A 57,671-nucleotide genomic window follows, 5' to 3' on the forward strand; every position below is an offset into this window, starting at 1 on the left:
TACTGGGTATAGTCGTTCCGTCTGAAGTAGTTCTACGAGAGATGGGGCTACCGACCACTGATATGGTGAGGGTACAGTTTCTTTACATCTATATAGGATAAGGAGGTGAGCGAGGCAAAAATGAAACATCTGCGTGCAAGCTCCGTTCGCTCGTCAGCCATCGGGGTAGAGAGCATCTTGATGAAGTCTGCCTTGCTGATATGGGTCATCTTCGGGGCTGCCTTCCTCTCATACCCTATCTTGGCTATGGGATTGAAGCGGATAATGCTCCTGTCCACTGCCTTGTACATCAACATGTTCAGCCAGAGAAGGCAATGGTTCACGTAGCTGTCGATACGTCCCTGGTCTCGTTTCAGGAATAGCTTGTATTCCTCCCCGAAATTCTCGTCTATGTCCTCAAAGGCGATGTCGTCCTTCTCCAACGAATGGACAAAGGCTCTCAGGTTCTTCTGCCATGTCCGCTTGTGCAGAAAGGTTTGTCTGGCTTTTGAGGTTCGATACCATTCCACGATGGTATCACCAAAGTTCAGCAAGAACCTTCCTGTCGTGTCCTTGTCCTTCAACACAGCCTTCAGCATTTCCACGGTGATGATGCCGTTGGTGGTAAGAAGTGAGTTGTATTTATCCTTGACCTCAGCAAGGAAACTTGCCAATCGTCCGCTGTCCCTTGCGTTCCGTACCTCTCCCTTCTTGGCGTTCCACTCCTGTGGGGTACAGGATATGCCTGTGGAAATGGCTGCACTTTTGCCGTCAACGGTGATGCGGCAAAGTATGTTGGCTGTTCCGTCTGCCTTCACCTTCTGTCTGTTGATGTAAGGCAAAATTGAAAATGTACTTCTGCTCATAGTTGTTGTCCTTATAATATAATAATGTAGTTGAAACTGTAAAAAGAAAAGTTGAAAGCCTTGGTCATAATGCGAGAACGAAGTCCTTCTCGGTTGCAGCGATGAACTTGTCCATGTCCTCAAACAGCTTCTTTTGGGTTACTCTCGCATACCGCTGCGTCATCTTCACATCCTTGTGACCGAGCATCCTGCAGATGGTCTCCATCGGCACACCAGCCTCCAGCGTAATGAGGCTGGCGAACGAGTGTCGTCCCGAATGGTAGGAATAGGTCTTGCTCGTTTCCGCCAACTTGCAGATGGTGATGAGATCGATACGAACACGATTCGTGCTCAGCAATGGGAAAAGGGTATCTCTTGCCCCGTCCTCGTATTTCGCCATCAGCTCCAACGCCTCGGGCAGGAGTTTCACCCTGGCAAGTGTTCCGGTCTTCTTGCGGTTATAGATGAGCCATTTGTCGCCATCCTCCAACACCTTGACATTGGCTTTCGTGATGGAAACGGTGTCTATGAAGGCTGTTCCTGCATAGCAGGCGAAAAGAAACAGGTCACGGCTAACGGATAGTCTCGGCTTGTCTTCGGGCAGTTCCGCATCACGGATTTTTATGAAATCAGACATGCTGAGAGCCTTGGGTGTCGTAACCTTTGGAGTGCCAACCCGATAATGGGCGAACAGCAGGTTCTTGCACAAGCCTCGCTCAAAGGCGATGCGGCACATCTTCTTGAAGAGCGACACATAGATGGTGATGGTTCCTGATGAAAAGCCTTTCTCGTCAAGCAGGTAATGGTGAAAGTCACTGATGAAAGGCTCGGTCAGCTGTCCGAAAGCCAAATCAGTCAACCTATACTTCTCCCCGATGAACTCAGCGAGATTCTTGCGAATCTTTCTGTAAGTCCAGACACTGCTCTTCGACATATCGATGCCCTCATGGGTGCTGAGTTCACTGATATGCTCGTCCACGAAGGAGAGAAGGGTGGTCTGTGTCTTGACGCTGCCCTGCAAAGCCTCCTTGACATCCTTAGCCTCGAAGTCCGTTCTCTTTTCCACAAGCACATCGAAAGCCTTTTGGATGGAAAGCAACAACTGCTCGATGTCCTTGTTGGTTTCCACGGCTTCCTTGCTCTTGCCCTCCAATCGGCTGGCACGAGGATTCCAAAGCGATGGAGTGCAAGACAACTTGCAGGAGAACTGCGCCATAGTCCTGTTCACCGTGATGCGTCCCATGATGGGAGCTTTTCCATTCTTGTCCATTCCGCTCTTTTTTAGGTAGAGCAACACCTTGAATTTTTCGATTTTCATAACGCTTACATTTTGAGTGTGCAAATATAATCATTTTGTAAGCGTTCATTGATACGCAAAACATTGAGAATCAGAGCAATGAAATCCGTTGATGCACAAAGTTGCCTTTCCGCATTGTTACCTGCTTTGCATAGGTAACTGTGGCTCACGATTTAGTAACTGAACTACTTCAATATTCCTCACTCGCTTGCTTTATGCCGATTTGGCAACTTTGTGCAAATCTGCTCATTCCCAACTGTTTACGTTCCAACCTCTCTTATTCTCCTTTGGCTGCTTTAGAGCTTTATGTTAAAAAGATTAAAAGATGGCGTTTTCTTTGTTTTTAACTTATATATTTTTGATACCTTTGCGTCTCTATTGGTGAAAGGGTGCCCTAAAGTTTTGGGAAAGTCCTATTGTAACCTAAATAACTGAAGAATGGAAGATCTGGAACGAGAAATGTTACTGATTGCTCAAGGAAATGAGCTCGCCTTTAACAGTTTTATGAACAGATATATGGATGGGCTTTATTACCATTCATACGGAATCCTATATAATAAAGAGATGGCAGAGGAAATAGTCAGTGATGTTTTCTTGGAGGTTTGGAAAAACAGAAAAAAAATAATGGAAGTTGAGAACATGAAGGCATGGCTCAACACCCTAATTTATCGTAAATCTATTTCTTGTCTCAGGAAAGAAAAGAAGAGACATCTGGATGTTTCTATGGACGAAATGACCCAGTTTTGTTTCCCTGTGACAGAAACTCCTGCTGATCATATGATTTCGGTCGAAGAGATGAGGTCTCTTCAGTTGGCCATAGAGGCATTGCCGCCGAAATGTAAACACGTTTTCTTCTTGGCAAAGATAGAGAGAGTGCCATATCAGCAAATAGCAGAAATGTTGGATATTTCTCTTGCAACGGTCAATTATCATATCGGTTTTGCAATGACCACTTTGAAAAAGAAGTTGAAACATGGCTGATTTTTGCTAAAAGTAGGAAAAATAATGAGAGATGCACCTATAGATATAAATAAGGAAAGCGTCTTCTTATAAAAGAACAATAGAAAATGGAAGATAATATTAATAATTATAAATATGACGACTCTGTGGAGGACCTTAAATTGAGGTCTTTCGTGGAGCAGTCTTTTCCTAAAAAAATGGATTCAAACTCGATTAAGCAGAAGACATTCATGAAGATTCATGACGAACAGCGTCGATCGCATCGTCGCCAGTGGGCTCGTGTGTCAGTTGCAGCTTGTATCTTGTTGACGTTTGTTTGCCTGGGTCTTTGGAAGATTTTAGATACTCGCCGTGTTGAGACATTAACTGCTTGTACTAAAAAAATGGAGATGCAACATATTATTGTGCCTGTGGGAGAGAAAATGACCATCATGCTTTCTGATGGCACCAAACTTGTGGCTAACTCTCGTACAACACTAAGTTATCCTAAAACTTTCCAGGGCGCAGAACGACGCGAGGTTTCGATAAAGGGAGAAGCTTATTTGGAGGTGGCTCATGATGCTGAGCATCCTTTTGTTGTGAATAGTGGAAAATTTAAAGTCAAGGTGTTGGGTACGCGTTTTAATATATCCAATTATGATGACAGTAAGTCAAGTGTGGTATTGGCACAAGGCTCTGTAGAGATTACTACAGATAACAAAGACCTGGTGCGTATGAAGCCATCAGAAAAGGTTGTTGTCGAGAATGGGTCTTTTGTGGAAAAGACGCAGGTAGATGCACAGGATTATACTTCGTGGATGGATGGCGTGTTGACGTTGCAAGGCGAAAGTGTGAATGATATAGCAGAGATGCTTAGCCAGTATTATGGCGTGAAAATAGTTTGTAATCATGTTAATTCTACGCCTTTATATGGAAAACTTGTGTTGCAGGATTCGGTTATGGATGTCCTGAAAACTATCAAGGGAATGGTAAAGATTAAGACCATACGGAAAAATGGTGAAATCTATATAGTAACCAATTAATCAAACATTAATATTTTTTAGCAAAGAAAGTGCCCTCCTATGGGTAAGGGGACTTTGTATCACAAAAACCTAAATAGCGTATGAAATTTAAGTATATTTTGCAAATCTTTGTGCTTTTTGCAATGCTTTGTGGAGCATATCGTATGGAGGCAAAAGTGAGAGTGTACAGCTTTGAACCTGATACAGTGCATGTGTTGAAAAATCCGCTTACGGGGTGGGTTATGTATTTAGGAAGAACCTGGGATGAAAATTTCTGGGCAAAGGAAGGGTATGATGCCATGCCTGTGGGAGAAGGTAAGACAGTCAAGGTGTCTGACTACGCGAGCACATGCTACTTGCGTACGAGTTGGAGTTCTTTGGAACCTGAAGAAGGAAAATATCAATGGCTGGATAAAGATTCCCGCATTAGCAAACTTTTTCAAAGCGTAAGGAAAAGAAAACTCCGCTTGGCTTTCCGCATCGTTGTGGATAGCAGAGACCAAGGGCAGAATACTCCTATTTATGTAAAAGAGGAAGGAGCAAAAGGCTTCCAAGACCCCAACAATCCAAAAATTTGGTCGCCATATCCTGACGATCCTGTGTTTCAGGAAAAATACGGGAAGTTTATTCAGGCTTTTGCCGATTACTTTGATAATCCAGATGTGGTAGATTTTATAGATGCCTATGGATTGGGAAAATGGGGAGAGTCGCATGCGGTAAGGTATCAAGATTATAATAATAAACAACAAGTTTTCAACTGGATAACCGACTTGTATAGTCGCACTTTTAAGAAAGTCCCAATTTTGATTAACTATCATCGACTTGTAGGTGATACGCTGAGTTGGGCTGCTCCAAATCTTCATAGCAAGCAAATGCTGGAGGAAGCGATAGCCAAAGGATATAGCCTCCGCCATGATGCATTTGGAATGACAGGGTATTATAAAGATTGGGAAAAGAATTTTGCAAAGAAGTGGTTCTTCCAGCGTCCCATCATCTTTGAGGGAGGATGGATTACCAAGGCTCATCATCGCTATTGGATAGACCCATGTGGCAAGTATCGAGAAGGACATTCTGAGGACGTACGAAAGGGGGAGTATGAAATTGGCGAGGAGACACATGTCAACATGATGGATTTGCGTATCAATGATGAGACCCGTTCCTGGTTTGGCAAATGTTTTGACCTGATAAAAAGATTCACACAAGAAGGTGGATATCGTCTTTATCCTGTGAAAATAGTCCTTCCAGATAAGGCTGATAAGAATGGAATGGTTAGCATACGGCATCAATGGAGAAATCTGGGATGGGGCTATTGTCCTACCAATATACCACAATGGAACCAAAAGTACAAAGTTTGCTTCTCCTTGAGTGATCAGGCAGGAAACAGGGTGAAGAATTTTGTGGTGACAGACTCTGACCTCTCGCAGTGGATAAAGGGAAAAGACGGAGAATATATCACATCTGTCAGCTTACTGGGCATTCCTAAGGGAACCTATACCTGGCAAGTTGCATTGGTAGATACTACTCAACGGAATGAGCCTGGAATAATCATGGCGGTCGACCAGAACTGCCAAAGGAATGGATGGCTCAGATTAGGAACAATAAAAATTAATTAATCATCATAATAACTAAAAAGAATAAGCTTATGAACCTAACTACTATTGTTGGAAAAACGAGCACTGGCATGAGAATGCTATGTTTGGCAGGGTTACTGTCATTCCCAGTTGTTTCGTTACAAGCTTCAAACATTTCGTTAACCGAATTGGGGGAAACTATGCTTTTAAAGGCAGACGATTCTACGGTGAAGCAGGTCTTTGATTACATTGAGCGCCATAGCAAGTATGTATTTGTGTATGACCAGCATGTAAAGAACTTATTGACAAAGAAAGTCTATGTTGCAACAAAAGGCAAATCTGTAGAAGACATCTTGGCTGCTGTTTGTTCGCAGACAGGACTTAAGTATCACATCAATGACCGCCAAGTTACCATCTCCTTAGGCGAGAAAGTTAACAAGCAAACGTTCCAGAGAGAAAGTAAGAGAACTGCAGGCAGAAAAATTAAGGGTGTGGTTGGCGATGGCAACAATGAACCATTGATAGGTGCCACAGTGAAAGTAAAAGGTACCAACATCGTCACCGTTACCGATATGGATGGTAATTTCGAGTTGGAAGTTCCTTCTGGAGCAGAATTGGTGGTGAGCTATATTGGCTTTAATGACCAAACGGTCAAGATTAGTGGCTCTAAGAGTAAGTACGATGTTGAGTTGCAGGAGAATACCAACAGCTTGGACGAGCTTGTGGTGATTGGCTATGGTACAGTGAAGAAGAAGGATTTGACAGGTGCTGTTGCTGCTGTCAAGGGTGACGAATTGGTCAACAAACGTACGACAATGCTCTCAAACGCATTGCAAGGTTCTCTTTCTGGTGTGACGGTATCTCGTAATTCATCTGCGCCAGGTTCTGGTGCGAGCAGCATCCGTGTGCGTGGTATCACAACCATTGGTGAATCAAGTCCTTTGGTTATTGTGGATGGCGTAGAAAGCACATTGGACTATGTGAATGCCAATGATGTGGAGAGCATTTCTGTGTTGAAGGATGCCGCCGCAGCAAGTATCTATGGATCAAAGGCCGCCGCAGGAGTTATTCTTGTGACTACAAAGCGTGGCAATGATACGGGTAAGATAGACTTGAAGTATAATGCTGAGTTTGGATGGGAAATCCGTACCAGGCAGCCCAGCATGGTTGGTGTGACCCGTTATTTGGAAATGAACAACGAGTTACAGTATAACGACAATCCTTCAGGTGGATTCTTCCAAGTATATACTGCAGACCAGACCAAGAATTGGGTGAAATACAATCAGACGGATCCCAATAATTATCCTATAACCGATTGGCAAGGTTTGATATTGAACAGCAGTGCACCTCGTATGACTCACTCTTTAACAGTGTCTGGTGGAAACAAGGCGGTGAAATCTGTTGCAACCTTGACTTATGATGAGGTGGATGGTCTTTACGATGGTCGTGGTTTCCAACGTTATATGTTCCGTGCTAACAACGATTTTAATATCAATAAGAAATTGAGTGCATCCTTGGATGTGAGCATTCGTCATGCCAAGAGCCGTAATCAGATTTATGATCCATTCAGCACAATGCGTCTGATGCCAGCTATTTATCCAGCAATGTGGAGTGATGGTCGTATCGCCTCTGGAAAAAGTGGTTCCAATCCCTATGGACTGTTGAAGAATGGTGGTAGTACGGTATCTCATAGTACACAGTTGTCTGGTAAAGGTTCTTTGACCTATAAACCATTGACAGGTCTGAGTCTTTCGGCTATAATTTCTCCTTTCATCAATTATCAAAAGAGCAAGCAGTTTAAATTGGCATGTTGGTACACATTGCCTGACGACCCAGATGTCATCGGAGGCTATCTGGATGCAGGTTCTCTTTATGCCACCAACAAACTTACTGAAGGACGTAACGACAATTGGCATGTCACAAGCCAGTTGCTGGCCAACTATATGCGTACTTTTGGAAAGCATGACATCACGGTAATGGCTGGTTTTGAGAACTATTATATGAAAAGCGAGAATTTGTCTGCTGCACGCGATCAGTATGAACTGACAAATTATCCTTTTTTGAACATCGGTTCCGAAGATTTTCAGACTAATAGTGGTACAGGAGCAGAATATACTTCCAACTCTTTCTTTGGACGTTTGCTCTATTCTTATGCCAACCGTTATTTGTTTCAAGCCAATGTGCGTCGTGATGGAAGTTCACGTTTTGCAAAGAATTATCGTTGGGGAACATTTCCTTCTTTCTCAGCCGGTTGGGTAATGTCAGAGGAGCCTTTTATGCAAAAGGCAAACTTGCCTTGGTTGTCTTATCTGAAATTGCGCGCTTCATGGGGTAAGTTGGGTAATGAACGTATTGGAAGCAACTATTTTCCATACATAGCCTTGATGAATTTTGGCAGTACCTTATTCTATATGGCCGATGGAAGTGTTGTTTCTGGATCGACAGCCCGCCCTGCAGTATTGGCAGTGGAAGACATCACCTGGGAAACTACTACCAGTACGGACTTAGGCTTTGATGCTAATTTCTTGAACAATCGTCTGCATATCAATTTTGATTATTATTGGAAAAAGACAACAGATATGTTGCTTGCCATTCAGATTCCTTACACGATGGGTTACAACAGTCCTAATACCAATGCGGGCAAGATGTCAACACATGGTTATGACATTGATGTAAGTTGGCAAGATCATATTGGTGATTTCAAGTACAGTGTTGGTCTTAACTTCTCTGACTATTTGTCTAAGATAGATTATTTGAACAACTCTGACATTATTTCTGGTGGAAAAGTTAAAAGAGCTGGGGTCTTGTTTAATGAGTTCTATGGCTATGTTTGTGATGGTATCTATCAGACACAAGATGAGGTGCAAAACTCTGCAAGAACGAGTAGCTCTGTAACTGTAGGTGACTTGAAATACCGCGATATCAGTGGTCCTGATGGCGTGCCAGATGGTAAGATCTCTCCAGAGTACGACAGAGTGCCTTTAGGCAACTCTCTTCCTCGTTATCAGTATGGTGGCAACTTGAGTGCTTCATGGAAGGGCATCGATTTGAACATTGCTTTCCAGGGCATAGGCAAGCAGAATGCTTATCTTGACCAGGCGATGGTGCAGCCATTCAGAAACAATTTTGGCAATGTGCCGGCAATCATTGAAGGCAAGTACTGGAGTCCTTTCAACACTGATGCAGAGAATGCGAGTGCCAAGTATCCACGTCTGTCCAATGTGAGCAAAGATAACAACTATGCCACTTCCAGCTACTGGATGTTTAATGGTTCCTATTTCCGTCTTAAGAATGTAACCTTGGGTTATACACTTCCTAAAAACTGGACAAAGTATGTGGGAATAGACCGTACTCGTCTCTATATCAGTGGATCTGATTTGTTCTGTATCAGCAATTATCCTAAGGGCTGGGATCCTGAAATGGGTACAAGTGCTTATCCTATCACTACATCTTTGGTTGTTGGTGTTCAAGTTAATTTTTAAATGAAAAGTATATGAAAGTTAAGATATTTTTAGCTGGTTTGAGCTTGGCATTGGTCTCTTGTGAAAGTATGGATTTGGTTCCAAAGTCTCAAGGTAATACAGCTTCTTGGTATACAAATGAAACAGAGTTGGCTTTGGCGGCTAATGAGTTTTACATATTGGGTTATTGGCAGGAGCCATTAAATTCTTCAGAACAATGGTGTGACAATACAACCTATCGTTTGCAGAACCGCAACCCAGGTAGCAAGGGTACCATTCTTGATGGAACCATGAATGGTCAGCAATATGAGGTTTACGCCTTGTGGGAGCAGAGCTATAAGCTGATAGCTCGTGCCAACACGATGTTGGAAAATATACATAAAGCAGAGGGAAACGTGGCTCAGTCGGTGATAGACCGTTATACGGGTGAGGCTTGTTTTGCCCGTGCTTGCAAATATGCCGATTTGATCTTCTTCTATGGTGATGTTCCTTATTTGGAGAGGACAGAAACGATTACAGAGGCAGAACAGAAGGGGCGTCGTCCAAAAGAGGAGTTGATCCCTCTTGTGTATGCGGATTTTGATAAGGCAATCGAAGGTCTTCCTGTATCATATGGTCAAAGTGCTCCCGTTCATTTTACCAAAGGTGCAGCGATGGCTATGAAAGCTCGTTTTGCACTTTACATGGGTGACTATGAAATGGCGGAAAAATCCGCAAAGGCCTGTATGGACTTAGGTGTTTATTCTTTGGAACCCGATTATGCCAAACTGTTTAAGCAAAGTACCAAAGTAAACCCAGAAAAGGTCTTCGTCTTACCTCGCTCTATAGAAAATGATGTTGTTTTAGATTCTTGGATTGTGAAGAATGGTCTTCCACGTAATGCTGGCGGGTATGGTTCATACAATCCATCCTGGGATCTGCTGGCATCTTATCTCTGTACCGATGGTTTGCCCATTGACGAGTCTCCTTTGTTTGACCCTCGTAATCCTTTTAAGAATCGTGACCCTCGTTGCAGCATGACTATTGTGGCTTTCAATACAGAACATTGCGGTTTTGAGTATGACCCAAGTCCTGCAGCAACTACCATTATGAACTATACCACGGGCAAAACTCAGTCAAATCAAGATACTCGTAAGGTTAATCAATATGCTTCCTATACGGGCTTGCTATGGAAAAAGGGTATTGATGCCTCCTGGATGGAAAATGGTTTGAAGGTAGAACAAGACTATATCATCATGCGTTATGCCGACGTACTCTTGATGTATGCGGAGGCTATGATTGAGCAAAATAAGATAGATGATTCCGTACTCAAGGCTATCAATATGGTTCGTGCCCGTGCTTACGGAGTGGATGTTTCGGAGACTTCTGCATATCCTGCAGTAAAAATGGGTTCGCAGGAGGAATTGAGAAAGGCTGTTCGTATAGAGCGTCGTATGGAGTTTGCAATGGAAAACTCTCGTTTGCAGGATTTGATGAGATGGAAGTTGGCATCAAAGGCTCTCAATGGTTATAATTATATCATGCTTCAGCCGGATGATTTGTTGAAGAACGTTGTAGAGAAGGGACTTTGGTTCTGGGGAATGACACCGCAGATAGACGAAGATGGCTTGGCAGATTTTTCTGCCCTCTTCAATGCCGGTTATTGTACAACTGGTGCCAAGCGTTCTTTCCCAGATAGAGAATACCTCTGGCCAATTCCTACACATGATATGGAATTGTGCCCTAATCTAACAAATAATCCTGGTTATTAAGCCGGGATTATTCCCTCCCTTCAAATCGTTCATTGTGTAATAGATTTTATAAAGAGATTTACAGATGAAAACAAAAAATATAAATCAAGTAATAGTATGGCTGCTGGTATCTTCTATGAGTATGTTCACGGTGTCTTGTAATGAAGATATAGACAACTCTTATTCAAGAAATCAGTCGGTTATAGAACTTCAGCCATCGGGTGAATTTGTCAAATTGGATGAGAATAATCCTGATGCTACCGCATTGACATTAGACTGGACAACAGCTCACAATTATGGTGATGATTATATAACCACCTATAAGTATGAAATGCGTGTATCTGGAAGTACTGCTGATGAGATAGTGGAATATGAGGATGATGGCCATTTCTCACGTATTTATACTAACAAGCAATTGCAGGAACTTTTGGTCTATCATTTTGGTCAACTTACCAGTACCATTCGTGAGGTGCAGTTTACTGTCACCGCTTCTTTTGAGGGTCCTCGTTTGGTGATACCTGATATAGCTACGGCAAAAGTGAACGTAAAGACTTATGGACCTAAACAGTTTAGTGCAGACGAATTGTTTATGGGTGGTACTGCTGTCGGTGACGAGGACGTACGGCTCGAGGCAAACAATGATGGTACTATCTACTCCTTTACAGGTAAGTTGAATGCCGGTAAGATTAATTTCCCTGTTCATTTCGGAGATGAGGAGAATGCTATTGGGCCAGAAACAGTTGATGCAACTCCCACTTTGGGAGAGATGCCTGCTGTAATCAGTGACCGTTCTGATGCAAATTATTGGATCATTCCTGAAGCTGATACTTATCGCATCACAATCAACATGAATAATCAAACAGTGAAGATTGTTGCAGCTGGTGCAGTTGTTGAGGCTGATCAGGTGTTCTTGGCAGGTTCGGCTGTTGGTGAGCAAGTTGAAATGACCCAGACCTTGGAGAATGAAAACTTGTATGCTTGGCGTGGAGAACTGTCTTCTGGTAGTCTTTATATTCCGTTTACTTTTGAAGGAGAACAGAAAATGTCTGCAGTTCCTATGCAGGATGGTAACCATGATATCAATGATGGTCAGTCTTCGTCGTTCACTCAGGTGACGACAAATACGGCAGCAACATCGCGTCATTGGACTATTCCAAGTGCAGGTGTATATCGTATCGTTCTGAATAAAGAAGAAAAAACGGTAACCATCTATTCCGACAAGACTGATTTACAGCCAAAAACGGTTAGCTGGAATAATACCACGCTGGGTATCAACCCTTATAAGACAACTATAGAAAAGTTGTATATGTATGGTACGTTCAATGCTTTTGATCATGATCCTGGTGCCTTCACTGGTTATCAAGATAAGTTCAATCTGTACCCAAGCTTAGCAGATCCTTGTGTGTTTGTATATAAAGGTGATGCGCTCCCTCGTAGCTCACAAAAGGATGAACGAGGAAATGTCGTACAGGCTTCGGTGAAGTTTGCCGTTGATAACCATAATAATAATGTGTATGCTTTTGGTTCTACAGCCGATGCTAAGCGTAATGACCACAATGGTTACATCACAGCCAAGTTGGGCGTTGAAGAGAAAACGGTAGAAGGTCAGAGCCATAACCGCTATGCTTACTTTATTATTCCTGAGGGCTGCAACTTTGTTGTGGTGAATGTGAGAAACAACACAGTTTTATTTGATAAGAAATAATCAATAATATTAGATAATTATGCAAATGGAAAAATATATGTCAGGAGCCAAAACGACGATTATGTCATTGGCACTCATCGTTTCATCTCTCGTTGTCGGAACTTCATGTTCCGACAGCGATGATCTGGGAACGACTGATTATAGTTGGAATATTTCTGGTAACAAGGTTGTGAATATCAAGCCAGAGCGTTATAAGTTCCTCCGTAACCCATTACAGGGTTGGAATATCTATACGGGTATTGGCAGTGGAATGATGGATAATTTCTGGGATATCTATGATAATTTTGAGTCTTCTGTAGGTCCTGTGAAAGTGTCGGATTATGGTACAACCTGTTATATCCGTGGTGCATGGAGTGACTTCAATCCAGAAGAGGGTGTTTATATTTGGCAAGATGGTGTAGATACTGAACCCGCCAGAAGATTCCGTATGTTAGTAAATGGCGCCAAGGAGCGAAACTTGAAACTGGCTTTTACTTTTGTGGTTGATAGCCGTGACAAGCATTATAATTTTACTCCAAACTATGTGAAAGAAGCAGGTTGCAAGGGATATGTGACTACTACAGGTAGTGTGAAGGTTTGGTCGCCATATCCTGACGATCCTATATTCCAGGAGAAATATGCCAAATTCTTGAAAGATTTTGCAGCTAAGTACAATGATCCAGACGTGACCAATTATGTGAGCGGATTTGGTTTGGGCAAATGGGGTGAAACACATTCCCTGAAATATTGGGCAGTTGACACTCCCAACGAGTCAGAGAAGCGAACAGAGAAGGAGGTAAAATACGATGTGTTTGAGTGGATCACCGACTTGATGTCGCAAACTTTCACAAAGGTTCCTGTCTTCATCAACTATCACCGTTGTCTATTGAGCAGCAAGGAGTTTGATGGAGCACCTGTTGATGATTCTGCCGAGTTGATAGAAAGAGCTGTCAAGAAAGGTTTTGGACTTCGTCATGATGCATTTGGTATGAAACAATATTACAAGGATTGGGAGCGCGGCATCGCAACTACTTATCGCTATCAATGTCCATTTATTATGGAAGGCGGTTGGGTAGAGTCATCTCATGGTGGTTCTATCAAGGGTGATGGTTATGCCAATTATAAAGAGGTGAGAAAAGGTGAGTTTGATGAGGCTAAGGGTGCTAATGTGAATATGATGGATTTCCGATTCAACAACAATCCACAGGCAGGTGAAACCCATTCTTGGTTTAATGCAGCATACAATTTGGTAGAAGAATTCATTGCAGAAGGTGGTTATCGTCTTTATCCAGATAAATTATCTGTTCCCGAGAATGCTTCTGCTGGTGCAAAGGTTACCTTAACACACCGTTGGTCTAACTTGGGCTGGGGATATTGTCCTACTAATCTACCTCAATGGAATCAGAAGTATAAGGTGGCATTTGCCTTGTTGGACAAGAATACAGAGAAACCTGTCAAAGTCTATGTAGATGCTTTGCCAAAAGTTTCTGATTGGGTGAAGGGTAAGCCTCATACTTACAGTACAGAGATTACATTGGAAGGTGTAACTTCTGGTCAATATACTTGGGCTGTTGGTATCGTAGATACAGCAAAGGACAACAATATAGGCATTTATATTTCTGCACGAGATGAATATCAGACAGCAGATGGATGGGTAAAACTTTCAGATGTAATTATTAAATAATGAAAAAGTATATATGTGCAAGAAATTCCTCATAACGATAATTGCGTTCCTGAGTTCCCTTATGGTGGAGGCTTCTGAAATTCTGGTGGAAGCAGAGAGCTTCCACCAGAAGGGAGGTTGGGTTGTTGATCAGCAATTTATGGACCAAATGGGCTCTTCTTATTTGATGGCACATGGAATGGGTAAACCTGTGGATGATGCTACGACTACTATCCACGTGAAAGAAGGTGGCCTCTACTATATATATGTAAGGACATACAATTGGACTGCTCCTTGGAGCAAAAAGTCTGGGCCAGGTCGCTTTTCTTTGTCTGTTAATGGAAAAATCATTTCTAAGGTATTGGGCGCTGAAGGAAAGGACTGGCAATGGCAAAAAGTTGGTAAAATGAGGCTCAAGACAGGTACAAACAGTTTGGCTTTGCATGACTTGACAGGTTTTGAGGGCCGTTGTGATGCTGTCTATATGACAACCGATGAAGTTCAGTCTCCTGTAGGACTTGATACAAAAGCAACTGATCTACTTCGCAAACGTCTTCATCCACAGGTCATTTTAAAGCAGAAGAACTACGATTTTATCGTGATAGGTGGTGGTATCGCAGGTATGTGCGCTGCCGCTTCTGCCGCCCGATTGGGGTGTAAAGTGGCTTTAGTCAATGACCGTCCTGTTTTAGGAGGTAATAATTCTTCAGAGGTACGCGTACATTTAGGAGGAACAATAGAGATGATGCCCAATCAGGGATTGGGAAGGATGATTCGTGAGTTTGGACATACTAAAGGTGGTAATGCTCAGCCCGGCAACTTCTATGAAGATACCAAGAAAGATTCCTTTATTCTTGCCGAGAAAAATATAACACTTTATCCTTGTTACCGTGCAGTAAAGGTCAAGACGATAGGGAACCTTATTCAGTCTGTAGTGATTCGTCAGATTTCTACTGGTGAGGAACTCTGTCTTTCTGCTCCCATTTTTAGCGATTGTACAGGAGATGGTACGATTGGTTATATGGCTGGAGCTGATTGGAGAATGGGGCGTGAGGCACAAGGCGAATATCATGAGTCTTTGGCACCTGTTAAAGCTGATTCCGTCGTTATGGGTACTTCTATTCAGTGGTATTCAGAGTTGAAGGATAATAAGGTTTCGTTTCCAGAGTTTTGTTATGGTGTAAACTTCAATGAAACTAATAAGGAAACTGTAACTAAAGGAGAGTGGACCTGGGAAACAGGTATGAATAAAAACCAGATAACAGAAGCTGAAAGAATCAGAGACTATGGACTTTTGGTTATTTACTCTAACTGGAGTTTTTTGAAGAATCATTCTGTAGACAAGAAAAAATTCAACAATCGTTCCTTGGCGTGGGTGGGTTATATCGCGGGCAAGCGAGAGTCACGCCGTCTTTTAGGAGATTACGTTTTGTCTGAGGAAGATATCAATAAAAATGTATTGCACGAAGATGCGTCTTTTACAACAAGTTGGAGCATAGACTTGCATTTTGCGGACAGTATTAATAGTATTCATTTCCCTGGCAATGAATTTAAAACGCGAACCATACATCGATGGATCTATCCCTATGCTGTGCCTTATCGCTGTCTGTATTCCCGTAATGTGAACAACCTTTTTATGGCAGGTAGGAATATCAGTTGTACTCATGTGGCTTTGGGTACGGTAAGGGTTATGAGAACCACGGGTATGATGGGGGAGGTTGTAGGGATGGCTGCTGGTCTTTGCCATCAATATGGTATTATGCCAAGAGACGTGTATCGTCATCATTTGCCGGAGCTAAAAGTGTTGATGCAGGATGGTTTGGGTAAGAAAGATGTACCCGACACTCAGCATTTTAATGAACCTAATAGATTTTTGGATAAGCCTCGTGCTTTTATCAATCATTAATTATTATGAGAAAAAACCTATTCATTTTGCTATTATTCTCAATGGCATGGTGTTCTGTGAAAGCTGTGAAGAGCAGCTATGCCATTTTGAATAAAGATACCCTTCGCATAGGAAACTCTTACATGGAGCGCTGTTTCTTGTGGAATCATGGAGCGTTGAAAACGATAGCCTTGACAGATAAACTGCATGGAACTTGCATGCAGGCTCGTGGTGAGCGTCCAGACTTTGCCATAGCTCAAGGTGATGCAAGGAATGGAAAAATGTCATCGCAATGGGTTCTTTCTGATGGTGTGCAACCAAGTCATCTTGAAGTGATTGTTTGTTACGACCAGGGTACATTATCAGTAAAGCGTGTCTTCAAGGTTTATGAGAATACTCCAGCCTTGGCATGTACCACATATCTTAGAGGTACTATGCAGAAGTTGAAGTCTGTTGCTGATGTATCCAATGTTGATAGAAAAAATATTGAGTCAGCAGAGGATATGGTGACGGAATTGAAAACTCCAACATTAGACCGCATTCAGTTGTTTGGGAAGCATTGGCAGACAAAGGCCGTTGAGTTTTTGGATTATACTGATTGGAATGACAATTTGGTCTTTGAACGTAATTTTATTCCATATCGCAAGAGCGGTTGTAGGGGTAATCTGTTGTTTGCCAAGGACCAATTGACTGATAATGGCTTCTTTTTTTTGAAAGAGTCTCCTTCTTCAAGTACACAGTTGCATTATACTGGTTCCGACTTTATCACAGATTTCAATGACTTTATGGTAGTCAGTCCTGGAGTTTCTTCTGCCGACATAAAGAAGGAATCATGGACTCGTCTGTATGGATGTGTGCTTGGCGTATTTCATGGTGAGGAGAGAGCTGCATTGGTGTCTTTGCGAACTTACCAAAAACAACTGCGAAAGGAAAAATCTTCTTCAGATGAGATGATTATGCTCAACACTTGGGGAGATAGAAGCCAAGATGAAAAAATCAACGAGGAGTTTTGTATGCGCGAATTAGATAGAGCAGCCAAGTTGGGTATTACAGTTTTCCAGTTGGATGACGGCTGGCAGAGTGGTAAAAGTCCTAACTCAAAGACAAAAGGAGGCTCTTTCAAGGATATTTGGAAGGACAACAGCTATTGGACACCTAATCCCATGAAGTTCCCTCATGGATTGAAAAATATAGTGAAGAGAGGAAAGAAGTTGGGTATCCGTATCGGCTTGTGGTTTAATCCAAGTGTACAAAATGATTTTTCCGATTGGGAGAAGGATGCCCAGGCTATTGTGTCTTTATATCGTCAATATGGCATAGAGTGCTTCAAGATAGATGGTTTGCAGATTCCTACAAAGCAAGCAGAAGAGAATTTGCGCCATCTTTTTGACAAGGTAGCATTGGAAACCAATCATCACGTTATCTTTAATTTGGACGCCACAGCAGGAAGACGTGGGGGATATCATTCTATGAATGAGTATGGAAATATATTTCTGGAGAATAGATATACTGATTGGGGAAACTACTATCCTTATCGTACTTTGCGCAATTTGTGGCAATTGTCTCGTTATGTTCCTGCAGAAAAAATGCAGGTAGAGTTCTTGAACAAATGGCGCAATGCTGATAAATATGCTGACAATGATATTTTTGCTCCCAAGAGCTACTCCTTTGACTATCTTTTTGGCATTACTGCTGCTGCTCAGCCTTTAGCATGGATGGAAGCATCCAACTTGCCTCAGGAAGCCTATAAAGTTTCCCCACTGATAGAGAGTTACAGAAAGATACAGCATGACTTCCATTCGGGAGTTATCTTGCCAATAGGTGATGAGCCTTCAGGGCGTTCTTGGACAGGCTTCCAGTCTATGACTTGTCAGGATAAAGGATATTTTATTGTTTATCGTGAGGACAACGACAGACAAAAGGCCTGGTTGCAGACCTGGTTGACGCCTGGCGAGCATGTTCAATTGGAGAAGATAGCTGGGCAAGGAGCCTCATTTGTCTCCCAAATAGATGAGAATGGACGACTCTCTTTCTTTTTACCGGAGAAGAATCAATTTGCAATTTACCAATACAAGATTGAGAAATGAAAAAAATAGTAGCTTTATTAATATGTATCATTTCCCTTTGTGGAGAGACTTTTGCTGCAGAGACATATATCTCTAATGTCTATGGTAGGCAATATGAATCCTTGAATGGAAAGTGGAACGCTATCGTCGATCTTTACGAGAGAGGCGAAGAAATGAAATTATATCTCAACCAAACGCCTCAAGGTAAGAGCGATTTCTATGAATATGCTTTCGATGGAGGTTTGCGCCTGAATGTACCAGGAGATTGGAATTCTCAATCTTCTGAACTCAAGTATTTTGAAGGATCTGTTTGGTATGCCCGCCATTTTCATCTCCATGCTTTAGATGCCAAGCGGCGCTTTTTGTACTTCGCAGGTGTCAGCTATCGTTGTATTGTGTATTTGAATGGTAAAAAAATCGGAGAGCACGAAGGATCTTTCACACCTTTTCAAATGGAGGTGACAGATGCTTTGGTGCAAGGGGATAATACATTGGTTGTGGAGGTGAACAATCGTCGTCAGAAGTCTGCCATCCCAGCTTTGTCTTTTGATTGGTGGAATTATGGTGGTATCACGCGAGATGTGATGCTTGTTACCTTGCCTAAGCAATATATTAGCGATTATTTTGTTCAATTGGATAAGCATCGTGCAGATTTGGTACATGTGAAAGTCTTTTTGTCGGAAGGTGTTGCCAATCAAGATGTATGTGTAGAAATACCAGAATTGAAGCGCAGACTCCTATTAAAAACAGACGCATCAGGTATGGCAACTGGAGATTTGAAGATTTCCAAGATACAACGTTGGAGTCCAGATTTTCCTAAGTTATATCAAGTAAACATCAAAACCCAGTGCGATGAGGTAACAGAAATGATTGGATTCCGTAATGTGGAGGTGAAGGGGACAAAAGTGCATCTCAATGGGAAACCTGTGTTTTTGCGTAGTATTTCTTTCCACGAAGAAATACCACAGCGTATGGGAAGAGCCTGCTCTGAAAGTGACGCCGAAATGCTCCTTTCTGAGGCAAGAGCTTTAGGAGTTAATATGGTTCGTTTGGCGCATTATCAGCAAAACGAGTATATCGTTCGCAAGGCAGAGAAGATGGGCATCATGCTATGGCAGGAAATACCTGTTTGGCAAGCCATAGATTTCTCTAATAAGGAAACCTTAAATAAAGCAAAGAGAATGTTGAAAGAAACCATTCGTAGAGACCAAAACCGTTGCGCTGATTGCTTTTGGGGAATTGCAAACGAGACACGGCCTTCTGATGCTCGTAATGCCTTTTTGACGGATTTGCTGCAAGCTGGTAAGGAAGTAGATACAACTCGCTTATTTGTTGCCGCTTTCGATAATGTATATTTCAAGGAAAATTCGCAGTTGTTCGAGATGGAAGATAGCTTTGTAAATCAATTGGATATGATTGGCGTCAATAAATATATGGGCTGGTATGCGCCATGGCCGTTGGAACCTGCCAAATGTGTATGGAAGGTGGCTGTGCATAAGCCATTGCTTATTTCAGAGTTTGGGGGCGAGGCCTTGTTTGGTCAGCATGGTGACGATACGACAGCTTCTTCCTGGAGTGAGGAATACCAAGCAAAACTTTATCGTGATAATTTGAGGATGTTTGAGAATATTCCAAATTTAGTAGGTGTCTCGCCTTGGGTTCTTTTTGACTTCAGGTCGCCATTCCGCTTTCATCCTACTAATCAGGATGGTTGGAACCGTAAGGGATTGGTTTCTGATCAAGGACAGCGCAAGAAAGCCTGGTATGTTATGCATGACTACTATCAGAAAAAGCAGCAAGAATACAAGAACATTAAATAAACACATGACCTATGAGAATACAATCGAGAATGATGATATGGCTGTTGGTCGTATGTATTGCTCGCCCTGTAATGGCGAATAATTCAGCAAAAGCCAAGATGATATATAAAGATGCCCATGCCACTTTGGAAAACAGGGTAGAGGATCTTTTGTCACGTATGACCTTAAAAGAAAAGGTCTTGCAGCTCAATCAGTATACATTGGGTACCAACAATATAGAGAATAATAAGGGTGTAGAGGTGAAAAACATCCCTGCAGAGATAGGCTCTTTGATATATTTTGCTACTGATCCAGAGTTGCGAAATCGGATGCAACGACATGCCATGGAGGATTCTCGCTTGGGCATTCCTATTTTGTTCGGCTATGATGCCATTCATGGTTTTCGTACGATTTTCCCGATTCCATTAGCTCAGGCTTGCAGTTGGAACCCTGCATTGGTGGAGCAAGGATGCAGGGTTTCTGCTCAAGAGTGTAGAATGAGTGGTGTAGACTGGACATTCTCTCCAATGATAGATGTCAGCAGAGATCCAAGATGGGGGCGTGTGGCTGAATGCTACGGAGAGGATCCCTATGCCAATGGCGTGTTTGCACAGGCTGCCGTGAAAGGTTATCAAGGCAACAGCCTTGCTGCTGCAACGTCTGTTGCCGCATGTTTGAAACATTATGTGGGTTATGGAGCTTCTGAGGCAGGTCGCGACTATGTTTATACCGAGATTTCCCGCCAGAGTCTATGGGATACTTATCTTCTTCCATACGAGATGGGTGTGAAGGCTGGTGCAGCTACTATTATGAGTAGCTTTAATGACATCAGTGGCACTCCTGGATCTGCTAACTATTATACGTTGACAGAGGTTCTTCGCCATCGTTGGCATTTCTCAGGTATGGTTGTCTCGGATTGGGCAGCCATCCAGCAATTGAAGAGTCAAGGTATGGCTAAGAATTTGAAGGAGGCTGGTGCATTAGCGCTAACGGCAGGACTCGATATGGATATGATGTCTCATTCGTATGATGCATATTTGGAGTCTTTAGTCACTGAAGGTAAGGTCAGCATGGCAGTTATTGATGAGGCTGTGAGGCGAGTGCTGAGGGTAAAGTTTCAATTGGGATTGTTTGAAAATCCTTATACCCCAGTTTCAAAGCCTGCAGCTCGTTTTCTGCTACCACAAAGCTTGCAGGTAGCTTCTGACATAACTTCTGAGTCAATGGTTCTTTTGAAGAATTCGGGTATATTGCCATTACAGTCTGTAAAGAAGATCGCTGTGGTGGGACCGATGGCAGACAATGCACATGATTTGCTTGGCTGTTGGTGGGGACATGGTGAGGATCAGGATATTCAGAAATTGCTTGCTGGCATTCAGAAGGAGTTTGCTGGAACCTCCGAAGTGAGGTATGCTAAAGGTTGTGATTTTGACGGTGATGACGAATCTGGCTTTAAGGAAGCAGAGGCTTTGGCCAAATGGGCTGATGTTGTTATCATGTGTATGGGCGAGAAAGGTAGTTGGAGTGGTGAGAATAATTCTCATGCCGACATCAGTCTGCCTGCCATTCAGCAAAAGTTGATGCATACCGTGAATAATGCCGGTGGTAAGATTGTGCTCGTTTTGGCAAGTGGTCGCCCTGTTGTTCTGGGTGAGGCTGTGGATTTGTCAGAAGCAATTTTGGAAGTTTGGCATCCTGGTATAGCAGGAGGTGATGCGCTTGGAGGCATTCTTTCAGGCCGCTATAATCCTTCAGGCAAGTTGGCGATGACATTCCCCTATGCGCAAGGTCAGATTCCTATTTATTATAACAGACGTAATAGTGCCCGTCGTCATCAGGGCTTTTACAAGGATATGACGAGCGAACCTTTATATCCTTTCGGGCATGGACTGAGCTATACGCATTTTATTTATGGTTCGCCAGTTGCAAGTAAATCGCATGTGACCAAGAATGATAAGTTTCAGGTTTCGGTTTCTGTAACCAATGTTGGCGACAGGGACGGAAAGGAGACAGTCTTTTGGTATATTGTGGATCCTTATAGTACCATTACGCGCCCATGTAAAGAGTTGAAGTTCTTTGAGAAGAAATTGATACGGAAGGGAGAGAGTGTTACTTATACCTTTAATGTCGATGTGGAGAGAGATCTTGGATATATTGATGCCGATGGCAGACGATTTGTGGAGTCTGGTGAAGTGTCGATACTTGTGGGTGATAAAGAATTGAAGTTGAATATAGAATAGAAAAAATATGAAACGTTTTATAGTTCTTTCTTTGATGGTGTGTATATCTTTCCTTTCTGTTTTTTCTCAACGTAGCGAACGCATACTTGAGGAAGGGTGGAAATTTGCTCGTGGACGATATGCTTCTGCAGAGAAGGTGAATTATGACGATAAGTTATGGAGCAGTGTGACTGTTCCTCACGATTATGCCATATTGGGACCTTTTGATAGGAACAACGACTTGCAGGATGTGATGAATATCCAAAACAAAGAAACCAAGGTGAATCGTAAGACGGGTCGTACCGGAGGACTTCCTTATGACGGCGAGGCTTGGTATCGTTGTCATTTTCGCTTGAATGGTAATTCACGGAGCTTTCTTTATTTTGATGGAGTGATGAGCGAGGCCACAGTCTTTGTAAATGGGCGGCAAGTGGCCTTTCAACCGAATGGCTATGCTGCATTTCAAGTAGAAATAACCTCCTATGCACATCGTCCTGGCAAAGATAATGTCTTGGCGATTAAGTTAGATTCCAAGGCTCATTCTTCGCGTTGGTATCCTGGCGCAGGAATATTTCGGGAAGTGAGGTTGATTGAGACGGGAGATGTCCTTCTTTCTGCTTGGAAAACCAAAGTTATTACTAAAATAGTTGGTGCTAATAAGGCTGAAGTAAGTGTAGATGCTACTATAGTAGGGGAAAACAAATCCGGTAGCATCGTCAGATTGGAACTGTTGGATACTAACCGCAAGGTTGTTGCCAGTCGGCAAGCCTCGGTGCGGGCGGGTGAACAAAACTCTCGACAGATTCTGACAGTATTGAATCCACGATTGTGGAGTCCGGAACAGCCTAATCTTTATCATTTGCGTATCTCTTTAGTTCGGGATAAACGTGTTGTTGACCACTTGGAGCAGGAGGTTGGCATTAGAAGTGTTGAATTTGTCAAGGGACAGGGCTTTTTCCTGAATGGGAAGCATCGTCAGATACAAGGGGTTTGCATACATCATGATTTAGGAGCGCTGGGTACCGCTATTAATGAGTCTGCTCTTCGCTATAGGCTCAGGCTTTTAAAGAATATGGGGTGTGATGCCATCCGAACTTCCCATAATCTTCCTTCCTCATTATTGCCCCGATTGTGCGATGAGATGGGGTTGATGCTGTTGATAGAGCCTTTTGATGAGTGGGATATACCTAAGTGCGAGAAAGGATTCCATCGTTATTTTGAAGATTATGCAGAGAGAATGGTAAGAGATATGGTGTGCCATTTTCGCAATCATGCTTCTGTCATCTTGTGGGGAATAGGCAACGAGGTGCCCAACCAGCGAGATCCTGAAGGATGGAAGTTGGTGAAACGCTTGCAGCAGTATTGCCATGAAGAAGATTCTACACGATCTGTTACAGTGTGTATGGATCAAATTCCGTATGTTTTGGCTAATGGATTCGCCAAAGAAGTGGATATTCCTGGCATCAACTACAATACTTGGAATTTTGAAAAGGCAGCTGCTGTTTGGCAGCAAGGAATGATTCTCGGTTCCGAAACAGCTTCCACAGTAAGTTCGCGTGGTGTTTATAAATTCCCTCTAAAGTTGAGATCCATGGCAATGTACGCAGACCATCAGTCTTCGGGTTATGATGTGGAATATTGTAGCTGGAGTAACACGCCAGATGTAGATTTTTCCTTGGCCGAGAAATATCCATGGTATTTGGGTCAGTTTGTATGGACGGGCTTCGACTATTTAGGTGAACCAACACCTTATAATAATGATAACTGGCCAAGCCATAGCTCGCTCTTTGGTATCATCGACTTAGCCAATATACCCAAGGACAGGTATTATCTTTATCGCAGTCTGTGGAATAAAAGAGATCATACACTTCATATACTTCCTCATTGGACTTGGCATGGGCGCGAGGGGCAGGTAACCCCTGTAATGGTATATACAGATTATCCCGAAGCAGAGTTGTTCCTGAATGGCAAAAGCATGGGGCGCAGGCGGAAACTGTCCTTGTCGGAAGTCCAGTCTATGAAGGGAGACAGTCTGGCTCTCTTACGACGTTATCGGTTGATATGGGATTCTGTGAAATACGAGCCGGGCAAGCTTGTGGTTGTCGCTTATGATAGGGAAGGGCATCCTGTGATGAGTGATTCTGTTTGCACGGCAGGACAACCATATCGATTGATGGCTACGGTCGATAAGCATAGTGTGTGCGCCAATGGTACAGAGTATGCTTTTGTGCAGTTAAAAGTAGTCGATAGGCAGGGTAATCTGTGCCCTGACAGTTCTGAAAGAATTCGTTTCAGAGTAGATGGATGTGGAGAGTTTGTTGCTTCAGCCAATGGAGATCCTACCGACTTGAATCCTTTTCACATATCAGAAATGCCTGTCTTTCATGGACAACTGATGGCAATCGTACGAGGTAATGGCAGCATGGGAGATATATTCTTTGAGGCTTCTGCCGATGGGCTTCTGCCATGCAAGATAAAGATAAAGACAAAATAAAAATATAGTTATGAAGAAATATCAGATAAAAAGTTTGTGTAATATCAGCCGTACAATAGCGGTGATGATAGTTGGTGTCGTTTGTTCTCATTCGATGGCTCAAATCATAGATGATGAAGCTGTCAAAAGAGCGAAAGAGTTGGTGGAACAAATGACTTTGAGAGAAAAGATAGATTATCTGTCCGGTGAGACGTCCTTTTCACTGCGTGCTATTCCACGTTTGGGAATTCCTCGCATATTGCTGGCTGATGGTCCTTGTGGCATTCGCAATCATGCACCTCATAGCACCTTGTTCCCATCGGGCATCCTAACTGCAGCCACTTGGAATAGAAATGTGGCTCATCTGTTGGGTGAGGGCCTGGGGGATGACGCCCGTGCCCGTGGTGTCGGTATCTTATTGGGTCCAGGTGTTAATATATATCGCTCACCCTTGTGCGGTCGTAATTATGAATATTTCGGCGAGGATCCCTATCTCACTTCTGAGATAGCCTGTCAGTACATAGAAGGCGTTCAGAGCAGGGGAGTGATGGCAACCATCAAGCATTTTTGTGGCAACAATCAGGAGTGGAGTCGTCATCACACCAGTTCTGATATTGATGAGCGAACTTTGCAGGAAATCTATTTCCCTGCATTTCGCAAGGCAGTACAGCAGGCTCACGTAGGTGCAGTTATGAACAGTTATAATCTTGTCAATGGTGTGCATGCTACAGAGAATGCCTGGCTCAATAAAACGATACTTCGTGACACATGGGGATTTAACGGCCTCTTGATGTCTGATTGGACTTCTGTCTATTCTGTTGTCAACACAGCCAATAATGGCCTGGATTTGGAGATGCCAAAAGGACGCAATCTGAATTACGAGAATCTTTATCCTGCTATAAAGAATGGATTGGTGACAGAGGCTACGATAGATCAAAAGGTACAGCACATTCTGCAGTCTTTGATAGCTTTTGGCTTGCTCGACCGACAGCAGAAGGATACATCGATAGCCTTGAATTATGCGCCGTCCAGGCAGAAAGCTCTACAGATAGCCCGTGAAGGTATTGTGCTTCTGAAAAACAATAAGAATACATTGCCCCTAAAAGGGCGTACAGCCCTTGTTGGTGAGAATGCCAATATTGTGGCAACAGGAGGTGGAAGTGGCTTCGTAAATCCCTTTGCCTCTACTACGTTGAGTGCTGCCCTAAAGAAAGCCAAGCCCAATCTTATCGTCTTGACCGATGATGTCATCTATGATGATGTTAATGCTGAGGTTTATATGGATGCGGCAATGACAAAAAAAGGTTTCTTGGCTTCTTATTACAAAAATCAGAAACTCTCAGGAACTCCCGATTCAACTCATGTGGATGACAGGATAGCATTTGATTGGGGATATGACTCTATAGGTCCAGGTTTCCCTAAAGATCATTTCTCGGCAAGATGGTCTTTCTATTATAAGTCAAAGGAAGATGGTCTGTTGCGCATATCTATGGGTGGCGATGATGGCTACCGTATCTTTGTGAACGATAAGCTCTTGACAGGCGATTGGGGTAATCATGCTTATTCTCATCGCGAGAAAACGTTCAAGGTAGAAAAAGGCCAAATGTATCATTTTGTTTTGGAATATTTTGACAATATATCTTCTGCAGCAGTGAGCTGCAATATCTCTCGTCTGAATGAGAAAAAATTGTATGCAGGTCTGGCTAAGGTTGAAAACATAGTTTATAGTACTGGCTTTAACTCCAATGTAGAGGGAGAAGGCTTTGATCGTTCTTTCCGTCTTACGGGGTATCAGGAAGAGATGATAGAGCGCCTTTCTATGGCGGGCAAGAAGATGACGGTAGTGCTCAATGCTGGCGGTGGAGTGGATATGAGCCGTTGGCTTGACAAGATCGATGCTCTGTTGATGGCATGGTATCCTGGACAGGAAGGTGGAACTGCCTTGTCAGAAATACTGACAGGAAAGATTTCTCCAAGTGGTAAACTTCCTATTTCTATTGAGAAAAAATGGGAGGACAATCCTTGCCATGACAGTTATTATGAGAACCGACCTGGTAGAGAATGTAAGACTGTGGAATATCGTGAAGGTGTGTTTGTTGGCTATCGTGGTTATGATGCCAATGGAGTCAAGCCTTTATTCCCGTTTGGCTTTGGCCTTTCTTATTCTTCTTTTGACTATTCAAATCTTACTATAGTTAAAGATAATGATTCATGGCTTGTATCTTTCGACTTGAAAAATACTGGCAAGAAGGATGCTGCAGAAGTAGCACAAGTCTATGTGGGATGCGTGAATCCTACCTTACCCCGTCCGTTGAAGGAGTTGAAGGGCTTTGAAAAAGTATTTCTGAAGCATGGAGAGTCTCGTCGTATTCAAGTAAAATTGGATTCTGACTCATTCTCTTATTATGATATGGACCAGCATCAGTTTGTGACAGTGCCAGGATCGTATCTGGTTCAAGTTGGTGGTAGTTCCGTTTCTTTACCTCTCAAAGAACAGATTCTTATCCCTTGATGTCTTTGTTTGTGATTTCACAACGTTATCGTGTTTTGACTGTTACAGATCATCGATAGTACGCAGAACGTTTTGGACACAGATTTCGAGAAAGTTAGGAAATTTTTGTGGGTAAAAAACATAAAAATGATTTAGATAGCGTGTAACTCAAAAGAGTTGCGCGCTTTTTTTGAGTGACAATGTCTGGGAAAAGTTCTAAAGAATAGATAAATGGTGAATGCTTTAATGTTATTTATTATAGATTTCTCGCATTCTCATCCTGTAGTGTAGAAACTACAGAATATTACTGACTATAAATATGTTTGTGACTTTCCTGTATGGAATGATGAAGTAATTTGTCCCAATGACTTTTCATTTAACATAATCATTGTGTTCTTTTTCATGCCGTGTTTAGTGAAAAGTTAATAATTTTTGTGTTGTTTTGTATGGATGCTACATGTTTTTTCGGAAAAATACGTTATCTTTGCAGAAGAAAAGCTGCACTCGGCAATTTGAAAACAAGTTTTCATTGCGCTCGTTTGCGTTATCTTTGCAGAAGAAAAGCTGCACTCGGCAATTTGAAAACAAGTTTTCATTGCGCTCATTTGCATTATCTTTGCAGAAGATAAGCTGCACTCGGCAATTTGAAAGCAAGCTTTCATTGCGCTCGCTTGCACTATCTTTGCAGAAAATTAGACACATGAAAGCAGTAAAGCCAAAGAAAAATTTGGGTCAGCATTTCCTTACTGACCTCGGTATTGCCAAGCGAATAGCCGATACGGTAGACGCTTGTCCTGATTTGCCCGTGCTCGAGATTGGTCCGGGTATGGGTGTGCTCACCCAGTATCTTATAGAGAAACCACGACCTGTAAAAGCTGTGGAAATCGACTCTGAGTCGGTGGCTTATCTTCACGAGAACTTTCCACGTCTCAAGGACAATATCATAGGTGAGGATTTCCTGCGTATGGACCTCACACGTATCTTCGATGGGCGACAGTTCGTGCTGACGGGCAATTATCCCTACGATATTTCCTCGCAGATATTCTTTAAGATGCTCGACTACAAGGACCTCATTCCCTGTTGCACGGGAATGATTCAGCGTGAGGTGGCGTTGCGCATCGCCTCAGAGCCTGGCAACAAAGCCTATGGCATCCTGAGTGTCCTCATACAGGCATGGTACAGTGTGGAATATCTCTTTACCGTAGACGAGAATGTATTCAATCCTCCCCCTAAGGTGAAGAGTGCCGTAATCCGCATGACACGCAATGAGGTGACCGACTTAGGTTGCGATGAGTTGCTCTTCAAGCGTTTGGTAAAGACGGTATTCAACCAGCGTCGCAAGATGTTGAGAGTGAGTCTGAAGCAGATGTTCCCTGGGCAGACTCCCCGCGAGGATTTCTATACAGCCGATGTGATGACCCGTCGCCCCGAGCAGCTTTCGGTGCAGGAGTTTGTGGAACTTACCAATTATGTGGGAGCTGAACTGGAAAGGCTACAGGCTGAGAAAAACAGCTAAAAAGATGGCTGGCGTGCAAAAGTGGCTCTAAATGTTTGGCGGTTACGCAAAATATGCCTATATTTGTGGCTTGAATTGTGATAACAGACAATAAAAGGATTTATTAACAATAAGCAAAATTGAAAATATGATAGACGTAAAAGAAACTTTGAACAAAGCAGGCGAGCGCATGGAGATGGCTGCAATGTATCTGGCAGAAGAACTTTCGCATATCCGTGCCGGTCGTGCCAACGTAGCCATCCTCGATGGTGTGAGAGTGAACAGTTATGGCAGTATGGTGCCTCTTAATCAGGTGGCAAATATCACAACTCCTGATGCTCGTACCATCGCTATCCGTCCTTGGGACAAGAAAGCTATCAAGGATATTGAGAAGGCCATTATGGACAGTGGAGTGGGTATCACTCCTGAAAACAATGGTGAGATAGTACGCTTAGGCATTCCACAGCCTACAGGTGAGCGCCGTAAGGAACTGGTAAAGCAGTGCAACAAGATAGCTGAGAAGGCTAAGGTTGAGGTGCGCAACGTGCGTCAGGAAATCAAGGAGAAGCTGAAGAAGGCTATCAAGGACGGACTGTCTGAAGACCTCGAGAAGGATGCTGAGAACGACTTGCAGAAGTTGCACGACAAGTACATCAAGCAGTTGGAAGCTCTCATGGACGACAAGGAGAAGGAAATCATGACCGTCTAAAGTCGTAGGATGAAAGGACTTGTCATCAAAAATACTGGAAGCTGGTACACCGTCAAGACTGACGATGGCCAGCTTATTGAAAGCAAGATAAAGGGCAATTTCCGTCTGAAGGGAATACGCAGCACCAACCCTGTGGCTGTTGGCGACCATGTGCAGCTTATTACCAATCAGGAGGGAACCGCCTTTATATCTGCCATAGAAGACCGTCGCAACTACATTATCCGCAAATCGCCCAATCTGAGTAAGCAAAGCCACATCTTGGCAGCCAATGTTGACCAGGCTTTGCTGGTGGTGACGGTGAATTATCCACAAACCTCCACAACTTTTATCGACCGATTCTTGGCTGGTGCAGAGGCTTATCGTGTGCCCGTCATTCTGGTATTCAATAAGCGAGATATCCTCTCTGAGGAGGAGTTGCACTATGAGCAGATGATGCGAAAACTCTATGAGACTATTGGCTATCAGTGTGTCGAGCTGTCTGCTGCCACCGGTGAGGGAGTAGAACAGTTGATTCCTCTTATCAAGGACAAGATATCTTTGCTCAGCGGCAACAGTGGAGTAGGCAAGTCGACGCTTATCAACCAGTTGGTGCCTGAGGCCGACCAACGTACAGCTGAAATCAGCGATGCTCATAATACGGGCATGCACACCACCACCTTCAGCGAGATGATAGCGCTGTCGGCTGGAGGTTATCTCATCGATACTCCCGGTATCAAGGGCTTTGGTACCTTTGATATAGAGAAGGAAGAATTGACGAGTTATTTTAAGGAGATATTCCAGTTCTCAGAGAACTGCCGTTTCTCCAACTGCACCCACACCCACGAACCGGGTTGTGCCGTTATCCGTGCTGTGGAAGACCATTACATAGCCGCCAGCCGTTATCAAAGTTATCTTTCCATGCTCGAAGACAAGGACGAGAACAAGTATAGGGAGTCTTTTTAGGGGTGTAACGAAACTGAAAGAACTAAGAACAAGATAAAGATGCCAAACAATGAGCTAAAGGATTTCAAGCAGCGCTTCGAGGAGGGCGAGTTCGCACAGAGTGCCGAGCTCAGTACCCGTTATCTCGATGAAAACATTCTGATATTCGACAATATCAGGGTGTTGGCTAATCCTGATCCCGTAAGATTGCAGATGAATATGATAGCCTCCTGCCAGGCTGGCAACGTGAGGCTCAACATCAACGGCAAGGTGATAGAGATCGGTAAGAACGATATCTTTGTGTGTCCGCCCAACAATACGCTCGACATCATGGAGGTTTCGCCCGACTTTGCGTGTACGGCTATGTGTTTGTCCAACTTAGGTCTGCAAAACATTCTGCACTCTCATATCAGCATCTGGAATCGTGCCATGTATGTTGACAAGGTTTCGGTGGTGAAGATGACAGAGGAAGAAATGCTCTTCTATGCTAAGTTTACCGACCTGGTGCGTCTTTGTCTCGATGCCGACTACATGCAGCTTACATCGTGGAATCCCTATCGCCGCGAAATCGTTGAGACGCTGCTCAAGAGTGCATTGTTGGCGTTGTGCAACAATTTTTCTTCTACCATAGAGAAGGATGATAAAAACGCTTCTTCCACTACCAGCGACCTTTTCGACAAGTTCCTTGAACTGTTGCAGCAGAGCGAGATCAAGCATCAGCCGGTGGAGTATTTTGCCCAGCAACTGTGCATCACCCCAAAATATCTGTCCATCGTGTGCAAGCGGCATTCCGGCAAGACTGCCATTGACTGGATAACTGAGTACACCCTTTCGGATATTACTTATTATCTGCGATCTACGAGCAAGTCGATAAAGGAGATCTCGGGTATTCTCGGTTTCTCCAACACTTCTTTCTTTGGCAAGTATGTCAGAGAACATCTCCATACTTCGCCTCTGAAGTATCGTGAGAAACTGAGAAAATAAATATTATTTGATTTCCACTTCGTGCAAATCCACGAACTCACCATTCTTTCTCTTTCTCTCCACAAGCATGTTGAAGAGCTTTCGCTTGCGGTCGCCCTCTACAAAACGGCGGAAGAAGACATTGGGGATAGCCACACCCAGGGCGATGCAGATGATGGCGAGTGATGCCTTGATCATATTGTTCATGCCGACAGTAACCTCGCCTACCACGCCGTGCATATCAATGAAGGCAAAGAGAGCGCGATACATCAAGACACCCGGAACCATTGGGATGACACTCGGGATGGTGATACACTGATGAGGAGTGTGGAACCAGTGGCGCGCCTTGATGACGATGATGCTGATGAGAGCCGAACCTGCCAGAGAACCAATACTGAGACCCATGTCAAGACCAATATTGCCATTACTTGGACCCAGGTTGACAAAGTTGCGGAAACAGACAGCGATGATACCTCCCACAGCAACTGCCGGCAGCAGACGGCGCGGAATGCTGAAGATGGTGGAGAAGCCCATGGCCGATACGGCTGCTGCTATGGCGTATTCCCAGTAGGCATGATGGGGCGTCATGGTAAGGTCGGTCACAAAATTGTCGATGTGGCACACCTGTATGGCGAATGCTATACCGAAAGCCATAGCCAATACCATCAGCAATGTGTTGAGGGCTCTTATCATTCCCACTTCGATATAGCCGTCTACCATGTCGCTTACGAAATTGATAAGTGGCACTCCCGGTACGATAAACAGAGCGCAGGCCATCAGCGGATGCCATGGTGTGGCAGAGAGCATGAAGCCTGGTAGACTGGAGGCAATGGATGGGGTGAGCGACAGGAAAGAGGTGGCCCACGCGATGAGTGTTGCCACGAAAGCGGCAATACCAATAGCTACATAGTTGTTGCAACCCTTAGTAGGCAGGAACATGCGAAGGCGGAAACCTAAGATGGCAGCCAGCGAACAATAGAAGAAGGCTGGCCAGTCGCAACCGAACTGTATGCAGAAGCCACCACAGGCGAAGCCGCCGCCCACAGCCACTTGCCATGGTGTGAAACTGCGCTTGGTGGACTTGATGTCCTGCAGAGCCTGCTCATACTGGTCGAGCGAGTAGTCTTCCTTGATGGCGCGCCATGTCAGCTTGCTCACCAATGAGATGGTGGTAAGGTTGATGCCATGCTTCTCGCAGCGCTGAAACTTCGTGAAAGAGTGTTCCTCGTCGCTGTAGTTCACCATCAGCACATTCCAGTTTACAAAAAGGTGGATGTACTGTTCGTCGAGTCCTAAGAAGGCTGCCGTGCGCTTCATGGTTCGCATGATGCGCGATGTGTCGGCGGCACTCTCCATCAGCAGACTGCCTGTACGGAGCAGCAGGTCGAGTTTGCGTCGCAGTTCCGACTCGGCTATCTCCTTGCAGTTGCAGTTGTCCTTGTTGTTGCCGCATTTGCAGTTTTCCTTGCTCTCTTGTTGGGCCAACAGGGCCTCCATTTCTTTTCCGTGATCCATTGATGTTTTTTATATAACTATTTTTCTCTTTACTTGTTTTTTTATATTTTACTGAATTCAACTTTCGCAAGTTTTTCCCCACACGCCCTGAAGGGGCAGAAGCTCTTAGCCCAGGGCAGCGCCCTGGGTTATTTTGGACGCAAACCTGTCGCCCTGTAAGGGCAAAAGCTTTAAAACTCCAGGCAATTTACAAAGCTTTTGCCCTTACAGGGCGCCTTGCCGATTGCCATTATACCCAGGGCGCTGCCCTGGGCTAAGAGCTTCTGCCCTTTCAGGGCGTGCTGCTTGCGGGCGCTGCCCTGGGCTAAGAGCTTTTGGGCCTTCAGCCCGTAAACCATCCAGCGAAAGTTATGAACCCATCTTCCTGTCCGTTATTATCCGAACACGAAGATGATGATCTGAATGGTTACGATGCGCAGGAACATGGCGAATGGGTAAACATTGGCGTAGCCCACTGAAGGCGCATCGGCACTGGTCTGGTCTCTCACATAAGCCAAGGCTGAAGGATTGGTGTTGGCACCAGCCAAAACGCCCAGGAGAGTGTAGTAGTTGATGTGGAAGGCATAACGGCCTATGATGCCGCCCAACAAGATTGGTATCATGGTGATGGCTATGCCGTAGAGAATCCATATCATGCCCGACTCTGTGGCTACGGTCTGTATGAACTGCTCGCCTGTGCCCAATCCCACACATGCCAGGAAGATGCAGATGCCTATCTCGCGAATCATCAGGTTGGCTGAAATCGTATTATAGGTCACAAGGTTGTGCTTAGGACCAAAGTATCCTATCAGGATAGCCACGATGAGCGGACCTCCTGTCAGTCCGAGTCGCAGACTCTCTGAAATGCCCGGGATAAAGAATGGTATGTTGGCAACGATACATCCTAACATGATGCCCAAGAAGATTGGTATCAGGTTGGGGTAGTTGAGTCGTTTCATCTGGTTACCCAGTACCTTCTCGGTATGGCTGATGGCCAACTCTGTGCCTACTACTGTAACTCGGTCGCCCAACTGCAGCTTGAGGCTTGGAGTGGCAATGAGGTCTACACCTGCACGGTTGACTCGGGTGATGTTGGTACCCAGGTTGGAACGTATCTGCATCTGGCTGATGGTCTTGCCGTTGATGCCTGGTTTGGTGATGAGGATACGGCGGGTTATCAGCTCGTTGCCAAACTGTTCCCAGTCCATCTCCACCTGTTCGCCCAGCAAGGCTATGATAGGCTCCTGTACGGCAGGATGAGCCACAATGAATACCACATCGTTCTCATTGAGCACGGTATGTCCGTTGACTATCTCATGATGCTCGTCGCTGTCGGGACGGTGAATCTGTGAAATCATGAAGTCGCGTCCCAAGAGCTCGCGTACCTGCTTTACGGTGTCGCCAAATATCATCTTGTTGGTGATTTTCACCGAGAAGGTGTTCAGAGTCATGGCTTCCAAGTGGCCTTTACCGCTCTTTGCCTCGCTCTCCTCCTTCTCCTTATTAATATGTAGAGCAAATCTCAGGATGGCGAACGACAGGATAACGCCGAGCACACCCATAGGATAGGCGATGGCGTAGCCGGCTGCGATGCTGGGGGCATCGATATGGCGCAGGTCGCTGAACGCCTGTTGTGCGGCACCCAGTCCGGGAGTGTTGGTTACAGCACCCGACAGGATACCTGCCATAGAGGTAATGGAAGTTCCCGAAGCATAGAATATTCCCAATGTGGTAGCGATACTCAGCGCTATCACAATGATGCTGAGCATGTTGAGACTTCTACCGCCATTCTTGAACGACGAGAAGAAGCTGGGGCCCACCTCAAGACCGATGGAGTAAACGAAGAGTATCAGTCCGAACTCCTTCAGAAAGTGGAGCAGGTGCTCATCGAGGTTGAGCGAGAAATGACCAAAGACAAGACCGATGAAAAGAATCCAGGCCAAGCCTAAAGACACACCTTTCACACGGATTTTGCCTAAACACAGGCCCAGCGTAATGACCAAAGCTAAAATCATCACCGAATGGGCTACACCGCCTCCCCAGAGGTCGGGAAAACCATAAAATAGATTCCTTAAAATTTCCATAACTACTTTTTGTAATTCGAGATTCGCAATTTCTCTCTTACGTGCGAATGTTTGGTTCGTATTTGAATTTTCGGGTGCAAAGGTACTAATTTTTATTGATTTATAGCTTTGTCTCATGCTTTTTTTGTACTTTTGCAGCCGAAATTTTATGTGGAGAGGCTTTCCCGCATTTTTCATCGTGCGATGGAAGGAACTTTTGTGACTTCATCGCCTGGTTTCAACATACTTTTAAGTAACAAAGTACATTCTCATCATGTTGGATATAAAGAGTTTGGAGGGCAAGCGTATTGCCGTTTTGCTTTCGGGAGGAGTTGACAGCTCCGTAGTGGTTTGGGAGTTTGCCCGTCTGGGCTTGCATCCCGACTGCTTCTATATCAAGATCGGACCCGAGGAAAAGGAAGAGTGGGACTGCTCTTCTGAGGAAGACCTCGAGATGGCTACTGCCGTAGCTGCCAAGTATGGTTGCAAGTTGCAGGTGGTAGACTGTCATCAGGAATACTGGAACGAGGTGACTCGCTACACCATGGAGAAGGTGAAGGCTGGCTATACGCCCAATCCTGACGTGATGTGCAACAGGCTCATCAAGTTTGGTGCCTTCGACGAGAAGATGGGGCACAACTATGATCTGATAGCAACTGGTCATTATGCGCAGACAGAGATTGACGAGCAGGGCGATAAGTGGCTGGTGACAAGTCCCGATCCAGTGAAGGATCAGACCGACTTCCTGGCACAGATTTATTCCTGGCAGCTTCGCAAGGCCATCTTCCCCATTGGGCATCATGTGAAGAACGAGGTGCGTGAGATAGCCGAGGCAGAACATCTCGTCAATGCCAAGCGCCGCGACAGCCAGGGCATCTGTTTCTTGGGGCAGATCAACTACAATGACTATATCCGCCGTTACCTGGGCGACAATCCTGGTGATGTGGTAGAGTTGGAAACGGGCAAGCGCATCGGTGAGCACAAGGGATTGTGGTTTCACACCATAGGACAGCGCAAGGGACTTGGCTTCGGTGGCGGCCCCTGGTTTGTGGTGAAGAAAGATGTGGAGCACAACATCCTTTACGTGAGTCATGGCTATGACCCGCAGACTGCCTATAAGAAGGACTTTCCGCTGCACGACTTCCACTTCCTTACCCGCGAGGTGGACATGCATCATGTCACCTTCAAGATACGCCATACCCCCGAGTATCATCCTGCCACAATAGAACGTATGGAGGATGGCAGGCTGATGGTACATGCCGGGGAAGCTATACACGGAGTGGCTCCAGGCCAGTTCTGCGTGGTATATGATGAGAATCATCATCGTTGCTATGGCTCAGGCGAAATAACGGTATAAGCAGAGTCAACTGTCGTAAGTTCAGAAGTTATTGCGAAAGTTGAGTCAATAAAAATATGTGAACATCCAACAGGATAGTCAAAAATAGTACAATAATTATAAAAAATCAGTTGAAAGGACTGATAATTCGGATTTTTTGTCTAATTTTGCACCTTGGTTTTATATAGGTGCCGCCAGGCACCGTGTTACTATAAAGAAAAGAATAAAGAAATTATTAAATAATAATGAAGAAGAAAATTCAGTTCAGTCTCGTATATCGAGACATGTGGCAGAGTTCTGGTAAGTTCCAGCCACGCAAGGATCAGTTGGCTAAGATAGCCCCAGTAATCATCGAGATGGGATGCTTTAGCCGTGTAGAGACCAATGGCGGTGCTTTCGAGCAGGTAAACCTCCTCGCTGGTGAGAATCCTAATGATGCAGTTCGTGCATTCTGCAAGCCTTTCAATGAGGTGGGTATCAAGACCCACATGCTCGACCGTGGATTGAACGCTCTTCGTATGTATCCTGTGCCAGACGATGTACGTGCCCTTATGTACAAGGTGAAGGCTAAGCAGGGTACCAACATCACCCGTATCTTTGATGGTTTGAACGATGTTCGCAACATCTTTCCTTCTATCAAGTGGGCTAAGGAGGGCGGCATGACTCCACAGTGTGCACTCTGTATCACTAACTCTCCTGTTCATACTCTCGATTATTATATGAACATTGCCGACCAGCTCATCGCTGCCGGTGCTGAGGAAATCTGCTTGAAGGATATGGCTGGTATCGGTCAGCCTGCATTCCTCGGTAAGCTCACCAAGATGATCAAGGATAAGTATCCAGAGATTATCATCCAGTATCATGGTCACTCAGGTCCTGGTCTCTCTATGGCTTCCATCCTCGAGGTCTGCAACAATGGTGCCGACATCATCGATACAGCCATCGAGCCATTGTCATGGGGTAAGGTTCATCCAGACGTCATCTCTGTCATCAGCATGCTGAAGAACGAGGGCTTCGAGGTTCCTGAGATCAATATGAGCGCATACATGAAGGCTCGTGCCATGACTCAGGAGTTTATCGACGAGTGGCTTGGCTACTTTATCAACCCTGGCAACAAGATCATGTCTTCACTCCTGCTCGGTTGCGGTCTCCCAGGCGGTATGATGGGTTCTATGATGGCAGACCTTGGCGGTATGCGTCAGACCATCAACAACATCCGCAAGAAGAAGGGTGAGGAAGAGTTGTCTATGGACGACCTCCTGATCAAGCTCTTCGACGAGGTAGAGTATGTATGGCCACGCGTGGGTTATCCTCCATTGGTAACACCATTCAGCCAGTACGTGAAGAACATCTCCCTGATGAACCTCCTCACCATGGAGCAGGGCAAGGGACGCTTCGTGATGATGGACGACTCTATGTGGGGTATGATCCTCGGTAAGAGTGGTAAGATTCCAGGCAAGATAGATCCCGAACTCGTAGAGCTTGCCAAGAAGCAGGGTCGTGAGTTTACTGATGTTGATGCCCACACATTGCTTACCAATGCACTCGACGACTTCAAGAAGGAGATGGACGAGAACGGTTGGGAGTACGGTCAGGACGACGAGGAACTCTTCGAACTTGCCATGCACCCAGAGCAGTATCGCAATTATAAGAGCGGTCAGGCTAAGAAGAACTTCTTGGCAGACCTGCAGAAGGCTAAGGATGCCAAGCTTGGCTCAACATTGACTCCTGCCCAGTTGGCAGAGTTCAAGCATGCCAAGGCTGATGCCATCGTAGCACCTGTTGCCGGTCAGATCTTCTGGGAGTTCCAGGGCGAGGGCGAGTGCCAGCCAGCCGTAGAGCCATTCATCGGCAAGGAGTATAAGGAAGGTGATGCCTTCTGCTACATCCTGGCTCCATGGGGCGAGTTCGAGACCGTTCCCGCAGCTCTTGGCGGAAAGCTTGTAGAAATCAATGCCAAGCAGGGCAGCAAGATTCGCAAGGGCGATGTTATCGCCTACATTGAGCGAGAGGCTGAATAATGTTGAATGTTCTGTGTTTAATGTTTACTTTGCAAGTATCGTGGCGTGAGCCTAATTAAACACTGAACATTACAAACTAAACATTAAATAGATGAATTATCAAGCTATTATTGATAAGTATTATCCTGAGGATGATGAGCTTCGTCATATCCTCATTACCCATAGTCAATCTGTAGCGCGAAGAGCGCTACAGATTGTTTCGTCTCATCCCGAACTGCATCTTGATGCTCAGTTTGTGGAAGAGGCAGCCATGCTTCACGACATCGGAATCTATCTTACCGATGCTCCTGGCATCATGTGTTTTGGCAGTCAACCCTACATCTGTCATGGTCGTCTGGGTGCCGAACTGATGCGTCGTGAAGGCTTCGAGCGCCATGCACGAGTGTGCGAGCGCCATACGGGAGCAGGCATCACATGCCAGCAGATAGAGAGTCAGAATCTGCCTTTGCCCCATCAGGATTTCCTTCCAGAAACCATGGAGGAAAAGGTGATCTGTTATGCTGACAAGTTCTTCAGCAAGACTCATCTCGATTGTGAGAAAACCATCCAGCAGGCTGAGAAAAGCTTGGCCAAGTTTGGCGAGGAGGGCGTCCTGCGCTTCAAGGAGTGGGAAAAAATGTTCGAATGAGCTAAAAAGACGTCAGCATGATGTGTAATCTAAGCAGAATGCTTAACTTTGCAAACTAAATGAGAAAATATCCTTTCATAGCACTTTTGTTGTTTGCCTTCATCTGTATGATGGCAAGTCCCAACATGCCGTTCTTCAAGAAGAAAAAGAAGAAGGCTGCCGCCGACTCTACTGCTGTGGTCGATTCTGTCTTGCGCGACTCAGCAGGCAATGTGGTGGCTGATACTGCCCGCATGGACTCTCTGCAAAAGGCTATCTGGAAGCACAACCAAGTGGTGGACGACAGTATTCGTCTCGACAGTATTGCCCGCAAGAAGTCGGGTGGAGTAGATGCTCCTGTCACTTATTCGGCTTCCGACTCGCTTGTCTATGACGCCAAGAACAAGGTGGCGCATCTTTATGGCTCTGCGCAGGTGAAGTATGAGAATATGGATCTTGCCAGCGACCGTATTTCGATGGACATCGATAAGAGTAACGTGAAGGCTATGGGTACGGCCGACTCTACTGCCGAAGGGGGTGTAAAGGGAAAGCCTGTATTCAAGATGGGTAGCGACGAGTATGATACCGATACCATCAAGTTCAACTTCAAGAGCAAGAAAGCCCTTATTAATAATGTATATACCGAGCAGCAGGACGGTTTCCTGTCGGGTATGCGCTCCAAGCGCGACTCTTCGGGAGTGATCTATCTGCAGCATGGACGTTACACCACCTGCGATGACCCACATCCTGATTTCTATATCTCGCTCTCGCGTGCCAAGGTGCGTCCTGGCAAGGATGTAGTCTTTGGCCCGGCTTACCTCGTGGTGTGTGATGTGCCTATGCCTTTCGCCATTCCTTATGGTTTCTTCCCCTTTACCAAGAGCTATAGCAGCGGTTTTATCATGCCTACTTATGGCGATGAGAGCGACCGAGGATTCTATTTGCGTGATGGTGGATATTATTTTGCCATCAACGACAAATGGGACTTGAAACTCTTGGGCGAAATCTACACCAAGGGTTCTTGGGGTCTCTCGGCTGCCAGCAACTATCGCAAGCGCTACAAGTATTCGGGAAGCTTCTATTTCAGCTATCAGGATACAAAGACAGGTGATAAGGGAATGCCCGACTTTACCGAGCAGGAGAGTTTCAAGTTGCAGTGGAGCCATCGACAAGACTCCAAGGCCAATCCTTACAGTTCGCTTTCTGCCAGCGTCAACTTTGCTTCAACCAGTTATGAGCGCAACAATCTCAACTCGCTCTATAATCCACAGTCGATGACGCAGAGTACCAGAACCTCTTCTGTCAACTGGAGCACCAACTTTTCGAGCATAGGTATGTCGCTGACGGCAACTACCAACCTCTCGCAGAACATGCGTGACTCTTCGTTGGCAGTCACTCTGCCCGACCTCAATATCAACATTGCGCGTTTCTATCCATTCCGTCGCAAGAAGATGGTGGGTGACGAGCGATGGTATGAGAAGATAGCCCTGAGCTATACAGGACATGTGAGCAACTCCATCTCCACTAAGGAAGACCTGCTTTTCAAGAGCAATCTTATTAAAGACTGGCGCAACGGATGGGAACATCGCATTCCGGTAAGTGCCAACTTCACGCTCTTCAAGTACATCAACATCAGTCCTAACTTCAACTTTACCGACCGTATGTACACTAATAAGGTCACGAAGTCGTGGGACGAGCAGAAGCAGGTCGAGGTGGCTGATACGACCTATGGTTTCCATAATGTGTACAACTGGAACATGAGCATCAGTGCCTCTACCAAGCTTTATGGCTTCTGGGTGCCCAACCGCAAGCTCTTCGGTGACAAGATACAGGCCATACGCCACGTGCTCTCGCCAACTGTAAGTTTCAGCTATGCGCCAGACTTTGGTGCTTCTCGCTATGGATACTGGGATACTTATCAGAAGACTGATGCCAATGGAAATGTATCGCTCGTCAGCTACTCGCCTTATCAAAACTCGCTCTTTGGAGTGCCGGGCAAGGGTAAGCAGGGAAGCATTTCCTTCACGTTGGGCAACAACCTTGAGATGAAGGTCAAGAGCGATAAGGACTCCACCGGATTTAAAAAGATAAGTCTTATCGATGCTTTCGATATCAATATGAGTTACAATACGGCAGCCAAGGTGCGGCCATGGAGTGACCTCGGTATCGACTTGCGCCTGAAATGGTGGAAAAACTATACTTACAGTATGCATGCTGTCTTTGCCACCTATGCCTATGAACTCGACGAACAGGGAAATCCTTATGTGGGAACCCATACTGAGTGGGGCAAGGGACGTTTCGGACGTTTCCAGGGTATGTCGCAGAACTTCTCTTTCACGCTTACGCCTGAAAAGTTGAAGAAGCTATTCGGAGGAGGCGATGACAGCGACAGCGAAAACTCACGCAACAAGGATGACGATGAGGGTGTAGATACCAGTATCGAAACCAATATCGACGATGACATGGAGGCTGGAAAGCATGGAGCCAAGAAGAAGGGCGGAAAGGCCAAGACCGATGACGACGGTTACATGGCTTTCAATATGCCTTGGTCGCTTTCTGTGGGTTACGGTATCACCATGCGTGAGGATACTCGCCGCGAAAAGTTCAACGAGAGCACCATGCGCTATCCATACAAGTTTACCCAGACTCTCAACTTCAGTGGTAACGTGCGCATCAGTGATGGCTGGAACATCAGCTTCTCATCTGGCTACGACTTCGAGAACAAGGCCATGAGTATGACAACTGCTTCTCTGCAGCGCGACCTCCATTGTTTCAATATGAGTTGTTCGGTGGTGCTGGCTCCTTATACCAGCTATAACTTCACGTTCCGTTGTAACGCTTCTACGCTTACAGATGCTTTGAAGTACGATAAGCGAAGCGGTTATTCCAATGCCGTGCAGTGGTATTGATGCTCGAAAGATAGACTGACACCTTATTTATATATATAAGGATCAACTTTCGCAAGTTCAATAGAAGATATTTTACATAGAATAGGCTTTTGCAACCAGGTTGCAGAAGCCTTTTTGTATTTTTGCATCCGAAAACGAAAAGAAGTGTAATATAACTAAAGTATCTTATCAATATGGAATCAAATCATCATCATCACGAATGTGGTTGTGCTCAAGGTTCTCACGGTTGTGGCTGTGAGCATCATCACGAGCATCATCACGAGCATCATGACGAGCATGGAAGCCTTGGCAAGCGCCTTCTGCTCATCTCGGTCACTGTATTATTGCTTATAGGAGCTTACTTCGTCGAGAAGACATGCGCTCTTTCTACCTGGCAGTTGCTCCTGGTTTATCTTGTTCCCTATCTGCTGATAGGTCATGACACCTTGGGCGAGGCTGCCGAGGGTATTGCTCATGGCGATGTGTTCAATGAGCATTTCCTGATGACCATTGCCACCATAGGAGCCTTGTGCATCGGTTTCTTTCCAGGCGAGGAGACTGAGTTTGCTGAGGCTGTCTTCGTCATGCTTTTCTTCCAGGTGGGTGAACTCTTCGAAGGCTATGCTGAGGGAAAGAGTCACGACAGTATCTCACATCTGATGACCATCCGTCCTGATGTGGCTCACGTCTGTCATGGAGAAGAGGTAGAGACTGTAGCCCCCGAGACGGTACAAATCGGTGAGACTGTTTTGATAAAACGAGGAGAGAAAGTGCCTCTTGACGGTAAGGTCGTCAGTGGTTCTGCGCTTCTTGACACTTCTGTCCTTACGGGCGAGAGTGTACCGCGTGAGGTAAAAGTGGGCGATGAGGTTTATTCGGGCAGCATCAATGTGAAGGGAGAACTGCGTTTGCAGACCACCAAGACCTTTGGCGAGAGTACAGCCTCTCGCATCATAGCCTTGGTAGAGGGTGCCGATGCAAGCAAGTCGCGCAGTGAGTCTTTCATCACCCGCTTTGCCCGCGTTTATACTCCTGTAGTAGTGCTGTCAGCCTTGGTTTTAGCCATTGTGCCGCCTCTCTTGGGTACTTTGGGCTTGGGCGTGCAGCTCTTTGGTGAGGGTAGTTTTATGCAACTGTTGCCTCTATGGCTCAATCGTGCGCTTATCTTCCTTGTGGTATCCTGTCCTTGTGCCTTGGTTATCAGTGTGCCGCTCACTTTCTTCGGCGGCATTGGCGGAGCCTCCCGCGCTGGTATTCTCATCAAGGGAAGCAGTTATATGGATGCCCTTGCCAAGGTGGGCGTAGTGGTGTTCGATAAGACTGGCACGCTGACTCATGGCGAGGTGTTGGTACAAGCCGATGAGGGTGCGCCTGTTGTGGTAGGCGATCGTGTAAAAGAGAGCAGTGCCGAGGCTATAGCCCAGTTGCGCCGTGAGGGTGTCGTCAAGACGGTGATGCTTACAGGCGACCGTCAGGAGGTGGGCGATCGCATAGCCCGTCAGTTGGGTCTCGATGAATATAAAGCCGAACTGATGCCTGCCGATAAGTTGGTTCATGTAGAACAACTGCTGAAACAGAAGCCTGCCGGCAGGACTTTGGCTTATGTAGGTGATGGCATCAACGATGCGCCCGTATTGAAGAGGGCAGATGTAGGAATAGCCATGGGTGCCTTGGGATGTGATGCTGCCATCGAGGCTGCTGATGTGGTGTTGATGGACGATGAGCCTCGAAAGGTTCCTCTTGCTGTTCACATTGCCCGTCGCACCATCCGCATTGCCCATCAGAATGTGGCCTTTGCCATAGGAGTCAAAGTGGCAGTCCTGTTGCTTGCCACCGTGGGCTTAGGTACCATGTGGATGGCTGTCTTCGCCGATGTCGGCGTAACGGTTCTTGCTGTCCTCAATGCCATGAGAGCATTGAAGAAAGTGGAATAGCATAGTTGATTCTATAAAAACACCAACCCACTTGCTTTGGAAATCCAAAACAAGTGGGTTGTTATTTTTAGGGCGTTTTTACCCTTTTACCTTTTTACCCTTTTACCTTTTTACCTTTTTACTTTTTTACCCTTTTACCTTTAAAAGTCTGATACTCATAGGACTCACGGTGATGAGTCGTTTCTTGTAGAGGTCGCCAATGGCACGCTTGAATACCTTTTTGCTGACATGGAAGCGTTCGTAGATATCGTCAGCCTCGCTCTTGTCGCCTAAGTCGCAGGCACCATCATTGTCGAGCAGATACTGGTAGAGTGTTTCGGCAAAGTCGGCAGTTTGCTGTTGTCCTGTTTTCTGCAGACTCACATCAATCTTTCCGTCAGGGCGCACTCTTCCGATATAGCCTTTCATTCTGTCGCCAGTATGAATGTACTGGAATATCTGGTCCTGATAGAGCAGACCAGGGTACTGGTTGTCGATGATGACCTTGAAGCCGAGGTCTGTCTTCTGCCAGATCAGCAAGTCCACCTCGTCGCCATGACGATAGTGAGGATGTTCCTCCGACAGGTATCGCTCCACCTTGGCAGATGCTACGATGCGATAGCTCTCCTCGTCAATATGTACGTGAACGATGTATGACTGTCCCAAAATCATGCGCTTCTTTTGCTCACGGAAGGGACAGAAAAGGTCTTTCATCAGTCCCCATCCCAAGAAAGCGCCATATTCGTTCACCCATTTCACTTCGAGGTAGGCGAAGTCGCCCACTTTGGCAAGTGGCTTCTCGGTGGTAGCGATGAGTCGCTCGTCTTGGTCGAGGTAGATAAACACCTCAAGTTCGTCGCCAATGCTCACCTCTTCGGGTACGTAACGGGTAGGAAGAAGGATTTCTCCTTCTTCACCTCCGTCAAGGTAAATGCCGAAGTCTACTCTTTTCACCACTCTCAGGCTGTTGAAATCGCCTAATTTTATCTTGTTGCTCATATATGTGTTCTTTGTTTTATCTGTAGTTCGTTTTTATTCTTCGCTCTTCACGTCTTCGTTTTCTATGGTTTCACTCTTCACTTCTTCGTTCTTTTCTACCATACCGTCTTTCAGGTGTATGGTTCGGTCGGTAATCGAGGCAAGTCCCTCGTCGTGTGTGACAATGACAAAGGTTTGTCCGAACTTGTCGCGCAGATCGAAGAAGAGCTGATGCAGTTCTGCCTTGTTGTGTGAGTCGAGGCTGCCCGAAGGCTCATCGGCGAGGATTACAGCAGGATGATTTACCAAAGCTCTTGCCACAGCCACGCGTTGCTTCTCACCTCCCGACAGTTCTGCAGGTTTGTGATGAGCTCTTTCGCTCAGCCCCATAAAGTCGAGCAGTTCTTCTGCCCTTGCCTTGGCTTCCTTGCGGCTCTTGCCTGCAATGAAAGCAGGAATCATGATGTTTTCGAGCGCGGTAAACTCCGGCAGCAACTGATGAAACTGGAATACGAAACCGATATGCTGGTTACGGAAGTCGCTCAACTTCCGCTGTGACAGTTTGCTCACGTCAATACCGTCTACCACTACGCTTCCCTCATCAGGGCGGTCGAGTGTGCCAATGATCTGTAGCAGGGTGGTCTTGCCTGCGCCACTGGGGCCAACGATGCTTACCACCTCACCTTTATTGATATGCAGGTCGATACCTTTAAGTACCTGCAGCGAGCCGAAGCTCTTTGTTATTCCTTTGATGTCTATCATTGTTGTTTGATATTATTCCATTTAAGTTCTGAAATTTTAGATTTTCCACAAAAGACAGTCACAATATGTAGACCTTCTCTTATTCCTTTTGTTGAAATAATTCCTTTATTTTATTAATATTTTGTAGTTCTTGAAATTGTTATTTTTATTATCTGATATTTTTATTAGATGTAATCCTCGACAAAGAGAAATGTTTATTTTGTTGTTGGTACATTCCTCCTTTTCCAATATTCCACAGGTATTATAGATTTTTATTGTTACCATATATGGTGGATCTATAATTATTTGATGGCCATTTACAATGAGAAAATCAGATAAATGGTTTTTGTTTGCAATATCTGTGGTATTGAGTTTCAGAATATTACTCATTGCTTGTCCATATTGGTTTCGTACCCAACAAAAAATACCATTATACCATGTTCCAGGATAGACTGTAAAGCCGTCTTGAGGTATTGTCGTAAAAATTGTATCTGTATATATAGGTAAATGGTCTTCACTTTGTTCTACTAAAATGACTCCTTGCTCAAAATTTTCTGCATCAATAGAAACATTGGCCAGAGGATAATCGTCCTGTCCTTCTATTGGAGTCCATGTCTTATTCAAAGTCAAAACAGGAGTAGATGGCAGAACTTCAAAATCAATAGGTTCTGAGCGAATATAGCTGATATTGTTTTTTCCTTTATTTGAAGTACTAAATATACATGAAAAATAACAGTCGTTAGGACAGACCTCTTTTTTTAAATTTCCCCAGTCAAATCCTCTAAGAACGCTGTTGTATGGGTGTGAAAAATAACACTGAAATATTTTGGGTTTGTTAATAAAAGAGCAATAAAGTTCCTCAGATAAAAGATATTTGTATTCTTGATTATTTGTTTGTTTAAAATTAATATACCATTTAATGGATTCTATGTCTTCAGTTTTATAGTGTCCAGGTAATGATAATGTAATTAAATCTCCATCTTTGATCTGAGTACATTTCTTACCATTAATTTTTATATCAATGTTTTCTGCGTTTTGTTCGTTACGTCTTGCTTGATTGTAATCTGGGGATTTTTCTATAAATTTACTTGTATATCCATATTCATTGCTTAGCGATATATCTATATATGCCTTATAACCTTTTATCATAGGTCCTATATGGGTTGTTCCATTTTTGAAAGCATAACTTCTTGAGGTACCTGTATCGTCCGATACAAAAATATCACCACCTGTGGCTCCTTTTGCAAATATAAAAAGGTCAAATTCATAGCTGTTTTCATCAACGTCTTTTATGTTTTCGATGTAAACTTTTTCTATTTTAGGGCGAGCATCTAATGATGTCAAATAACTATACGAAGTACCGTTTGTCTCACAGATAATTTTCCCTTGTACACACTGGAACATGTCAAGATATTTATCAGTATTGCTGGGATTTACAGAAAAAATATTTGTCTGATAAGCAGTGCTGTTGTTAGAATATTGTTTTGTGATTGGGTTATAGATTTGATAAGTCCAATTTCCTACTATTGGCAATTTGTTTGAATCTAATATTTTGAATTCCATATTATCATAAATAGACCCATAACCCAATGCGTCTGTGTTATTACAAGTGATGTGTAAGTCGTAGGAAGTAGGAGTCCAGCCAATAGATTTCATTATGTCGATTGTTTCTGGATTTATTGTGAGTAATTTATTGTAATCTGATAAAGAATCTTCCATAAGATTATTATAACCTAAATGAAAATACACTCCACTTTTACCTAATTCAAAATAGCCGCGATTGTACATTTTGTAATTAAACGATGAAGTCTTTAATGATAAAGGCTGTGTGAAAAAATCTGTAAAATCTTTACTATTTCCTATTCGTTTCAAATCAGAAAGATATTTTTTTCCATTGTATAGTAGTTTGTCAAAAGGAGAAGAAAAACGACTAATTGCAAATCCTAATCCTCCTGTTCTATATGTAACAGAACAACCAAATCCCATAATTTTCGCAATACTTCTCATGAAAGCGTTTGACATGTTTATAGTACCAAAGTAAGTATTGTCATACGGCCATGATGAATTCCAGTCAAGTGAAGCGTTTATAGTAATAGTATCGTGTTCTGTTATATTGTTGTCAATTTGACGATGTAGATTATCTGGGAGAGATTCCAAATCTCTCCTATTATAATAAGAATATCCTACAGTTGTAGAAATAGCAATATCTTCATTTAAGTCTTCAGAAATGCATACATGGAATTTTATAGGTTCTTTTATGGCTATTGCGTTTTCCCAACTGTCCATTGCTGTTTTTAAACAATGCAGAACTCCTTCCGTCATGAAAAAGTTATCATCATATGAAGCTATAAAAAAACCTAAACGTGATTGAATTTCCCCCCTTTCTGAAGTTTTATTTCTTTCTTTTTTGAGAAAATTTTGGTCTTTACTTTTGTTTTTAGCTTGAAAAAAAATGTCAGTACTGTCGTTAAAAACGATAGTAAAATAGTCATTATCAGCTTCTTGAGCATTTAATGAATTTACACTCATAAGTGTAATAAGGATAATTCCTAAAAAGTTGAAATACTTCATAGCTATTTGTTTGAATTAAGTTCTAAATTCTTTTGCAAAAATAAGCAATTTTGTATAAACCTCAAAAAGAAATAAGGGAAAAGATAGAAAATGAGCTATAAATGTTTTTAAAAAGCAACAATATTGTATGATAGATAGATAAAATTTAAATTTTATCGGATCACCTGCAAAAACGCGTTTGATTGCGCTGAAAAGGAAATCTTTGTTAAACATAAAAAATATTTTATGTTATGTATGGTTATTAAAAGAATTTTATGTATCTTTGCGTCGTGATAAGTAAACAATAGTATTGATTTAAATTCAAGCCAATTAAAACAAAAAAATATGGAGAATAACACAGAATTACTCAAGGAATACGCATCTCTTGCAGGCAGGGAGGATGCCAAGAGCGAGGCTCGAAAGGCAGAGATTCTAAGCTACATCAAGACTCATGCCAATGATGCAGACAGAGAGGAAGCCAAGGCTTTCATTGGTCAAAAGATGGAGCAAATAAAAGATAATGTAGAGGTGTTGCGCAAGCAGATAGAGACAGAGGATTATAAACTTCTTCCTCTTCGCTACATCGCAGAAGTTTACTTCGGCAAGAGTGCCGCATGGCTCTCGCAGCGTCTCAACGGCTCTGAAGTGCGTGGACACGTCTATACGCTCAGCACTGAGCAAAAAAACATCTTCAACCAGGCTGTCCAGGAGATAGGCAAAAGAATTAGCTCTTTGCAATTGGCTTAGAGTTTACTTATCACACAATCGAGCCCTCGAAAGTTCATGCTTTCGGGGGCTTTTACTTATTACTGAGCCCACTTTAAAAAGGGCATATTTTGAATCCAGTCTGACCAGTGTGGTCATTCTGAGTGAAACATAGCAATCGGCTCCACTGGTGAATATCTTTCGAGAAATCGCTTTGAAAGAGCCGAAAGCTTCTCTGATAGGCCCGAAAAGGGCAAAAATAGAAAAGCCTCGAAATATGAAAGCGGCTTCGATGGTCAATGAAGCCTATTTCGTAGAGCAATGAAAGCGGCTTTGTAAGCAGTTGAAGCCTATTGCATCTTTTTGTATAAGATGTAGGAATTGTCCCATAACTTCTCTTAATTTCCCCCAACTTTTCTTAATTTTCCCCAACATCTCTTCACTCCCCGTATGCGAAAGTTGCATTATATGATAGTAATTTAGTATATTTGTGTGCTATTATTAAAAACTAATCAACTACAAGGATGAAAATCAACAAGAACTTTTGGCTCATGCTGCTCATGGCAGGCTGGGCTATGATGAGCAGTACGGCAGCACAGGCTTCCGTGCGAGATACGATAGATATCAACTGGGGATGGCAGTTCCATCGCGGCGATATAAAAGGTATCAGCCAGCCATCTGACAACATTCAGAATCACAGTCTCTTGGATGAAGCTATGCAGGGATGCGAGGTCGTCAACCTGCCTCACGACTTCCAACTCTATCAGCCCTGGGTGGCACCGGGGGCTGACGAACGTGCCAACAGCAAGGATGCTGCCAATAATGTGAAAAGCCGTCTCAGCGCAAGAGGGTTCAAGGAGATGGGCATAGGCTGGTATCGATACGAACTGATACCCCAGGAAGAATGGAAGGGAAGACGGGTGATGCTCGACTTCGGAGGCATGATGCTTGTGGGCGATGTCTACGTGAACGGACAGCATGTAGGGGCAACCGACTATGGCTATTTGGGATTCGATATCGACGTGAGCCAGTTGCTCCGTTACGGCGAGAAGAACGAGATAGCAGTGAGGACAGATACACGTGCTGCCAATAACTCGCGATGGTATACGGGCGGCGGACTCTTCCGTGATGTTCGCCTTATCATCACCAACGACCAACTCTATTTCCCTCGCCATCCACTCTATATCACCACTCGCAACAACCGCGAGGTGAACATTAGGGCAGAGATAGTAAACCGACAGAAGAAACAGAAAGGAGAGAATTTAGGCGCGATGCCCATAGAGGTGAAAATCCTCGACATGACAGGCAGAGTAGTGGCGCAGCAGAAAACCGACATGCCTTTTAATGCCAAGTGGCGCGACCGCGAATATGAACTGCCAGCCATCACGCTGGAGGGCGCCCAACTGTGGTCGTGCGACCATCCTTATCTCTATACTGCCGAGGTGACGCTCTACGACAAGGAAGGAAGAGTGGCTGACAAAACACGTGAGCACTTCGGCATGCGTACCATAGAACTGTCGCCCCAGCACGGACTCCTGCTCAACGGACAGAAAGTGTTGCTCAAGGGTTACGCCAATCATCACACCTTGGGAGCCCTTGGTGCAGCAGCCTATCCTCGTGCCATCGAGCAACAGATACTCACCATGAAGCGCTTTGGCTTCAATCATATTCGTACATCTCATAATCCTTACAGTGAGGACCTGTTGCGCCTGTGCGACCAGTATGGTATCTTGGTGGTCGACGAACTGTATGATAAATGGAACTCGCAATTCACTGGCGGCAGGGGAGACTTCCTGAGCCTTTGGCAGAAGAACATACCTGAGTGGGTGAAGCGCGACCGCAATCATCCCTCCGTCGTCCTATGGAGCTTAGGCAACGAGCTGCAGCATCATGCCGACATGCCCTTCAACGACTGGGGAGTAACCCTCTACAGACTGATGCGCCAACTGTTGCATCGCTATGACCATACCCGTCTCACCACGGTGGCGATGCATCCGCGTTATCGCAATATCGATACCGACTCGTTGCCTGCCGATCTGGCTGTTGCCACAGAGGTCAACTCGTATAATTACCGTTATATGTACTTCCCCGGCGACATGAAGCGTTATCCCGAAAAGATATTCTATCAGAGCGAGGCGAGCACAGAAGCCATGGGCCCCAACTACTTTGAGATGAATCTCGACAAGGTGATGGGACTTGCCTACTGGGGGGCTGTCGACTACTTAGGCGAGAGTTTGGGCTGGCCGCTGAAGGGATGGAACAAGGGAGTGTTCGATATGACCATGCTTCCCAAGCCTGATGCCTACTTCGTGAAGAGTATGTTCTCTGAAGAGCCACTCGTACATATCGCCATCATTGAGAAGGCTGGCACCGATACGCAGTGGAACGGCATCAATGTGGCTACCCAACGGTTGTCTGAAAACTGGAACCGAAACCAGGGCGAGCAACTCTCACTCTATACCTATACGAATGTCGATGAGGTGGAACTGCTGCTCAATGGCAGGAGCCTGGGAGTAAAAAAGAATGACGCTGATCCCAAACTGCGCAACCGCATACGCTGGGATGCAGTGCCTTATGAGCCTGGCACATTGGTGGCTGTGGCAAGGAAGGCTGGAAAGGTAGTGGCGCGTCATCAGCTTACCACTACCGGAGAGGCTGTGGCGCTGAAGTTGAAGCCCGAAACTACCGACTGGCATGCAGACGGCAAAGACTTGATGATGTTGAGAGTGACTGCTGTTGACCGCAAGGGGCGTCGCGTGCTGAGTGCTCATGACTTACTACATATAGAGGTGAAGGGCGAAGCCGACATCGTGGCAGTAGGCAATGGCGATATGGCTTCGTCAGAGTTGCCAGTAGGTGACAAGCAGTTGGCAAGCTATGCCTCGCGAAGCCTTTACGAGGGTACCGCCTGTATCGTTCTCCGTTCCCGTCGTCAGGCAGGCAAGGTGGAGCTGAAGGTAAAGAGTGGAAATCTGTCAGCAGGAAGCCTGCGCATGAATACACAGCAACCAAAATCGTAAACCACAAGCAGGGCGAACGCATTTTGATGCGTTCGCCCTGTAGGCTAAAAAAACATTTATATAGTATAGGAGTAAAATTTCTCCAGTATTAAGCAATAGTTTCTTTGGGTTTTAAGGCTGATAACACAAGTATAGCATTTATAACTATCAGTTCTCCATATGGGTACTGAGTAGTTACACATCAAAATTACATAGATATGGATTGGATGGGGTCGTTTGAACCGACCCTATAATATGATAAAAAGGAAACAAAGAAAACCATGTAAGGGAGTGAATGATCAGTAGCCAATCCACATGTTATTACCTCCATAATGGTTCCGTTTCCCATCCCTGCGGAAAGCCGAGAGCTTTTAAGTCAATTTCAGGAAACCGAATGAACAACCATGTTAGTTTGGATTGCATATCATTATTGGGGGATATAACATTAAGAAAGTACTTGATGATGCAGAGATCAAAGTAAGCACGCATGGAATCTGTTGGTAGCGTTATCCATTCTCCTGCAGGACTATTGGGAATTGCTGGCTGAATAGCATTCTGCTTGTTCCATACTCTTGAATGATGACCACAGGCATTTCGAGTAACAGCAATAACCGTGAGCCATGACTCAAACACATTGATAGGCAAACCAAAACGTTTGGCAATGCGCTTGCGTATGCGATTTTGTTTAATGTTGCGATAAATGGCATTGACGTTTCCAATAGTAAGCAGTTCTCCTAAAATCCACGATGGCGGATATGGCTCTGAGTAGGTTCGTTTGAAATGGAGAATGAACTCCTCCTTAGATTTGCTATATTCCTTGGATATAGCTCGCATTGTTTCATTGAACTTTGAACTATCCAAGAAATAAGAAGAGTCAGTAAGCCAAAAGGGATTGCCAGTCATATCTGCTGTTATTTGCATCACCGCACGTCTGATAGCAATTTCAATCTTTTCTATTTCATTGAACATGAGTAGTCTCAGTTTCTTGTCAAAGCGATAAAGCATCATCACCTTTTCGAATGTTGAACCTTCCTTATACAAATGTGCTGTTTTGGGCATCTTCAACAAAGGATACATATAAGCAGACAATCTGTAATAACCAATATTGTCAAGGTACTGTATGGCTTTGTTTCTGTCACAAATCTGTAAACCTCGTGATTCAAGCAAATTAACGAGATTTTCCGAAGATTCAAACCGTTTTGTAAAGGAAATAAGATTCGCCATGTTCAAATGTGTATAAACAAAAAACGCCTCGCACGATTTGAGCATTGTTAAGAGGCTTGGCGAGGACTGACGCTGCAAAGATACGAATAATCATTGATAATACAAACTTTTCGGCAAGAAAAATCAAGCAAAAGTGGAATTCTTTGACATATTTATATTTAATAATGTTAAATCAGACCTTAAAATTATACTTTGCCAGCCAAATAAAGTGGTTCCCAAGATAAAAGTGTTACGTTTGTAACGTCTATACCTATACCGAAAGCCCCAATGGGCAGAGGTTGGGCAGACATACATATGGTAAAAGGCGTAACTGTACGCTTTGTATAGCTGCTGTTGCGATTTTAGCAGGAACCTTTGTATTCGGATGGTGTGACACCCTTCTCGCGCTTGAACAGGCGGTTGAAATACGAGAAGTTGTCGAAACCGCATTGTTGTGCCACTTCGTTGATAGGCTTGTCGGGGAATTGTAGCAACAACTTGCAAGCCATGTCGAGACGAAGACTCAGGATGTAGCTGGAAGTGGTAAGACCCGTCAGGGCTTTGACACGGCGGTTGAGTTGACCACGTGACATATACATGGCAGAAGCCAGTTCTTCAAGGTTTATCATTCCCTCTGTTAGTCGTTGTTCTATTTCATAGCGAAGAGTTTGTGCAAACTTCTCGTCAGTCTCTTGAGTCTCACCATCAACTGTTTGTTCTTGATGATTGGTGATGGCTACGTAGTCTTCTCCTTTATGTTTTCTTTTTCTCAGTAGCACGAAGGTTGTCGTAGCGATTAGTATCACCATGAACAGGGTGAAGACTATTATATGGATGAGATGTTGGGATCTTTCTTTGGCGCTTTCTGCCAATAGTTGTTGTGCTCGATACTCAGCATCGTTAGCTGCCAGTCGGTTGGCAGTTTCACGTGTGTAGAGTGAGTCTTTCAGTGTCGAGTAACGTTGTAGGTGGATAGCAGCCTGTTGGGGGTGCTGCTCCTTGAGTAGCAAGTAGAGTTCGTGCTGAGCTTTGCTCTCTCCACGTATGTCGCCGATGGCGGTAAAGAGGTCTACGGCTTTTTCGTATTGCCATTTTGCCTCTTTCGGCTTACCAGTGAGTCGGGCTATAAGACCGAGCTGTTTATGGCAGATAGCAAGCGACTGGCGGTTGCCTACTTTTTCGAGTTCGGAAAGAGCCACCTGGAGAGCCATGCAAGCCTCGTTGTAGCGACCTAAAGCGATGAGCGCATCCGATAGTTGTGACAGACGTATGGCAGCACGGTCGGGTCGTCCTCGCTGCATGTCGAGCTCGTAAGCAGTTCTCGCATATTCGAGTGCCTTTTTGTTGGAAGCTTCGTTGCCTATAGCATGCAATATCTCTGCAGCCATTCCGCTCTGAATGGCTATACGAGCCGTGTCTTTTATCTCGCGACTGATTTTCAGAGCCTCTGTAATATAGTTTTGTGCTTTCTGGGGTAGGCGAGCAGCAAGATAGATGCCTGCGATGGTGTTGAGTGAAGAACTGATACGTGACTTATCGCCTAAGCGTCGGTCGATTTGTAGAGTCTGTATAGCATATTTGATACTTTCCTCGTAGGCACCTAATCGGAAGTGTGCGATGGCTGCTACTGACAGGCAGTCGCTCAAGAGCTGTTGGTTTTTACTCTTTCGGCATAGGGGTAGGGCGAACAAACTATAGCAGATACTTTGTTGGTATTTATGGTGCGTCAGGTAGTGCTCGGAAGTCCAGTACCAAGTGTACATACGGATAGAGTCGGATGGGGTGTGGTGGTTGAAACGGAGAGGCTCATCACTTGTTTCCTCCTTATAGTAAAAAGCCATGAGTTGGTTGGCAGCAGAGATGAGACGTGTACGATCGTGCTGCTCAATGACGAGCAGCAGACTATCTGTCTTTGTTTTTTGGGCGTCTGTAGCTTGGGGGTATAGGAGAGTAAGCAACAGGACGATTAGCAGTATTCTTTTCATTATCTTATAGGTATTCTTGTCTGCAAAGATAGTTTAAATTGGAGACAATACCAAATAAATCTATGTATTTTTGTTTTTAACTTCTGAACCAGCGAAAGTTTAATGCGTTTATTTGTGTATTGAGAGTTGGAACTTATACCGATGTGACAAATCGGGGGACAAGGATTGTATAAAAAAGCAGCAGCGCTTTTTGTGGCGCTGCTGCTACATTCAGAAGAAGAACTTTACTGACGCTTCATGATCTTCTTCCCATTCACAATATACACTCCCTTTCCAGGGTAATTCACCTTTCGGCCGTTCATGTCGTACACCGTTACAGGCCGTCCTTCGCTGTCGACGAAGATGTTGTGGATGCCTGTTGGTTCCTGTGGCGTAATCTTCATGCCGTAAATCTTCAGCCAACTCTTGCCTGCCATGGCGCGAGCCCTTGCAGGAGCCTTTTTCTCGTCACCCGTGTACTGGCTGTTGTAGATGTACACATACTGTGGTGTCGCCACATCATAAGGAACCTGCACTCTGCCTTGCATGTCGGCAGCATAGTACTTGGCCTCTTCTTCACCTATCTTCACGGCCAGTTGCGAACCGCCTTCTGTCTGATAGTCGATATCGATAGTTCCCTTTCCGTTTACTACGATAATCAGTCCGTTGTACCAGCTTCCGAAGTCTGCTGTTACGGTGGCATCGGCAGGAATACGTTTGTTCATCGTGTAGTAATCCATGGAGGTGTTGAGGATGAGACACTGTTCCTTGGCGTCAAATCCATCATTATTTGCTGCAGGCAGATTGTAGTAGACATTGTTGATTACTACATTTTCCACGTTCAGAGCCTCTCCTGTCTTCTGGTCTGTCAGGTCGGAAGAGAAGTTGGTCTGATATTCTTCTCTTATCTCGGGTACCTCTACATTGTCGTCAGTACGAGGTGCTCCTATCACTACGTGGGTTTGCTTCTCCTTGCCCAGCCAGATGGAACCATCCCAAAAATCAGCGCCCTCGGGCTCGAGAATCATCAGCATCTTGTCGAGGTCTAACCACTGAACGTGATCCATGGCAGATTCTGTACCGGTGAGGTTGAGTAGAGCGTGCTTGCCTCTCAAGGTGAGTCCTTCCTCAGGACCTGTCTTCGTGTATAAACCGTGAGTACCTCCTGTTGCCACCACGGTGCAGTTGTCGATGGTCAGGTTTCCGCAGTACATGTCTATTCCGCAGGAGTATCCACCCTTTTCCTCGTTCGTAGTCTCGACGGTCAGTATACTGTTCTCGTCGCCCACGATGGTCAGGTTGCTTCCTCCAGGTACGCCTAATTGATGGCCATACATGATAGGAGTGCCAGGAGCTTTCAGCGTGCAATGGCCTACAACGCGGATCGTCAGGTCGCCGCCGCTTCCGCTGATGATATTGGATGCCTTGAACTTGGTGGCATCGATATTAGCCCAGGTGAGTGTCAGCACCTCGCTCTTCGGGTCGTAGCTCACGGTCTTGTCGCCAAATATATCATAGGCATTCTTCTCGTCTACCAGTCTGCCGCATACATAGAGCACCACCTTCTTGACAACGGGAGGCTCATAGGTGTACGTCATTCTCGCATACTCGCTGCTGTTTATGCCGTCCACGATGTAGGCATATATTGTTGCCGACTGCTCGCTGAGTTTCAGCGGTTCAGTGAACACAGCATATTCCACTTCATCCTTTGCAGTGCCTTCGGGCACCAGCTTGTAGTAGAGTGTGCCAGAGGCGTTGGGGTTGGTTATCGTTACCGTGATGGGTTCTGTGTAGGTGCAACTTTCTTTCGAGAACACAGGGTTGCTGAGCGTGATGAATCCCTCGCCCTCCGTCTTTTGGTTGAAGCGGCTCCATGGGTACTTGTCGTTGTAGTTTGAACCCTCGGGCACAATCAGTCGGGTGGAGCTATAATGTTTAGCATCAAAAACATAATTTTCGGCTTCGGGAGCCGTAGGCGCGTGGCACACAATATCGGTGAGCGGACAATCTTTGAACGTGTTTCCGCCATAAAACTGATTGACAGTAGAAGGCAACACCACGCGCGTCAAACTTGTACAAGACATGAACAGCTCTTCGGGAATGCTGGTCACACCCTCAGGTATAAACATCTCTTTTAGTTGTTTGCAGTTTTCAAAAGCATTGTAGCCAAGAGAGTTAACGGTGGCGGGAAGCTCACTCTTGTCGAAGAGCGTGCCCGCAAAGGCGTAAGAGCCTATTGTCTTCACATTGGTGGGCAAGGTGATGTCGGCCAACAGTTCGCAGTTTCTAAACATACTGTTTTCAATGGCCTCCAGATTCTTGGGGAATACAAAGCGTTTGAGGCTTTTGCAATTAGCAAAACTGCCTGCTATCTTGGTCACGGTTTCAGGCACCACCACCTCTTCTATTCCAGAGCCTTCAAAGGCATATCTTTCAATCGACATCAACCCAGTGGGAAACTCCACCTTTTTCAGCGACACACATTTATTAAATGTGTATTCGGGTATGGTGGTAAGCGTTGCTGGCAACTTAACTTCCTTTAGCGATTCACAGTCAGAAAACAGATTGTTGCCGATGGTCACACCATCGCCAATGGTCATGCGCTCCAACGCTTTACAACCTGAGAACACCCCTCTGCCCATTGTCTTAACGCTTGTAGGAATAACGATATCGTTCAGCACATCACAAGCGTAGAACAACTTGTCGGGTATATCTGTCAGACTGCTGGGCAACGTCACCTTCTTTAGCGCAGAACAGAATGCGTATCTATTATCAGTTGATTATCAATACTATACGCTCTAAACGGTAGAAAAGTGGCAATGTGGATTCTGTTTAGATACGAAAAGGTGAAGATTTAACGTTTTTAACCTTTTGTTGCACCAAAATTACAGAAAATATGGGTGATGTGGGGTGGTTAGCAGTCACTCCATATGCCTTTTATTGCCACAGAGGTTCGTTTTCCCAACCAGAAGGAAAACCCAGGGCTGCTTTATCTAT

At 44.7% G+C, this 57,671-nt stretch carries 34 protein-coding genes and 2 pseudogenes (1 of these 36 running past the window's edge); 24 read left to right on the forward strand and 12 right to left on the reverse strand.

The features are described from left to right. Both P3T48_RS05930 and P3T48_RS05935 read right to left on the reverse strand, forming a co-directional pair. A pseudogene (locus P3T48_RS05930) lies at positions 1 to 845 on the reverse strand (phage integrase SAM-like domain-containing protein); the annotation flags it as partial. Positions 846 to 909: 64 nt separating this feature from the next. Next, positions 910 to 2,142 carry a site-specific integrase gene (locus tag P3T48_RS05935; RefSeq protein WP_276506001.1) on the reverse strand — a complete coding sequence of 411 codons (1,233 nt, stop codon included), beginning with the start codon at positions 2,140 to 2,142 and terminating at the stop codon, positions 910 to 912. Between the two features lie 417 nt (positions 2,143 to 2,559). Here P3T48_RS05935 and P3T48_RS05940 point away from each other — a divergent pair, with 417 nt between their 5' ends. The 17 genes from P3T48_RS05940 (at position 2,560) to P3T48_RS06020 (ending at position 31,233) form a co-directional block, all read left to right on the forward strand. Continuing rightward, on the forward strand, positions 2,560 to 3,102 hold the full coding sequence (locus tag P3T48_RS05940; protein ID WP_276506002.1) for an RNA polymerase sigma factor: 543 nt from the start codon (positions 2,560 to 2,562) through the stop codon (positions 3,100 to 3,102). A gap of 176 nt (positions 3,103 to 3,278) precedes the next feature. Next, positions 3,279 to 4,103, forward strand: coding sequence for a FecR family protein (locus P3T48_RS05945; protein WP_276506003.1), 825 nt, complete (start codon positions 3,279 to 3,281; stop codon positions 4,101 to 4,103). A gap of 221 nt (positions 4,104 to 4,324) precedes the next feature. Further along, positions 4,325 to 5,695 carry a DUF4832 domain-containing protein gene (locus P3T48_RS05950; RefSeq protein ID WP_276506004.1) on the forward strand — a complete coding sequence of 457 codons (1,371 nt, stop codon included), beginning with the start codon at positions 4,325 to 4,327 and terminating at the stop codon, positions 5,693 to 5,695. Between the two features lie 158 nt (positions 5,696 to 5,853). Then, complete coding sequence (locus tag P3T48_RS05955; protein ID WP_276506005.1) at positions 5,854 to 9,135, forward strand: SusC/RagA family TonB-linked outer membrane protein; 3,282 nt, start codon at positions 5,854 to 5,856, stop codon at positions 9,133 to 9,135. An 11-nt stretch (positions 9,136 to 9,146) separates the two neighbouring features. Next, positions 9,147 to 10,865, forward strand: a complete 1,719-nt coding sequence (locus P3T48_RS05960; protein WP_158463479.1) for a RagB/SusD family nutrient uptake outer membrane protein — start codon at positions 9,147 to 9,149, stop codon at positions 10,863 to 10,865. A gap of 115 nt (positions 10,866 to 10,980) precedes the next feature. Next, the gene (locus P3T48_RS05965; protein ID WP_276506006.1) at positions 10,981 to 12,549 is read left to right on the forward strand and encodes a SusE domain-containing protein; all 1,569 of its coding nucleotides are present in this window, start codon (positions 10,981 to 10,983) and stop codon (positions 12,547 to 12,549) included. Between the two features lie 25 nt (positions 12,550 to 12,574). After that, entirely contained in the window at positions 12,575 to 14,212 is a 1,638-nt protein-coding gene (locus tag P3T48_RS05970; RefSeq protein ID WP_276506007.1) for a DUF4832 domain-containing protein, read from the forward strand. 13 nt (positions 14,213 to 14,225) lie between these two features. Next, positions 14,226 to 16,097 carry an FAD-dependent oxidoreductase gene (locus P3T48_RS05975; RefSeq protein ID WP_276506008.1) on the forward strand — a complete coding sequence of 624 codons (1,872 nt, stop codon included), beginning with the start codon at positions 14,226 to 14,228 and terminating at the stop codon, positions 16,095 to 16,097. Positions 16,098 to 16,099: 2 nt separating this feature from the next. Beyond that, positions 16,100 to 18,163 carry an alpha-galactosidase gene (locus P3T48_RS05980; RefSeq protein ID WP_443217175.1) on the forward strand — a complete coding sequence of 688 codons (2,064 nt, stop codon included), beginning with the start codon at positions 16,100 to 16,102 and terminating at the stop codon, positions 18,161 to 18,163. After that, on the forward strand, positions 18,160 to 19,962 hold the full coding sequence (locus P3T48_RS05985) for a glycoside hydrolase family 2 protein (RefSeq protein ID WP_276506009.1): 1,803 nt from the start codon (positions 18,160 to 18,162) through the stop codon (positions 19,960 to 19,962). Before P3T48_RS05980 ends, P3T48_RS05985 begins: the two co-directional genes overlap by 4 nt. A gap of 17 nt (positions 19,963 to 19,979) precedes the next feature. After that, complete coding sequence (locus tag P3T48_RS05990; RefSeq protein ID WP_443217176.1) at positions 19,980 to 22,181, forward strand: glycoside hydrolase family 3 N-terminal domain-containing protein; 2,202 nt, start codon at positions 19,980 to 19,982, stop codon at positions 22,179 to 22,181. Between the two features lie 7 nt (positions 22,182 to 22,188). After that, complete coding sequence (locus P3T48_RS05995; protein ID WP_276506010.1) at positions 22,189 to 24,654, forward strand: DUF4982 domain-containing protein; 2,466 nt, start codon at positions 22,189 to 22,191, stop codon at positions 24,652 to 24,654. A 64-nt stretch (positions 24,655 to 24,718) separates the two neighbouring features. Then, positions 24,719 to 27,145, forward strand: coding sequence for a glycoside hydrolase family 3 protein (locus tag P3T48_RS06000; protein ID WP_276506101.1), 2,427 nt, complete (start codon positions 24,719 to 24,721; stop codon positions 27,143 to 27,145). Positions 27,146 to 27,824: 679 nt separating this feature from the next. Further along, on the forward strand, positions 27,825 to 28,640 hold the full coding sequence (gene rsmA, locus P3T48_RS06005) for a 16S rRNA (adenine(1518)-N(6)/adenine(1519)-N(6))-dimethyltransferase RsmA (RefSeq protein ID WP_022252598.1): 816 nt from the start codon (positions 27,825 to 27,827) through the stop codon (positions 28,638 to 28,640). A gap of 127 nt (positions 28,641 to 28,767) precedes the next feature. Further along, positions 28,768 to 29,328 carry a ribosome recycling factor gene (frr, locus tag P3T48_RS06010; RefSeq protein WP_022252599.1) on the forward strand — a complete coding sequence of 187 codons (561 nt, stop codon included), beginning with the start codon at positions 28,768 to 28,770 and terminating at the stop codon, positions 29,326 to 29,328. 9 nt (positions 29,329 to 29,337) lie between these two features. Next, positions 29,338 to 30,270: a ribosome small subunit-dependent GTPase A gene (gene rsgA, locus P3T48_RS06015; RefSeq protein ID WP_217758458.1), complete on the forward strand. Its 933-nt coding sequence runs from the start codon at positions 29,338 to 29,340 to the stop codon at positions 30,268 to 30,270. Between the two features lie 39 nt (positions 30,271 to 30,309). Next, entirely contained in the window at positions 30,310 to 31,233 is a 924-nt protein-coding gene (locus P3T48_RS06020; RefSeq protein ID WP_276506011.1) for a helix-turn-helix domain-containing protein, read from the forward strand. A 3-nt stretch (positions 31,234 to 31,236) separates the two neighbouring features. Here the strand turns inward: P3T48_RS06020 and P3T48_RS06025 are convergent, their stop codons facing one another. Both P3T48_RS06025 and P3T48_RS06030 read right to left on the reverse strand, forming a co-directional pair. Further along, positions 31,237 to 32,727, reverse strand: coding sequence for a threonine/serine exporter family protein (locus P3T48_RS06025; protein ID WP_276506012.1), 1,491 nt, complete (start codon positions 32,725 to 32,727; stop codon positions 31,237 to 31,239). A gap of 374 nt (positions 32,728 to 33,101) precedes the next feature. Continuing rightward, positions 33,102 to 34,790: a putative transporter gene (locus tag P3T48_RS06030; RefSeq protein ID WP_276506013.1), complete on the reverse strand. Its 1,689-nt coding sequence runs from the start codon at positions 34,788 to 34,790 to the stop codon at positions 33,102 to 33,104. A gap of 253 nt (positions 34,791 to 35,043) precedes the next feature. Here P3T48_RS06030 and mnmA point away from each other — a divergent pair, with 253 nt between their 5' ends. From mnmA to P3T48_RS06055, 5 genes are all read left to right on the forward strand, one after another. Further along, entirely contained in the window at positions 35,044 to 36,126 is a 1,083-nt protein-coding gene (gene mnmA, locus P3T48_RS06035) for a tRNA 2-thiouridine(34) synthase MnmA (protein ID WP_276506014.1), read from the forward strand. A gap of 224 nt (positions 36,127 to 36,350) precedes the next feature. Next, positions 36,351 to 38,126, forward strand: coding sequence for a hydroxymethylglutaryl-CoA lyase-like TIM-barrel protein (locus tag P3T48_RS06040; RefSeq protein WP_276506015.1), 1,776 nt, complete (start codon positions 36,351 to 36,353; stop codon positions 38,124 to 38,126). Between the two features lie 91 nt (positions 38,127 to 38,217). Continuing rightward, positions 38,218 to 38,754, forward strand: a complete 537-nt coding sequence (locus P3T48_RS06045) for an HDIG domain-containing metalloprotein (protein WP_217758470.1) — start codon at positions 38,218 to 38,220, stop codon at positions 38,752 to 38,754. Between the two features lie 59 nt (positions 38,755 to 38,813). Beyond that, positions 38,814 to 41,642, forward strand: a complete 2,829-nt coding sequence (locus P3T48_RS06050; RefSeq protein WP_276506016.1) for a putative LPS assembly protein LptD — start codon at positions 38,814 to 38,816, stop codon at positions 41,640 to 41,642. Between the two features lie 173 nt (positions 41,643 to 41,815). Next, complete coding sequence (locus P3T48_RS06055; protein ID WP_276506017.1) at positions 41,816 to 43,555, forward strand: HAD-IC family P-type ATPase; 1,740 nt, start codon at positions 41,816 to 41,818, stop codon at positions 43,553 to 43,555. A gap of 126 nt (positions 43,556 to 43,681) precedes the next feature. Here the strand turns inward: P3T48_RS06055 and P3T48_RS06060 are convergent, their stop codons facing one another. From P3T48_RS06060 to P3T48_RS06070, 3 genes are all read right to left on the reverse strand, one after another. Beyond that, positions 43,682 to 44,533 (reverse strand): CvfB family protein, encoded by an 852-nt coding sequence (locus P3T48_RS06060; protein ID WP_276506018.1) that lies wholly within the window; start codon positions 44,531 to 44,533, stop codon positions 43,682 to 43,684. 33 nt (positions 44,534 to 44,566) lie between these two features. Continuing rightward, positions 44,567 to 45,274 carry an ABC transporter ATP-binding protein gene (locus tag P3T48_RS06065; RefSeq protein WP_276506019.1) on the reverse strand — a complete coding sequence of 236 codons (708 nt, stop codon included), beginning with the start codon at positions 45,272 to 45,274 and terminating at the stop codon, positions 44,567 to 44,569. 105 nt (positions 45,275 to 45,379) lie between these two features. Beyond that, positions 45,380 to 47,824 (reverse strand): hypothetical protein, encoded by a 2,445-nt coding sequence (locus tag P3T48_RS06070; RefSeq protein WP_276506020.1) that lies wholly within the window; start codon positions 47,822 to 47,824, stop codon positions 45,380 to 45,382. 324 nt (positions 47,825 to 48,148) lie between these two features. On the opposite strand from P3T48_RS06070, the gene P3T48_RS06075 reads away from it, so the two are divergent. After that, positions 48,149 to 48,550 (forward strand): DUF5053 domain-containing protein, encoded by a 402-nt coding sequence (locus P3T48_RS06075; RefSeq protein ID WP_158463500.1) that lies wholly within the window; start codon positions 48,149 to 48,151, stop codon positions 48,548 to 48,550. 482 nt (positions 48,551 to 49,032) lie between these two features. Further along, positions 49,033 to 51,528, forward strand: a complete 2,496-nt coding sequence (locus P3T48_RS06080; protein ID WP_276506021.1) for a glycoside hydrolase family 2 TIM barrel-domain containing protein — start codon at positions 49,033 to 49,035, stop codon at positions 51,526 to 51,528. 300 nt (positions 51,529 to 51,828) lie between these two features. Here P3T48_RS06080 and P3T48_RS06085 read toward each other — a convergent pair whose 3' ends face one another. The 5 genes and pseudogenes from P3T48_RS06085 to P3T48_RS06105 form a co-directional block, all read right to left on the reverse strand. Next, on the reverse strand, positions 51,829 to 52,731 hold the full coding sequence (locus tag P3T48_RS06085) for an Abi family protein (RefSeq protein WP_276506022.1): 903 nt from the start codon (positions 52,729 to 52,731) through the stop codon (positions 51,829 to 51,831). Positions 52,732 to 53,072: 341 nt separating this feature from the next. Further along, a complete protein-coding gene (locus P3T48_RS06090; protein WP_276506023.1) occupies positions 53,073 to 54,695 on the reverse strand; it encodes a helix-turn-helix domain-containing protein in 1,623 nt (540 codons plus the stop codon). A gap of 224 nt (positions 54,696 to 54,919) precedes the next feature. After that, the gene (locus P3T48_RS06095) at positions 54,920 to 57,274 is read right to left on the reverse strand and encodes a leucine-rich repeat domain-containing protein (protein ID WP_276506102.1); all 2,355 of its coding nucleotides are present in this window, start codon (positions 57,272 to 57,274) and stop codon (positions 54,920 to 54,922) included. After that, positions 57,266 to 57,427 (reverse strand): annotated as a pseudogene (locus P3T48_RS06100) (leucine-rich repeat protein); the annotation flags it as partial. The pseudogene P3T48_RS06100 and the gene P3T48_RS06095, both read right to left, overlap by 9 nt. 184 nt (positions 57,428 to 57,611) lie before the next feature. Beyond that, positions 57,612 to 57,671: the 3' end of an Abi family protein gene (locus P3T48_RS06105; RefSeq protein WP_276506024.1), read on the reverse strand. The gene runs 843 nt beyond the window's last position; the window shows 60 of its 903 coding nt (coding positions 844-903); the start codon falls outside the window, past its right edge; it ends in the stop codon at positions 57,612 to 57,614.

The organism is Segatella intestinalis (genome assembly GCF_029348455.1).
Lineage (GTDB): Bacteria > Bacteroidota > Bacteroidia > Bacteroidales > Bacteroidaceae > Prevotella.

Bases quoted from the DNA above. Each gene is read 5' to 3' on its own strand.
- P3T48_RS06030 (WP_276506013.1), bottom strand. From the start codon at position 34,790: ATGGAAATTTTAAGGAATCTATTTTATGGTTTTCCCGACCTCTGGGGA.
- P3T48_RS06080 (WP_276506021.1), top strand. From the start codon at position 49,033: ATGAAAATCAACAAGAACTTTTGGCTCATGCTGCTCATGGCAGGCTGG.
- P3T48_RS06020 (WP_276506011.1), top strand. From the start codon at position 30,310: ATGCCAAACAATGAGCTAAAGGATTTCAAGCAGCGCTTCGAGGAGGGC.
- P3T48_RS06025 (WP_276506012.1), bottom strand. From the start codon at position 32,727: ATGGATCACGGAAAAGAAATGGAGGCCCTGTTGGCCCAACAAGAGAGC.
- P3T48_RS05975 (WP_276506008.1), top strand. From the start codon at position 14,226: ATGTGCAAGAAATTCCTCATAACGATAATTGCGTTCCTGAGTTCCCTT.
- mnmA (WP_276506014.1), top strand. From the start codon at position 35,044: ATGTTGGATATAAAGAGTTTGGAGGGCAAGCGTATTGCCGTTTTGCTT.
- P3T48_RS05945 (WP_276506003.1), top strand. From the start codon at position 3,279: ATGGATTCAAACTCGATTAAGCAGAAGACATTCATGAAGATTCATGAC.
- P3T48_RS06090 (WP_276506023.1), bottom strand. From the start codon at position 54,695: ATGAAAAGAATACTGCTAATCGTCCTGTTGCTTACTCTCCTATACCCC.
- P3T48_RS05935 (WP_276506001.1), bottom strand. From the start codon at position 2,142: ATGAAAATCGAAAAATTCAAGGTGTTGCTCTACCTAAAAAAGAGCGGA.
- P3T48_RS06060 (WP_276506018.1), bottom strand. From the start codon at position 44,533: ATGAGCAACAAGATAAAATTAGGCGATTTCAACAGCCTGAGAGTGGTG.
- P3T48_RS06040 (WP_276506015.1), top strand. From the start codon at position 36,351: ATGAAGAAGAAAATTCAGTTCAGTCTCGTATATCGAGACATGTGGCAG.
- P3T48_RS05995 (WP_276506010.1), top strand. From the start codon at position 22,189: ATGAAACGTTTTATAGTTCTTTCTTTGATGGTGTGTATATCTTTCCTT.
- P3T48_RS05955 (WP_276506005.1), top strand. From the start codon at position 5,854: ATGCTTTTAAAGGCAGACGATTCTACGGTGAAGCAGGTCTTTGATTAC.
- P3T48_RS05965 (WP_276506006.1), top strand. From the start codon at position 10,981: ATGAGTATGTTCACGGTGTCTTGTAATGAAGATATAGACAACTCTTAT.
- P3T48_RS06000 (WP_276506101.1), top strand. From the start codon at position 24,719: ATGATAGTTGGTGTCGTTTGTTCTCATTCGATGGCTCAAATCATAGAT.
- P3T48_RS06045 (WP_217758470.1), top strand. From the start codon at position 38,218: ATGAATTATCAAGCTATTATTGATAAGTATTATCCTGAGGATGATGAG.
- P3T48_RS06095 (WP_276506102.1), bottom strand. From the start codon at position 57,274: ATGACCATTGGCGATGGTGTGACCATCGGCAACAATCTGTTTTCTGAC.
- rsgA (WP_217758458.1), top strand. From the start codon at position 29,338: ATGAAAGGACTTGTCATCAAAAATACTGGAAGCTGGTACACCGTCAAG.
- rsmA (WP_022252598.1), top strand. From the start codon at position 27,825: ATGAAAGCAGTAAAGCCAAAGAAAAATTTGGGTCAGCATTTCCTTACT.
- P3T48_RS05985 (WP_276506009.1), top strand. From the start codon at position 18,160: ATGAAAAAAATAGTAGCTTTATTAATATGTATCATTTCCCTTTGTGGA.
- P3T48_RS06075 (WP_158463500.1), top strand. From the start codon at position 48,149: ATGGAGAATAACACAGAATTACTCAAGGAATACGCATCTCTTGCAGGC.
- P3T48_RS05970 (WP_276506007.1), top strand. From the start codon at position 12,575: ATGGAAAAATATATGTCAGGAGCCAAAACGACGATTATGTCATTGGCA.
- P3T48_RS05940 (WP_276506002.1), top strand. From the start codon at position 2,560: ATGGAAGATCTGGAACGAGAAATGTTACTGATTGCTCAAGGAAATGAG.
- P3T48_RS06055 (WP_276506017.1), top strand. From the start codon at position 41,816: ATGGAATCAAATCATCATCATCACGAATGTGGTTGTGCTCAAGGTTCT.
- P3T48_RS06050 (WP_276506016.1), top strand. From the start codon at position 38,814: ATGAGAAAATATCCTTTCATAGCACTTTTGTTGTTTGCCTTCATCTGT.
- P3T48_RS05960 (WP_158463479.1), top strand. From the start codon at position 9,147: ATGAAAGTTAAGATATTTTTAGCTGGTTTGAGCTTGGCATTGGTCTCT.
- P3T48_RS06070 (WP_276506020.1), bottom strand. From the start codon at position 47,824: ATGAAGTATTTCAACTTTTTAGGAATTATCCTTATTACACTTATGAGT.
- P3T48_RS06065 (WP_276506019.1), bottom strand. From the start codon at position 45,274: ATGATAGACATCAAAGGAATAACAAAGAGCTTCGGCTCGCTGCAGGTA.
- P3T48_RS06085 (WP_276506022.1), bottom strand. From the start codon at position 52,731: ATGGCGAATCTTATTTCCTTTACAAAACGGTTTGAATCTTCGGAAAAT.
- P3T48_RS05950 (WP_276506004.1), top strand. From the start codon at position 4,325: ATGTATTTAGGAAGAACCTGGGATGAAAATTTCTGGGCAAAGGAAGGG.
- frr (WP_022252599.1), top strand. From the start codon at position 28,768: ATGATAGACGTAAAAGAAACTTTGAACAAAGCAGGCGAGCGCATGGAG.